This window comes from Polyangium spumosum (genome assembly GCF_009649845.1).
GTDB lineage: Bacteria > Myxococcota_A > Polyangia > Polyangiales > Polyangiaceae > Polyangium > Polyangium spumosum.
The window spans coordinates 1-57671 of record NZ_WJIE01000012.1 but is presented as its reverse complement, the minus strand read 5'-3'; the positions used below and the strand labels follow the sequence as shown (position 1 = coordinate 57671).

33 protein-coding genes, 1 tRNA gene and 1 pseudogene (1 of these 35 running past the window's edge) are annotated in these 57671 nt (G+C 67.3%); 23 read left to right on the top strand and 12 right to left on the bottom strand.

Translation table 11 applies throughout. From position 1 onward, the window contains the following. The 3 genes from GF068_RS32140 to hxsC4 all read right to left on the bottom strand — a co-directional run. Window positions 1-1690, bottom strand: partial view of a protein kinase domain-containing protein gene (locus tag GF068_RS32140; protein ID WP_153823346.1) — the 5' portion only. It extends 71 nt beyond the left edge of the window; 1690 of the gene's 1761 nt are visible here — the first part of the coding sequence; its start codon is at window positions 1688-1690; the stop codon falls past the left edge of the window. 52 nt (window positions 1691-1742) lie between these two features. Beyond that, window positions 1743-2597 carry a sensor histidine kinase gene (locus GF068_RS32135; protein WP_153823345.1) on the bottom strand — a complete coding sequence of 285 codons (855 nt, stop codon included), beginning with the start codon at window positions 2595-2597 and terminating at the stop codon, window positions 1743-1745. 126 nt (window positions 2598-2723) lie between these two features. Then, on the bottom strand, window positions 2724-3761 hold the full coding sequence (gene hxsC4 / locus GF068_RS32130; protein WP_153823344.1) for a radical SAM protein HxsC4: 1038 nt from the start codon (window positions 3759-3761) through the stop codon (window positions 2724-2726). Between the two features lie 87 nt (window positions 3762-3848). Here hxsC4 and GF068_RS32125 point away from each other — a divergent pair, with 87 nt between their 5' ends. Next, window positions 3849-4994: an acyl-CoA dehydrogenase family protein gene (locus tag GF068_RS32125; protein ID WP_153823343.1), complete on the top strand. Its 1146-nt coding sequence runs from the start codon at window positions 3849-3851 to the stop codon at window positions 4992-4994. A gap of 415 nt (window positions 4995-5409) precedes the next feature. Here GF068_RS32125 and GF068_RS32120 read toward each other — a convergent pair whose 3' ends face one another. Both GF068_RS32120 and GF068_RS32115 read right to left on the bottom strand, forming a co-directional pair. Next, a complete protein-coding gene (locus GF068_RS32120; protein WP_153823342.1) occupies window positions 5410-6891 on the bottom strand; it encodes a serine/threonine-protein kinase in 1482 nt (493 codons plus the stop codon). Continuing rightward, the gene (locus GF068_RS32115; RefSeq protein WP_170319805.1) at window positions 6888-9233 is read right to left on the bottom strand and encodes a FecR domain-containing protein; all 2346 of its coding nucleotides are present in this window, start codon (window positions 9231-9233) and stop codon (window positions 6888-6890) included. Before GF068_RS32115 ends, GF068_RS32120 begins: the two co-directional genes overlap by 4 nt. 130 nt (window positions 9234-9363) lie before the next feature. Here GF068_RS32115 and GF068_RS32110 point away from each other — a divergent pair, with 130 nt between their 5' ends. The 3 genes from GF068_RS32110 to GF068_RS32100 all read left to right on the top strand — a co-directional run bounded on the left by GF068_RS32110 (window position 9364) and on the right by GF068_RS32100 (window position 14306). Continuing rightward, on the top strand, window positions 9364-11049 hold the full coding sequence (locus GF068_RS32110; protein ID WP_153823340.1) for an OmpA family protein: 1686 nt from the start codon (window positions 9364-9366) through the stop codon (window positions 11047-11049). Then, on the top strand, window positions 11046-12824 hold the full coding sequence (locus GF068_RS32105; RefSeq protein ID WP_338046657.1) for an adenylate/guanylate cyclase domain-containing protein: 1779 nt from the start codon (window positions 11046-11048) through the stop codon (window positions 12822-12824). Before GF068_RS32110 ends, GF068_RS32105 begins: the two co-directional genes overlap by 4 nt. Window positions 12825-12893: 69 nt before the next feature. Then, window positions 12894-14306: a sigma 54-interacting transcriptional regulator gene (locus GF068_RS32100; RefSeq protein ID WP_153823339.1), complete on the top strand. Its 1413-nt coding sequence runs from the start codon at window positions 12894-12896 to the stop codon at window positions 14304-14306. Window positions 14307-14311: 5 nt separating this feature from the next. Here the strand turns inward: GF068_RS32100 and GF068_RS32095 are convergent, their stop codons facing one another. Further along, complete coding sequence (locus tag GF068_RS32095) at window positions 14312-15145, bottom strand: LysR family transcriptional regulator (RefSeq protein WP_153823338.1); 834 nt, start codon at window positions 15143-15145, stop codon at window positions 14312-14314. Window positions 15146-15230: 85 nt separating this feature from the next. On the opposite strand from GF068_RS32095, the gene GF068_RS32090 reads away from it, so the two are divergent. Further along, entirely contained in the window at window positions 15231-15950 is a 720-nt protein-coding gene (locus GF068_RS32090) for a TSUP family transporter (protein WP_170319804.1), read from the top strand. Window positions 15951-16047: 97 nt separating this feature from the next. After that, window positions 16048-16119: transfer RNA gene (locus GF068_RS32085), tRNA-Thr, on the top strand. A 323-nt stretch (window positions 16120-16442) separates the two neighbouring features. Here the strand turns inward: GF068_RS32085 and GF068_RS32080 are convergent. After that, window positions 16443-17528, bottom strand: coding sequence for a tyrosine-type recombinase/integrase (locus GF068_RS32080; protein WP_153823336.1), 1086 nt, complete (start codon window positions 17526-17528; stop codon window positions 16443-16445). 44 nt (window positions 17529-17572) lie between these two features. Continuing rightward, window positions 17573-17818, bottom strand: a pseudogene (locus GF068_RS47465) (helix-turn-helix domain-containing protein); the annotation flags it as partial. A gap of 268 nt (window positions 17819-18086) precedes the next feature. On the opposite strand from GF068_RS47465, the gene GF068_RS32070 reads away from it, so the two are divergent. The 4 genes from GF068_RS32070 to GF068_RS32055 all read left to right on the top strand — a co-directional run bounded on the left by GF068_RS32070 (window position 18087) and on the right by GF068_RS32055 (window position 22170). Continuing rightward, window positions 18087-19187 carry a hypothetical protein gene (locus GF068_RS32070; RefSeq protein WP_153823334.1) on the top strand — a complete coding sequence of 367 codons (1101 nt, stop codon included), beginning with the start codon at window positions 18087-18089 and terminating at the stop codon, window positions 19185-19187. A 67-nt stretch (window positions 19188-19254) separates the two neighbouring features. Continuing rightward, window positions 19255-19443 carry a helix-turn-helix domain-containing protein gene (locus tag GF068_RS47460; RefSeq protein ID WP_153823333.1) on the top strand — a complete coding sequence of 63 codons (189 nt, stop codon included), beginning with the start codon at window positions 19255-19257 and terminating at the stop codon, window positions 19441-19443. A gap of 165 nt (window positions 19444-19608) precedes the next feature. Continuing rightward, window positions 19609-20223 (top strand): DUF5131 family protein, encoded by a 615-nt coding sequence (locus tag GF068_RS32060; RefSeq protein ID WP_153823332.1) that lies wholly within the window; start codon window positions 19609-19611, stop codon window positions 20221-20223. 3 nt (window positions 20224-20226) lie between these two features. After that, window positions 20227-22170 (top strand): DUF927 domain-containing protein, encoded by a 1944-nt coding sequence (locus tag GF068_RS32055; protein WP_153823331.1) that lies wholly within the window; start codon window positions 20227-20229, stop codon window positions 22168-22170. A 132-nt stretch (window positions 22171-22302) separates the two neighbouring features. On the opposite strand, the gene GF068_RS32050 is transcribed toward GF068_RS32055, so the two are convergent. Next, window positions 22303-23439: a hypothetical protein gene (locus tag GF068_RS32050; RefSeq protein ID WP_153823330.1), complete on the bottom strand. Its 1137-nt coding sequence runs from the start codon at window positions 23437-23439 to the stop codon at window positions 22303-22305. 821 nt (window positions 23440-24260) lie between these two features. Here GF068_RS32050 and GF068_RS46560 point away from each other — a divergent pair. The 3 genes from GF068_RS46560 (at window position 24261) to GF068_RS32035 (ending at window position 31391) form a co-directional block, all read left to right on the top strand. Continuing rightward, window positions 24261-24722, top strand: a complete 462-nt coding sequence (locus tag GF068_RS46560; protein ID WP_153823329.1) for a MerR family transcriptional regulator — start codon at window positions 24261-24263, stop codon at window positions 24720-24722. Between the two features lie 63 nt (window positions 24723-24785). Continuing rightward, window positions 24786-29501 carry a DNA polymerase gene (locus GF068_RS32040; protein WP_170319802.1) on the top strand — a complete coding sequence of 1572 codons (4716 nt, stop codon included), beginning with the start codon at window positions 24786-24788 and terminating at the stop codon, window positions 29499-29501. Window positions 29502-30494: 993 nt separating this feature from the next. Continuing rightward, entirely contained in the window at window positions 30495-31391 is an 897-nt protein-coding gene (locus tag GF068_RS32035) for a hypothetical protein (RefSeq protein ID WP_153823327.1), read from the top strand. Here GF068_RS32035 and GF068_RS32030 read toward each other — a convergent pair. The 3 genes from GF068_RS32030 to GF068_RS32020 form a co-directional block, all read right to left on the bottom strand. Next, window positions 31333-31830, bottom strand: a complete 498-nt coding sequence (locus GF068_RS32030; RefSeq protein ID WP_153823326.1) for a hypothetical protein — start codon at window positions 31828-31830, stop codon at window positions 31333-31335. The two genes, GF068_RS32035 and GF068_RS32030, sit on opposite strands and share 59 nt — an antisense overlap. Before the next feature lie 368 nt (window positions 31831-32198). Further along, window positions 32199-32804, bottom strand: coding sequence for a LexA family protein (locus GF068_RS32025; RefSeq protein WP_153823325.1), 606 nt, complete (start codon window positions 32802-32804; stop codon window positions 32199-32201). Window positions 32805-32943: 139 nt separating this feature from the next. Continuing rightward, complete coding sequence (locus GF068_RS32020) at window positions 32944-33720, bottom strand: hypothetical protein (RefSeq protein ID WP_153823324.1); 777 nt, start codon at window positions 33718-33720, stop codon at window positions 32944-32946. Window positions 33721-34190: 470 nt separating this feature from the next. Between GF068_RS32020 and GF068_RS47455 the strand changes: the two genes are divergently transcribed. The 10 genes from GF068_RS47455 to GF068_RS31970 form a co-directional block, all read left to right on the top strand. After that, window positions 34191-35324: a caspase family protein gene (locus GF068_RS47455; RefSeq protein WP_420814137.1), complete on the top strand. Its 1134-nt coding sequence runs from the start codon at window positions 34191-34193 to the stop codon at window positions 35322-35324. 589 nt (window positions 35325-35913) lie between these two features. Further along, entirely contained in the window at window positions 35914-43266 is a 7353-nt protein-coding gene (locus GF068_RS32010) for a Tc toxin subunit A-related protein (RefSeq protein WP_153823323.1), read from the top strand. 11 nt (window positions 43267-43277) lie between these two features. Further along, window positions 43278-50285 carry a SpvB/TcaC N-terminal domain-containing protein gene (locus GF068_RS32005; protein ID WP_170319800.1) on the top strand — a complete coding sequence of 2336 codons (7008 nt, stop codon included), beginning with the start codon at window positions 43278-43280 and terminating at the stop codon, window positions 50283-50285. Then, window positions 50240-51211, top strand: a complete 972-nt coding sequence (locus tag GF068_RS47450; protein ID WP_153823321.1) for a formylglycine-generating enzyme family protein — start codon at window positions 50240-50242, stop codon at window positions 51209-51211. Before GF068_RS32005 ends, GF068_RS47450 begins: the two co-directional genes overlap by 46 nt. Window positions 51212-51526: 315 nt before the next feature. After that, complete coding sequence (locus GF068_RS31995; RefSeq protein ID WP_153823320.1) at window positions 51527-52183, top strand: hypothetical protein; 657 nt, start codon at window positions 51527-51529, stop codon at window positions 52181-52183. A gap of 442 nt (window positions 52184-52625) precedes the next feature. Continuing rightward, window positions 52626-53081 (top strand): hypothetical protein, encoded by a 456-nt coding sequence (locus tag GF068_RS31990; RefSeq protein WP_153823319.1) that lies wholly within the window; start codon window positions 52626-52628, stop codon window positions 53079-53081. A 457-nt stretch (window positions 53082-53538) separates the two neighbouring features. Further along, window positions 53539-54615, top strand: coding sequence for a hypothetical protein (locus GF068_RS31985; protein WP_153823318.1), 1077 nt, complete (start codon window positions 53539-53541; stop codon window positions 54613-54615). 57 nt (window positions 54616-54672) lie between these two features. Next, complete coding sequence (locus GF068_RS31980; protein ID WP_170319798.1) at window positions 54673-55929, top strand: sigma-70 family RNA polymerase sigma factor; 1257 nt, start codon at window positions 54673-54675, stop codon at window positions 55927-55929. Between the two features lie 413 nt (window positions 55930-56342). Continuing rightward, window positions 56343-57083, top strand: a complete 741-nt coding sequence (locus tag GF068_RS31975; RefSeq protein ID WP_153823316.1) for a hypothetical protein — start codon at window positions 56343-56345, stop codon at window positions 57081-57083. 98 nt (window positions 57084-57181) lie between these two features. Continuing rightward, on the top strand, window positions 57182-57671 hold a 490-nt coding region (locus tag GF068_RS31970; protein ID WP_153823315.1), incomplete at its 3' end, for a hypothetical protein.

Below are 57671 nucleotides of genomic sequence, written 5' to 3'. Positions count from 1 at the left end.
GGGCCTTCGTGCCGGGTGGAGGCGTCACGGGCGCGCTCATGCTGGATGCGGATGCGGCCGTCGTCGGCGTCGCAGAGGCCGAGGCGTCCGGCGCGGCCGTTTGCTCGGGCGCGGGCGCGGGCGCGGGCGCGGGCGTCGCAACCTTCTCCGCTTCGACCGGGGGCGCGGGGATCGTAGCGCTGTCCTGCGGAGCCCCCGTCGCCACCGGCGTGGGGCCCGACTCCATGCTCGCGCGGAACACGAAGATGAGCCCGCCGATGAGGATGCCGATGAGCGCGCCGAGGCCGAGCGCGACGAACAGGAAGGATCGACCTCCCTCGGGCTCTCGCTTCGTGCGCGCGGCGCTCGCGAAGGCGGCGGCCGCATGCGCGCTCCGCGGGCCATCGTAGAGATCGGCCTCGATGCGGCTGAGGTCGGGCTCGATCACCTCGGGCGGCGCGCTCGTCGCGAGCGAGAGGATGGCCGGCGCGGTCGTCGTCCCCAAGGCAGGCAGCTCCGGCGCGGAGGCGATCTGCACGGGCAGCGGCATCGTCTTGTGCGCGGTCTGCGCCGCAGCGACCTCCGGCGGCGCCGCCGCGGAGGCGAGCGTCGAGCCTACGACCGAGCCGCGCCTGCCCGTGTTCCCGAGCGGCGTGGTGCTCGGGCCCTCGGGCAGCTCCGCGGTCACGCGCGTGTTCGGGGCCGTATACGCGGGCAACGTCGGCTGGGAGGGCATACGTCGCGGCTCGGCGTCGGGCGCCCCTTCGGCGAGGGGCAACGGCAGGCCGGCCATACGCGCGATCCGATCGAGCGTGCTCTGCGATCGTGGCGGCGCGTAGGGCGCGAGCGCGACGGCGAACTCGGCGATCGACGGGTAACGCAGGTTCTTGTCGCGCTCGTAGGCGCGCGCCAGCCGCGCGGCGAGGTCTCCGGGCAGCTCGGGGCGGAAGTCGCGCAGGGGCCGCGGCGTGCCGGTGAGCACCTCGGCGCAGAGCTGCGGCAAGGTCTCGGCGAAGAACGGCTGCGTGCCCGCGAGCAGCTCGAAGAGCGTGATGCCGAGCGAGTAGATGTCGGTGCGGTGATCGACGCCGCGTGTCTCCTGCATCTGCTCGGGCGACATGTAGAGCGCCGAGCCCATCGCGGTGGACGTGCGGGTGAGCGCGTGATCGCCGGCCGCGCCTTGCATCTTGGAGATGCCGAAGTCGAGCAGCTTGACGAGCGGCGAGCCGTCGGGGCGGCGGGCGAGGAAGAGGTTCGCGGGCTTGAGATCGCGGTGGATGATCCCGTACGAGTGCGCCTCGGCGATGGCCTCGCAGGCCTGCAGGACGTAGTCGATCGCGTCGGGCACGGCGAGGACGCCGTCCTTGAGGTGCGCCGCGAGGTCCTTGCCGTCGAGGAACTCCATGACCATGTACGGCGCGCCGTTCTCGAGCGTGGCCACGTCGAGGACCCGCGCGACGTGCTCGCTCTTGATCTTCACGGCCGCGCGCGCCTCGCGCTGGAAACGCGCCGAGGCCTCGTGGTGCTCCGCGTACGCGGGCTGCAGGAATTTCAGCGCGACCCGCTCGTCGAGCGCGACGTGCCGGGCCTCGACCACGTACCCCATGCCGCCTTGCCCGAGGACACGCTCGACGCGGTACTTCTGTGCGAGGAGGGTGCCCGGTTCGACGGCGGCCGCCGGCGAGGCTTGGGGAGACGCGTGCGACGTCACGGACCTGGGCCCATGATGGCGCCCGCGACGCTCGGGCGGCAAGAACGTTCTGTCACGTGGACAGCGGAAGATCGAAGCGCACGGCCGTCCCCTTGCCGAGCTCGCTCTCGATCTCGATGTAGCCGCCGACGGCCTCGATGAGGCTCTTGACGACGGAGAGGCCGAGGCCCGTGCCCTTGCCGGAGGGCTTCGTCGTGAAGTACGTCTCGAAGACACGCGCGAGGACCTCGGGCGCCATGCCCGTCCCCGCGTCCTCGACCAGGCAAAACGCGCGGCCCTCCTCGCGAATCTCGCTCACCTCGATGCGGATGAGCCGACCCTCGGGGGGCTGCTCGATCACGGCGTCGGCGGCGTTCGTCACGAGGTTGACGAAGATCTGCTCGAGCTTCGTCCGGCTCATGGCCACGCGCACGGGGGACTTGGGCGCGTGCGTCATGATGCTGACCCGCTTCGTCCTCCCCGAGACGTGCAGCATCGAGAGGACGTCGGCGATCACGGCCGCGACGTCGAGGACCTCTTGCCGATCCTGGCTCGGCGCGCCGAGGTGCAGGAGGTTCCGCGCGTGTTCGGTCAGGTGCGCGACGCCGCGCTCGAGGGCGATGAGATCGTCCGGCTCCGGCGGCTGCCCCGCGGCGGCGCGCATGCGGATGAAGGTCGCGGTGTGGTTCAGGATGGCGGCGACGTTGTTGAGCTCGTGGCCCACGCCCGCGGCGATCGTGCCGAGCGTGGCGAGCCTGTCGGCCTGCAGCAGCCGCGCGCGGGTCCGCTCGAGCTCCTCGGCGAGCCACTTGCGGTGCGCCTCCGGCTCCATCGGGATCGGCGGCACCTCGCTCTTGCGGCTGCCCACGATGACGCTCGAGGGCCCGAGGCTGTGCGGGCCCGACGAGTGCGGGGAGCTCTGGAACATGGGCCTCGGCGGAGGCGGAGCGGGAGGGCGGTTCCCGGGCGGCGATCCCTCGACTCTCCCCCCGCGTCCTTCGCTTTTGCCGTCGCTCATGCCTGCTTCGCCGATGGTATCACGTTCGTCCGGTGATCATCGAGCGTTTGGAGCGCCAACGATCGGGACGAACTCGTCCCAGCCGTAACGCTTGAGGTAGTTGCGCCAGACACCCTCGCATTGCGGCCCGTATTTGCATGTTTCGCACGCGGGCCGTTTGTCCCGCTCGGCCTCGTCGAGATCTTGCCGCGTGACGAGGACGAGCCCCCGGCCGCGTCCGTCCGCCGCGCGCTCGGGGGCGCGCGCGGCCTTCAGGTTGGCCTGATCGCCGAGATCGAAGTGCCGGTAGCGCTCGACGTACCCGCGGTTGAAGTCGGCCACGCCCTCCGTCGTGCAGAGCGGGATGTCCACGAGGAAGGCCATGGGCCGGGCCTCGCCGACGTCCTCGAGGAAGCGCCGGAACGCGGCGGCGATCTCGGTGTACCGCGGGAAGATCTGCTCGAAGTAGGTGTCGGCGCGGCCGTTCGCCTGCATCACGTTGAAGACCACCTGGTCGACGCCGAGCCCGCGCAGGAAGCGGTAGATGTCGAGCAGATGCGGCAGGTTGCGGTCGGTGATCACCGTCGAGGTGTGCAGCTCGACGCCGAAGCGCTTGAGCTTGGTGATGGAGGCGAGGCCGGCGGCGGTTTGTTCGAAGCTGTCGGGGGTGCGGGTGAGGCCCTCGTGTAGCTTCTTCGTGTGGCCGTGGATCGAGACGTAGAACCGGTTCATCCCGGCCTTGGCGAGCAACGCGGCGTAGGGCAGGTGCGAGAGCCTGCGGCCGTTCGTCATCACGCTGATCTTGCGGTAGCCGAGGCCCTTGGCCATCGACACGAGCTCGGGCAGCTCGGGGCGCGTCGTGGGCTCGCCGGAGGTGAAGCAGACCTCCTCGGCGCCCTGGTTCTGCTCGAGGATCCAGCGCACGCGCTCGGCGGTCATCGCCGAGTTGTTCACGTAGCGGCCGTCGCGATCCTCTTCCATGCAGAAGACGCAGTTGTTGTTGCAGACGGCGCCGATCGAGACGTGGATCCGCTCCTCGCGGCCAGAAAGCCGCTCGGCGATGGTCGGCTCGGGGGCAGGGGCTGCGTCGGACAAGCGTCGGCCTCGGGACAAGGGTCGTCTGGCGGGGGGCGCGCGTCAACCGTGGACACGCGGAGGGAGGTTTGGTAGCCCCTGCTTACAATGGACAGGAACCTCTTTCGTGAAGAGCACGAGCTGTTTCGTCAATCCTTCCGCAAGTTCGTCGACCGTGAGGTCAAGCCGAACCAGGAGCGGTGGATGGAGCAGGGGAGCGTCGACCGCGAGGCGTGGCGCAAGGCGGGCGAGGGCGGGTTCCTTTGCCCGTGGCTCGATCCGGCCCACGGCGGCGCCGGCGGGGATTTCCTGCATTCGGTGGTCGTGATCGAGGAGATGGCGCGGTCGTACGACGCGGGCTTCGCGATGTCGCTGCACTCGGACATCGTGGTGCCGTACCTCGAGGCGTTCGGCACGGAGGAGCAGAAGCAGCGCTGGTTGCCCGGCTGCGCGTCGGGTGAGCTCGTGACGGCGATCGCGATGACCGAGCCCGGGACGGGCAGCGATCTCGCGGGGATCGCGACGACGGCCGTGCGCGACGGGGACCATTACGTGCTGAATGGGTCGAAGACGTTCATCTCGAACGGCATCCTGTGCGACCTCTGCATCGTGGCGGCGAAGACGGATACGAGCCCGGAGAACGCGCACCGGGGCATCAGCCTGTTCGTCGTGGAGGCGGGCACGCCCGGCTTCGTGAAGGGCAAGAAGCTGCGCAAGATGGGGCTGCCCTCGCAGGACACGAGCGAGCTCGTGTTCGAGGATTGCCGCGTGCCCGTGAAGAACCGGCTCGGCGAGGAGGGCGGGGGCTTCATGATGCTGATGCAGAAGCTCCAGCAGGAGCGGCTCGTCGTGGCGATCGGGTGTCAGGCGGCGGCGGAGCGGATCCTCGAGGACACGGTGGCGTATTGCAAGGAGCGCAAGGCGTTCGGCAAGCCGATCTCGAAGTTCCAGAACACCCAATTCAAGCTGGCCGAGTGCGCGACGAAGGTCGAGGTGGGCCGCGCGTTCCTCGATCGGCTCATTTCGGAGCACATCGCGGGCAAGTACCTCGTGAAGGAGTGCTCGATGTCGAAGCTCTGGCAGACGGAGATGCTCGGCGAGGTGGTCGACGAGTGTTTGCAGTTCTTCGGCGGGTACGGGTACATGCTCGAATACCCGGTGACGCGGGCGTACATGGATGCGCGCGTGCAGCGGATCTTCGCCGGGACGAACGAGATCATGAAGGTGATCATCGCGAAGCAGATGGGGCTGTAGCGGTCACGCGCGCGCGCGGTGGGCCGCGCGAGAGGGAGGTGTTCGACAGGATCCTCCCCCGCGTCGTCACCCTCGTCTGATTCGCTCGCGGGGACGCAAGAAGGCTCCTGGATCCTGCGAGACGTGCCTCGAACGGACGCAAGACACCCCCCACACGCTGTGGGACCTGCCTCGAACGGACGCAAGACACTCCCCACACGCTGTGGGAGGTGCCTCGAACGTACGCAAGACACCTCCCACACTCTGCTGGAGGTGCCTCGAACGGACGCAAGACACTCCCCACACTCTGTGGGAGGTGCCTCGAACGTAAGCAAGACACCTGCTACACGCTGTGGGAGGTGCCTCGAACGGACGCAAGACACTCCCCACACTCTGTGGGAGGTGCCTCGAACGGACGCGAGGCACCTCCAACACTCTATCTTCCCCGCCTCAAGATCCGCCCGATCTTCTTCCCGAGCCCATCCGGGCTCGCCGGGGCGCTCGCCACGTCGGCCGCGCCCGCCGAGACGAGGCGCGTCATTCGTTCGGGCGTGAGCGACGTGGCGCACACGAGGACCCGCGCCCGCGGCAGGATCCGCGCGACCTCGGCGATCTTCGTGGCCGCCGCCTCCACGTCGCCTCCGGCGTCGACGACGACCACGCCGAGCTTTTGCTGGGCCTTTTCGTCGAGCGCTTCGAGGGGGACGAGGTAGATGCCCTGGGAGGCGAGGCCCGTCACGCAGGCGGCGTCGACGCCCGCTGGACTCGCGAGGCGGATCCATCCGACCTCCGCGAGGCCGTGGCCCGGGTCCGTGGAGTCGAGTGCGCGCGTGGTTTGCCCTTCCCATTGCGGCGCGCGGGACGCTCGGCCGCCGAGCGGCTCGTTGCCTTTGCGCGTGACGAGCTGCGTCGCCAGCGATTGCGGGTCGAGCGCGTCTTCGAGGCGCTGCTTGACGACGGTCGCGCTCGCCGGCCTGCGCTCCGGCTGCTTCGCCAGCATCTCGAGCCGCAGCTTCTCGAGCAGCGGCGGCACGGGCTCCGAGCCCGCGGGGCGCGTGAGCGGCGGCGGCGGCAAAAACAGGTGCGCCGAGATGATTTCGACCGAGTTTTTCCCGAGGAAGGGCGGGCGGCCTTGCAGCATCGCCGTCAGGACGCAGCCGATCGCGTAGATGTCCGTCGAGGGGCCCACCGCGAGCGAATGGCATTGCTCGGGGCTCATGTATTCGGGCGTGCCCCCGACCGCCTCGGGCTGCGTCAAGGTCGGGCCCCGGTCCTCGCCTTTCGGCAGCTCCACGTGCGCGAGGCCAAAATCGAGGATCTTCGCGGTGCGCTTGCCGCCCACGTCCGTCAGGAAGACGTTCTCGGGTTTCAGGTCGCGGTGCACGATGCCGCGCGCGTGCGCCACTTCGAAGGCGTCGCAGATCTGGCCGAGGATGTCCCGCACGTCGGCGAGCGGCGGCGCCGCGTCGCGGTCGCGCAGCCACGCGTGCAGCGTGGTGCCGACGAGGTACTCCATCACGAGGAAGGGGATCCCGTGGTCCTCGCCGAAATCGATCACGCGCACGACGTTCGGGTGATCGAGCAGCGTCGCGGCCCTCGCCTCGCGGTAGAACCTGCGCACGTAGTCGGGCTCGAGCGCGATCTTGTAATGGAGCAGCTTCACCGCGACCGGCATCCGCAAGGTCACGTGCTCGCCGCGGTACACCTCGCCCATTCCGCCGGCGCCGATCCGCGCGAGCAGGCGGTATTTGTCGCCGAGGACCAGGCCGACGTGACCCCCTCCACGCTCGCGAGGGGAGGGGGCGCGTGGCGGATCCTGCGCAGCAATGCCGGTTTGCAGCGTCGTGTGGTGCTGGGCCTCGAGCTCGTCGAGGGCCTCGCTGCCAGGCGGGCGGACGCTGATGCGACGGTCGCTCATCGGCCTTCTCCTTCCAGGCGGAAGCCGAGGGATCCCGTCACCGTGCCCGCCGCCTGCCAGGTGACGCTCTCCGCACGCCCGATCCAGCCGGACAACGTGAGGAAGACCGATCCGCCCGCCTCGACGCCGGCCGTGAGGCCATAAGGGACGACCACGCTGCGGAACGTCCCGATCGTGGCGAGCACGTGCGCGTCGGCGACGACGTACGCCCGGAGCCAGCGGAGCGGGTCGTAGGTCGCGCCGATGAGCAGGTACGGCTGCACCCAGGGGATCCGCGCGGAGGGCTCGCTCAGGAGGAACCGCGCCCCCGCGTTGGCGACCCACGTCATGCGCCCGCGCGCCCCACCCGCGGCGGCGCCGAGGTCGAACATCAGGTCACGCTGGTTCTCGAGCGGAAGGCCGATCCGGAAGAGCGGCGCGATCTCGAGCTCGGACGCCCCGCGCCGGTGGACGAGGTACCGCGCGCCGAGCCAGGCCATGTCCTCGGTGGGTACGCTGCCCGGCATCTGCGCCGCGTCCGCCTGCTCGAAGGGCGTGGTCACGATGAGCGCGTCGAGGCCAAGCGGGCCGAAGGAGCCGCTCACCCGGCCGTTCGCCTGGAAGACGGGGCCGTTCGCGGTGATGCCGGCGCTGAGGCCTCGTCCGACGGTCGCGGGCGCCGTCGGGCTGGTCCAGGGCACGGCCGTGACGCCGGCCGGGCGGAAGGGCGGCAGCCAAGCGCCGAGGTGGCGAGGCGAGGGGGGCCGCGGCGGAGGAGGGGCGGGCTTCTCCGGGACGAGGAGCGTGGTCGCGCCGAGCAGCCTCCCGCGGGCGTCGAGGACGTCGAGCTGGGCGGGTCCACGCGCGGCCGCGACCGGGATCGACGCGCGCAGGGCGCCGCCTTCACCCACGGCGAGCGGGACGGTCTCCACGCGCTCGCCGAGGCGGAGGCGCAGGCGCGGCGCGACACGCGCCGGGATGTCGATGCCGCCGAGGCCCGTCGTGGCGACGCGGACGCGGATCTCGCGCGAGGCCTCGTCGAAGGTCGCCGCGGGCGCGGACGCGACGGGCAAAGGGACGAGGGTGACGCGCTCCTCGAGGCCACTCTTCGTGCGGAAACGCAGCGTCTTCGGGGCTTGCTTGAGCAGGTCGATCTCGGCGGGCGGGGGGCCGAAGGGGCCTTCGTCGAGGGCCACCTCGACCCGGCTGCCGGCCGCGAGCGCGAGGACGCCGTACGGGTTGACCGTGAGGGTCTTGCCCTCGAAGCGTACACCCTCGCCGCGGAGCTCGGCGGCGACGACCTCGATCGTGCGCACGTCGGAGGCGACGCCCAGGTACTCCTCGACGTCGATGGCCCGGACGCGCACGCGGTACGAGCCCGGGGGCATCTTTTCGGCGCGGAAGGAGCGCACGTCGGCGGGGATCTCCTCGCGGACGACGAGGTCGTGAAACCCCTCGTCGCGCGAGACCTCGAGCCGGTAGGCCTTGGCCTTCTCGACGGGCTGCCAGCTCGTGGTGATGACGGCCGTGCCCGGGGGCGCGAGCACGACGGAGGGGGATCCGCCGCCCTCCCAGCGCGGCGCGGGCGGCAGGGGGCGCGGCGGGATCGGGGGCGCGGTCCCTTCGAAGCGCGTGCCGAAGTCCTTCGGGACCGTGACAGAACGTCCGCCCGACTGGACGGAGGCCTTGCCGTCGAAGACCGCCACCGTGGTGCGTGTTTTTTTCCGCTCGACGACCGTGTCGCGGGACGCCGCGCGCACCACGCCGCCGTCGGGCACGGCGACCTCGGCCGGCTCGCCGCGCAGCGCGGACAGACCCGCCTGCACCTCGCCCGCCTCGAGCTCGACCGTCGGCGGCACCTTCGAGACGCGCGTGTTCTTGGCCGTTCCGTAGATCACGACGAGCGTGTTCTGCGCGAGGAAGACGTGCGTGTGGTCGAGGAACTCGATGTGCGCGCGACCCTCGTCCATCGTCTGGACGTTGTGGTTGCGGTAGAGCGAGGCGCCCGTGCCGACCGCGTCCCACGCGCCGCCGGAGGGCCGGCCGCGCACGTCGGGGTGGGCCGATTTGATCCGCGCGTCGGGCACGCTCGTGACGGCCTTCGGCAGGATCAACGTGATGCCCTCGGGCAGGCTTTTGCGGCCCGCGCAGTCGACGCGGTTGTAGCGCTGGATCAGCGGCACGTGCGTGGCCGAGCCGTACATCACCTTGGCGATGTCCTCGCACGTCTCGCCCTTCTGCACGCCCCAGTGCACGATGGGCTCGAGGAAGCCGGGCGGCGGCGGCGTGTCGGCGCGGGCGCGCGGCGCGGCGAAGAGCACGAGGCCGAGGGCGGCCAGAGCTCCTCTCGATGCTGTTCGCATGCCCATTCCTCCGAAGACCACGACCCGCCGCGCGGGGTGCAGGCGCCAGCATAAACGCGGTTCGTGGCCCGTGGCGAGGGCCGCGCTTTCGAGTTGCCCCCCCGCGCCCGCTGCCATAGCGTCCCAGGGCATGTTCGCCCGGCTGATCCGCGGTCTCGCGTGTGCGGGCGCCGTGTGGCTCGCGCCCTCCGCGGCGAACGCGCAGACGGCGACCGCGCTCGAGCGGCTCGAGCCCGCCCCCGCGGGAGACGGCTTCTTCGCCGTGCCACGCGCCGACGTGCCCGAGGACCTGCGCGCCACGGCCGCGCTCGTGGTCTCGTACGCCGATGCGCCGCTCTCGCTGCGCGTCGGGCAGGGCGGCGCGTCGCGCGAGGCCGGCGAGATCGTCGCGTATCAGGTCACGGGGCACGTGCTCGCCGCGCTCGAGGTGAACCGGTTCTTGAAGGTGGATCTCGACGTGCCCGTGACCCTCGCCCAGGGCGGCGATTCGCCTTCGATCACGGGCCTCGTCTCCGCCGTGCCGCCGGGCGCGCCGTCCTCGTACGCGTCGCCCGAGGGCGCGGCGATGAACGATCTGCGGCTCGGCTTGCGCCTCGTGCTCTTGCCCCAGCGCGGCAAGGTGCCCGCGGCGAGCCTGTCCTACGCGCTCTGGGTGCCGACCGGGGACACGACGGCGTTCACGGGCACGGGCCAGGTCCGGCACATGCCGTCGATCGTCGTCGGGGCCGACATGGGCCGGTTTTATTACTCGATCGCGCTCGGGCGGCGCGTGCAGGAGACACGCGGAGGGCGCAACCTGCTCGGCGGAGAGCTCGTCGCGGGAGGCGCGATCGCCTTTCGATTCGGCCGATTTTCGGCGCACGCCGAGCTCTTCGGCTCGACGGTGACCGTGGAGGCCTCGCCGTTCGGGCGGGCGACGACGCACATCGAGGCCCTGTTCGGCGGCCGCGCCACCGTGGGTCCGCTCTCGTTGGGCCTCGCCGGCGGGCCCGGGCTCACGGCCGGCGTCGGCACCCCGACGTTCCGGCTCCTGGCGAGCGCAGGCGCCTCGTTCGACGTGCCGGATCGAGAGCAGGCGAGGGGCGGGCAGGGCCGGACGAGAGACGTCGGCGGAGCCGCGGCGGCGGCGGATCCGGAGGCGAGACCAGGGACGAAGCAGGATCCGCAGGGGGACGAGGCGCCACGCGTCGAGGCGGCCGAGCCCGTCCTCGCCGACGGCGACGGCGACGGGATCGCCGACGTCGACGACGTCTGTCCGAACGAACCCGGCGCGAGGAGCGCCGATCCCAAGCGCTTCGGCTGCCCGCTCGACACGGACGGCGACGGGATCGCCGACGCCGCCGACGCCTGCCCCAAGGAGCGCGGCGAGGCGAACGTGGACCCGAAGATCACCGGCTGCCCGGCCTCGGTGCGCGTCGAGGGCACGCAGATCGTGATCCTGCAGGAGGTCAACTTCGCCACGGGCAGCGACGTGATCGCGCCCGAGAGTTTTCCGCTGCTCGAGCAGGTCGCCTCGGTGATGTCGCAGCACCCGGAGATCGCCCGCGTCGCGATCGACGGGCACACGGACAACGTGGGCAGCGAGCGGGCGAACGTGACGCTTTCGCAGCGGCGCGCGGTCGCCGTGGTGCGCTGGCTCGTCGATCACGGCGTGGACGCGCGGCGCCTGGAGGCGCGTGGCTTCGGGCCGCGGCGCCCGGTCGCGAGCAACGACAAACCCGAGGGGCGCGCCGAGAACCGGCGCGTGGAGTTCCAGATCCTCCGGCGCACGCCGCTCGGCGAGGCCGGCTGGAAGGAAGGCTCCGCGAAGCCGTGAAGCTCGGATCGATCGGCGCGCGCGCGCTCCTGCTCTTCGCCGCGGTCGGGCTCGTGCCCGTCGGCGCCGTGGTCGCGCTGCTGCTCTCCGTGAACCGCCAGGCGGTGCAGACGAGCGAGCAGCAGCTCCAGGCCGCCGTGCTGGAGGAGCTCGAGCGCGCCACGATGCGGCACGTCGAGGACGTGCGTATCGACGCCGACGCCGTGGCGTTCGCGCTGCATCAGGCGGCGCGCGTGAAGCCCGGCGCCCAGGCCGCGGGGGACGGGCTCGATACGGTCCGCGCGATCCTCGGCACGCGCCGCGGGCTCGGCGCCGTGCGCTTCGAGGTCCCCGAGCGCGGCGTGAGCACGGTATTGCGCCAGAGCGGCGAGGGCGCGGCCGCGGGGCTCGACGTGCCTGCCTCGACGCCCGAGATGCGCCGCGCCGCCGACGATCACGGCATGAGCGCCTCGCTCCTCGGGCCGAGCAAGGGCCTGCTCGTCGTGCCCATCCCCGCGATCGAGGGCGAAGGCGCGAAGGCGCCGCGGGGGTACGTCACCGCCGCGCTCGACCTCGCCGAGCTGCAGCGCGAGATCGACGACATCGCGAACAGCCGCTTCGGCGGCGCCGTCGGCCTCGTCGTGGTCGACCCGGCGCGGCGCAGCGTGGCGTCGCACGGCATGCCCGAGATCGGGGCCTTCGCCGACACCACGAGCCACCCGCTCTGGGAGGGTTTTTCCCGGGAGAACCCCGGCGTCGTGGGCGTGGCGCGGGTCGCGCCGTACCGCGCCGAGGGCGGGGCGGACATGATCGGCGTCGTCCGGTTCGTCCCCGGGCTCGGCTGGGGCGTGGCGCTCGCGCGGCGCGAGGAGGACGCCTTCGCCGTGCTCACGGCCATGGAGCGCCGCGGCGCGCTCGTGGCGGCCTTCGCGGCCCTGCTCGCGCTCGCGGCGGCGTTGCTCTCGGCGCGCTGGATCGCGCGGCCGATCGTGCACCTCGCGGGGCAAACGCGCCTCGTGGCCGAGCGTCGATGGCGCGAGCTCTCGCTCAGCTCGCCTCGCACCGACGAGATCGGCACGCTCACGATCGAGCTGTCGCGCATGGCGCAGGACCTCGAGGGCAGCGAGATCGAGATCGGCCGTCAGGCCCGCCAGCGCGCGGATCTCGGCCGGTTCTTGAGCAAGGAGCTCGTCGAGGCGATCGTGAGCGGCCGGCACGAGCTCGCCCTCGGCGGCCGTCGCGCTGCGGTGAGCGTGCTCTTCGCCGACGTCGTCGCCTTCACCCCGCTCGCCGAGACCCGGCCCGCCGAGGAGGTCGTCACGCTCTTGAACGAGCTCTTCTCGGTGCTCACCGAGGTCGTCTTCCGGCACGGCGGCACGGTGGACAAGTTCATCGGCGACTGCATCATGGCCGTGTGGGGCGCGCCGGTCGCGCAGGAGGATCACGCGGCCCGCGCCCTCGCCGCGGCCGAGGACATGATGCGTTTCCTCGAGACGGCGAACGAGTCGTTCCGCGAGCGGTACGGCACCACGATCGAGCTCGGCATCGGCATCAACTCGGGCGAGGTCCTCGTGGGCAACATCGGCTCGGACAAGCGGATGGAGTACACCGTCATCGGTGACGTGGTGAACGTGGCCGCGCGCCTCGAGGCGATCGCCCGCCCGAACCAGGTGCTCGTCGCCGAGGCGACGCGCGAGCTCGTGGCGAGCGACGCCTTCGAACTCTCGTCCCTCGGCGAGCGCGCGCTCACAGGCCGGAGCGCGACGACGAAGGTCTACGAGCTCGTGACAGCCTGATCTTTTTCCGGTGGATCGTCTCGCCCCCGAGACCTGGGCCGAGGGGATGGGCTAGAGTGGGCGGGCGAAATGAACAGGCCCCCGTTCGGAAGTGATCCGTCCCTGGCCCCCGGCGTGTCCGGCGTCGGACGGAACTCGGAGACCACGCCGCAGTTCTCGGATCCCGTGATGATCCCGCGGCTCGAGCTCTGCGTGGAGCGCGAGGCGGGCAAGGCGACCGAGCGCGTCGTGGTGCTCGAGGGCGAGCTCTTCCGGATCGGCTCGCACGCGAGCAACGATCTCGTGATCACGGACCCGATGGTGTCGCGTTTTCATTGCCGGATCGCGCGCGGGCCCGGGGGTTTTCGGCTCCTCGACACGGGCTCGCTGAACGGCTCGCGGATCGGCGGCGTGCGCCTGCGCGACGCGGATCTGCCGCTGCCCGAGTGCCGCATCGAGCTCGGCGAGTCGATCGTGCGGGTGCGCGAGCTCAGCGCCACGGCCGCGGACGACGTGCCCGCGGCGCCGAGCTTCGGCTCGATCTTCGGCGCGTCGCTCGGCATGCGCCGGATGTTCGAGCTGCTGAAGCGGGTCGCGAAGACGGACGCGAACGTGCTCATCGAGGGCGAGAGCGGCACGGGCAAGGAGCTCATCGCCACGGAGATCGTGCGCCGGAGCCCACGCGCGAACAAGCCGCTCGTGATCGTCGACTGCGGGGCGATCTCGCCGAACCTCATCGAGAGCGAGCTCTTCGGCCACGTGCGTGGCGCCTTCACGGGCGCCGAGAGGAACCGCGTCGGCGCGTTCGAGGCCGCCGACGGGGGCACGGTCTTCCTCGACGAGATCGGCGAGCTGCCGCTCGACATGCAGCCCAAGCTGCTGCGCGCGATCGCGTCGCGCGACATCCGCCGCATGGGCGAGAACCAGTCGCGCAAGGTCGACGTACGCGTGGTCGCCGCGACGAACCGCAGGCTGGAGCGCGAGGTGAACCTCGGCCGGTTCCGCGAGGATCTCTACTACCGCCTGAGCGTGGTCACGGTGCGCGTCCCGCCGCTCCGGGAGCGGATCGAGGACGTCCCGCTGCTCGTGAACTGCTTCCTCTCGGCGCTGGAGGCGACGGACAAGGCGCACCTCTTCTCGCCCGAGGTGCTCTCGGAGATGTCGCGTCACGACTGGCCGGGCAACGTCCGCGAGCTCCGGAACTACGTCGAGCGCCTGGTGGTGCTGGAGACCGAAGCGCCGAGCTTCCGCGACGAGGAAGACGGGGCCCTCGGCGCTGCGGACAAGCCCACGTCCGCCGCGGCCGCCGTCGACATCGAGGTGCCCTTCAAGACGGCGAAGGACACGATGATCGACCAGTTCGAGCGCGCCTACCTGACGATGCTGCTCGCCTGGGCCGAAGGGAACGTGAGCCGCGCGGCCCGCAAGGCGCAGCTCGATCGGATGTACCTGCACCGGCTCTTGCAGAGGCACGGCCTCAGGCGCGCGGGGGCGCTGGAGTAAGGGCGTCAGCGCTTCGCCTGGAGGCCGCGGCGCGAGAGCAGGAGCCTCCGGAGCGCGGCGGCGGCGGGGGGGAGGCGATCCTCGCCGCGGTGGACGATGTGCATGGGCCGCGCGATCGGCGTCGCGGGGTGCGGCACCGTGGCGAGGCGCCCCTGGGCGAGGTCGTGCTCCACGGCGAAGCGGCTCACGAGGGCCACGCCGATCCCCGCGCGGACGTTGCCCTTCACGGCCGCGATGCTGCCGAGCTCCATCACCACGTCGGCGCCCGGGAAGTGCTGATCGAGCAGCGCGCGTGTCGTCGAGCCCCGGGCGAACGTCACGAAAGGAGCGTCCTTCGTCGGGAGCCCCGGCGCGGAGACGAGGATGAGCTCATCGTCGATCCAGAGCTCTCCCTCGGGATGCGTGACCACGCCGAGATCGATCTCCCCGCGCTCGAGCGCGTCGAGCACCTCGGCGGTCGTCGCCTCACGGAGGCGAAACCGCACGCCGGGGTGCGCGGCGCGGAACGCGGAGAGCGTGGGCGGCAGGAGGTAGGTGCATGCCGTTGCGCCGGCGCCGAGCCGCACCTCGCCGGCCTCGAGCCCCTCGACCTCGGCGACGGCGCGTCTGGCGTCGCCCAAGGCGGCGAGGATGTGCAGGGCGCGTGGCAAGAGGACGTGCCCGGCGGCCGTGAGGCTGGTCCCGGCGCGGTCGCGGTGGAGGAGGCGCGCGCCGAAGGTCTCCTCGAGCCGCTGGATGGAGGCCGTGAGCGCCGGCTGCGACAGGTGCGCGTGCCGCGCGGCCCGGGTGAAGGTGCCGTGCTCGGCGATGAGGGCGAAGTGGCGAAGCGCGTCCATCATCAGCAAGAGCTATCACGGCGTTCCGAACAATCGATTGGTCCGATGGTGGTTGTGGCCCTACGCCTGGGAAGTAGGAGGTGACGCGATGCTGGCGCTTCTCCCGGTTTTCGGTGTTTTGGCTGGGGTGCTGACGACGATGGCGGGCCTTGGCGGGGGCATCTTGCTCTTGCTGGGCCTCTCGGTCGTGTGGGGTCCGGCGGCGGCGCTGGCCTCGACGGCGCCGGCGATGTTGTTCGGGAACCTGCACCGGCTGTGGCTGCTGCGGGAGGAGTTCGATCGTCCGTCCGCGAAGGCGTTCGCGTGGGGGGCGGTGCCTGGGAGCTTCGTGGGCGGGCTGATGACGGCGTGGATGCCGGAGGTGGTGCTCCGCTGGCTGATGCTTGTGATGACGGCGGCGGCGATGGGCCGAGCGCTGGGCGTCTTCACATGGCGTCCGCGGGCCGCGGCGATGGCGCCGGCGGGGCTTGGGATCGGGGTGGTGAGCGCGACGGCGGGGGGAGCAGGTCTCCTGGTGGGGCCGCTGTTCATGGCCGCAGGGCTGTCGGGGAAGCGTTTCGTAGGGACGATCGCAGCGGCCGCGGTAGCGCTACACGCGGGGCGGGTAGCGGCGTACGGGCTCGGGGGGATGATGAGCCGGGAGACGATGGTTCGAGCGGTTTTGCTGACGGTCGCGCTGATGGGCGGGAACGTGATCGGGCTGTGGCTGCGCGATCGAGTGCTCGATGAACGGAGAGCGGAGCGGCTGGAGTTCGGAGCGCTGGTGGCCTGCATGGGCCTGAGCATGCTGGGGATCGGGAAGGGCTGAGGGGAGGACGGTTTCCAGGGGAATTTCGGGGGGGCGAAAAAAGTCGTTGACAACCGGCGCAGGACATGGTTTTTCTGCGCGCCCGTTCGACGGGAACGCCGCCTTAGCTCAGCGGTAGAGCAACGGTTTCGTAAACCGTAGGTCTCGAGTTCAAATCTCGAAGGCGGCTCCGAGAAAACCTAGCGGTTTCGGGCTCTTGCAGAGAGCCCGAAACCGCGGGTTAGTGGCTGTGCCAAATCTTTGCCAAATCTCGTGCGAGCCACCCGCCTGGGTGCCGAGGCCGAGGTCCACGGCAAGAACGCTCGGCGGCTCCCCGTCCATGTTCACGCCCGGTCTCACGCGCGTGAGGACGTAAACCTCGTCCCAGAGGGGTCACCTACCGCCAGCCGTTCGGGCTTGAGCGCTCCTCTCGGTCCTGACCTCTTGGGCTCGGAGCTAAGTTCAGAGCGGCCTCGTCGGCGCGCTCTGAGGTGCTCCCGCCAAGCCGGGATCTCACCGTGGGAGGTATTGGTGCCCGCTCGTCTGCGTGAGAAACACGCGGATGTACCGTTCGGTCGTCTGCACGTCCGCATGTCCGAGCCAGACGCTCACCTGCTTGAGCGACGCTCCGTTCGCGTGCACGGCGCTCGCCCAGGCGCGCCGCAGGTCGTGGATCGAGAATTTCGGTAGGTTGGCTTCCTTCCGGATGCGCTGGATCTCCTTCCAGACCGACTTGTCGTCGAGGGCGACCTCGTTCTGGCGCGCCACGAACGCCCTGACGGCCGCCGCGGTGCGTGCCGAGACGGGGATCTCCCGGTAGCGGTAGCCCTTGGTGGTCCAGTTCGGCTTGGGCGTGATGGTCAGGAGGCCACGGGCCTCGTCGACGTCGCGCGCGTCCAGGTGCCGTGCCTCGTCGATGCGGATGGCGCTGCCTGCCGTGAGGCGGAACAGGGCGCCGTAGGCCGGGTGGGTCATCCTGTCGGCGGTATCGAGGAAGAGGTCGACCTGCTGCGGCGAGAGGGCGAGCGCGTTCGGCTTGGGGCGCGGCTCGCGGAGCTTCAACGAGGTGAAGTCCTCGTGCTTGAATGGGTCCTTGGGAATGAGCCCCTCGCGCTTGGCAAAGGCGAACATTTGCCGGACTGGTGTGAGGTCGCGGTTGACGGTCGCAGCCTGGGCGCCAGCCTGGGTCCGGCTGCGAACGTACTTCGACATGAGCTTGAAGGTAATCTCGTCGGCGCGGCGCACGTCGTTCGTCTCCGCCCACTCGATGAAGTACAGGACGCGCTGCGCGTAGGAGTCGGCCGTTTTCTTGGTGTGCCGTGGCGGTCGGCAATACTCGGCGAACTGCATTGCCAGCTCGGTCAGGAGGGGTGCCTCAACCGGCGGAGCGCCTTTCTCAACTCCTCCGCGGTCTGCGGCAGCCTGCTCGCGCTGCCGTCGGGCGACGAACTCGTCGAGCTTGCGCTGGGCCTCGACGCGGTCCGGCGTGCCGAGGGAAACTTCGCGGCCGTCGATCCATCCAGTCCAGAGCCGGCCTTTGCCTCGTCGGCGGAGGAGGTGCGGCTGGCCGAGCGTGTATTTTCTTTTCGAGCGCGACATGAATAAGCTCGTTCCGAGGTTTCGGTGCGGGAAGCCTCGAGTAGGTGCGTCACGCTCGCGGCGTCGACGCGGACTTGACGATTGATTCGGTAGGCGACGAGATCGCCGGCCTTGATCAGGCGGCGTACCGTCCGGGTGGACAGCCCGAGGAGAGTGGCTACCTGGTCTACCGAGAGAAGTCGGGGGAAGTCCTGGGCATGAGCCTTCGACGTGCCGACTTCGCGTGCATCTCTCTTATTCCCGAAAGCAGGGGAATCTGTTGGACACCGATTGATCCGATTCCTACCCATGCCGAACCCCATCCGGGAGGCGGCTCTGGCAAGCGGGCGCCGTGGCGAGGATGTGGTTCTTGTCCCGGTAGGCACCCCAGCGGAGGGAGGTGCCCCACCCTGGGCTCAGGTTTGCGCCACGTCGTGCAAGAGGAGAACCTCGACGGGGAGCACGCGCATGCAGGGCCTCGGCTGGCGTCACCGCCGCCCTGTTCGTCTGGGGCGCAACTGCGCCCCGTCGCCCACCACCAGTGGTTGCATCGCCCACGCAGGGTCCTACGCTCAGAGGGTGCCACAGCAGGACGCTGCCGCTCGGTTCGAGGCGGCCCTTATCGACACGGTTAGCAAGCTCTCGACCTATGAGGTCGAGCCGGCCCTTGCTCCGTTCGTGGTCCTGCTGCACCTCCTCGACCGGGCGGCGGATGCCGACGAACATACAGCCAAAGCCGCAGAATCAATCCTGAAGGACCTGCGTCGGGCCTACGCGTGGGTGCGCACCCACGATAAGAACTGGCCTGAATGGCTGGCGCTTACGAAGGAGGGGCAGCCTGTCGACACGCGCACCGGCGAAGCTCCCCCGCCGAAACCTATCTGGCAGCCGAAGCGCGTCCACGTGTTGAGAAGCGAACACCTCCCGCCTGACCTTTCACATGTTCATGACCTTGTGACGCTTCTCTGGCCTGTATTGCCGCTCATCCAGTTCCTCCACGACGCTCGTGCATCAAATGCATGGAAACCGGAGGAAATTACGGCGCGCGTATGGGAGCACGCATTCGTCGCGCTCTGCACGAAGCCAAAGAAGATGTTTCCATGTATCTACGACTTGGCTCGGACAATCGTGAGGCGAATGCGCCGGATTTTTCCACGTCTCGAGCAAGACGAAATCGACAGCATTGCCGACGATGTGGCGTGTAGCTTTCAGCGTAGAAATGGTTCGGTTTCCCGATACAAGGCAAGGGCGAGGACGATTCCAGAAGCAGCAAAAGGGGTTCGGCGATACATGGAGGCGGCAATCCGACTTCGTGCGAAGGACGCAATCCGGACGCACCTGGATCCGAGTTTTGCCGTCCCGGCGAGCACGCTCCGCCGCTGGCGTCGGAAGCTCGGGATCGTCCCGGAGAACCCTGTGCATGCCGAGGAAGTCCGAAGAGACATGAAGAGCAGGCAGACGCATGCGCCCCCGGATCGCGTCTCGATCGCGAAGGCGGCAAAGATGTTCGGGCGAGCCCGGTCGACGACCATGAACGCCCTGCACGTCGCCGAGAAAAAGTATAACTTCACCGCGGACCGCGGACCCGACAGGACGACGATCTGGCTGACGCACGAGCAGGTCCGCTGGCTGAGGGAGTGTCTCCCCGCACCGCGGCGGCGCCAGCCGCCCGCGCGCTGACGTTCGATCTGGCAGGGTGTGACCGTACCTCTTCGCGCCGCCACCAGTAGCGGCAAGGAGGTTGATCATGGCCACCGCGCTGAAGCGGGTCCTCGTCGAGACGGGGATACCGCAGTACCAGGTTGCCCAGCGAGCTGGGCTCACCGAGACACGTTTGTCCCGGCTAGCCACCGGTCGAGCGACACCTACTGAGGACGAACTGCAGCGTCTAGCCGAGGCGCTCGGCGTAGACACGGATTGCCTGCGTGACTCTTGACCGGCATACGGCGCTGCGTCGGGGGGCACTGGTTTTACCCATTCGGCGAGGGACGTTCGCCCTCGTGCAGGCCTCGTGTCCCCGAGCATCCGCACCGGGGCTCAAGTCTGATGTCGATTACGAATTGCTGGGCCGTTGGACGCGGCCGAGACTCGGGAGGTCAACATGAAGATCTGCGCCCTGCCCCATGCCCGTTGGAACCCGTCCCCGCGGTCGTCCCGCAGGCCCACGCTCGCCGAGCTTTTCGGCGAGGCTCCCCGCGGCGATGCAATCGATCTGCCCCTGCGCTGGAGGGATGGGTTCCATATCTTCGTCGCGACCCTGTACGACCTCTTCGCACAGGATGGCGCCTTCGTGCACGCGGTCTTCGACGTCATGGGCCGGGCCACGCACCATGAGTTCCAGATCGAAACGACCCGCTCCGACCGGCTTCTCGCGCTCAGCTCGCGACTCGACTGGAGGTCCAATATCTGGGTGGGCGTGACGATTGCGGAGCAAGCGGACCTCGTCCGCGTCGACGAACTTCGGCGTAGCGGTGCGCGCGTGCGCTTCGCGCACATCGTGGGCCCGGTCGCCATGGGCCGGCGCGACCTGGCGGACATCGACTTCGTGATGGTCGAGGCCCTGAAGGGGGAGCTGCAGGTGGGGCTCGAGCAGGCCTGCGCCGTGGCTGGATGCCGGCTGTTCGTCGGCGCGCCCGAGACTGCCAGTGAGCGCGCGATGCCGTCGATTGGTACGATGCCTGCGCTCAGGGGGCGCGGAGGGGGCGAGAGGCGGTGACGCATGCCTGCTGATCTCGCTCTACGCAGGTCGGATGGGGCGATCGCGCCCGATGCAGAACCCGAACCGGCCCAGCCTGGGGCACCGCACGAAGGGGAAGGGGAAGGGGAAGGGGAAGAAGAGGAGGCCGAGCGTCCCTGGGAGGAGTCCGACTTCGAGCCATTCCCGTCGTCCATCGAGCCCAAAGGCTACTTCGCCGACGGCGGCGTCACGTACAAGGTCGACAAGACGAGCTCCGCGCAAGTCGTGTGCGGGTTCGTGGCGGAGCCTATCGCGGAAATCGTCACGATCTTGGATCTCGACCACCATGAGCGGCGAGAGCGGCGTCTTGTGGTGCGCTACACACTCCCGACTGGGCAGCAGCACACCGTCACGCTCGAACCCGCGGGGTCAAGCGGCGATGTTACGTCCGCCCTTCTACGCGGGGTCCCGAGCGACCTTGCTCGTGCCTCCGTCGTTCGCAGGCGCGACGTGGCACTCGCGGCCTCGGCCTTCAGGTCGCCGCGCTTCGAGACCGTCGTACGCGTGCGGCAGTGTGGGTGGTTACCCGACAAAACCTTCGCCCTCCCCGGCACCGACGTTGTGGACCTGCAGCATGTCAGCGAGCTGCCCGGCGCGCGGCTGTGGGAGATCCCATCGGTTTTGGACCTTCGCGCGGCGCGCGAGGGTGCACTGGCGTTGCTTGAGGTGTGCGCGTCCGCGCCCATCGAGGTGATCGCGCCGGTCGTGGGCACCGTCTTCGCGGCGCCGATCTTTCGAGGCGAGGACCATCTGGCAGCGCGAGGCTTTGCCACCCTGGTGGTCGGGCCCTCGCAGCGCGGCAAGACGACGCTCGTACGCAGCGCATGCGGTCTGCTCGGACGCTTCGATCAGCAACCCGGTTGTGTGGCGACCTGGATGTCGACCTTCACGTCGCTCGAGCAGGCCCTGCACGCCTACCGCGATCTGCCCGTAATCATCGATGACTTTCGCGAGACCGACGGGGAGGCCCGCGAGACGTTCCGCAGGCTCGTGCTCGCCCTGGGCGATGGATCCGGCCGGGGCCGGACGGGGTTATCAGCAGGAGGCGCCCGCGTCACGCGTGCATTCCAGCTCGTCGCGCTGCTCTTAGCGACGGGCGAGCAGAGCATTGACGACGATGCAGCAATCGCAGGCCGCATCGTGGAGGTCACCGCCCGGGACATCGATGTGGCACGCCTGCTCGAGATCGCCCCCGAGCAACGGCACGCGATGCCGCACACCTACGCCGCGTACCTGGCTTTCTTGTCGGCCCTGCCGGAGATGTACTGGTCTGCACAGCGAGATGCGATGCGTGCCCTGGCATTGGAGCTCGGCAGCTCTGAGAGTCGCGCCGCCGAGAACCTCGCCACGGTCGTGATTGCCTTGAACATCGTCACCGACTTCTTCAACGTTACCTTCGTCGGAAATCCAGAAATCACCGGACCCTGGCAGGAGTTCATGGTGGGCTTTCGCCTGCGCCTGCCGGAGATCATGCGCGAGCACGCACGCCGGGTCCGCGAAGAGGCCATCGACGAGGTTGTGCTCGCCGAGATCGCGCGTGGTCTTTGCGTCGGGGAGATCCGGCTCGCGCGCTTGCCCACGGGCCGCGCCGCGCCGCCCGACGCGAGGGGAAAGCTCGTCGGCGCTTATGATCGCGAAAAGATCTACCTGCAGCCGGACATCATCACACGTTGGGTGTCCGATCAGCTGCTCCACGCCAAGCGCAGGTGCGCCTCTCTTGGCAGGAAGACCCTCGGGCGGGCACTCGCCGCGAGAGCCGGGGTTGATGGTGACTTCCGGACCCAGCGGATGATCGAGGGCAAGGTCCAGTGGTTGTGGCCAGTCCCGCGGAGCGGCCTGAGCGACGTGTGGCAGGGGCTGCTCGACGACGTCTCGTGGCCGGATGCCAGTCCGGGATACGTCCGTCGGCGGCGTCGTTGCCCCTGACCGGCGACCTGCAAACGGTGAAACGGTGATGCCACGCAGACCGGCCTGCTGCGCCGGGTTTGGTAAGGCCATGTGCCTGGGGTGCAGTCTCGAGTGCGGGGCCCACCGTTTCACCGTTTGCGGCCGACCCAGTCAGGTGACCCGGGCTTGCACGTAGGCGCAGGCGCGATCCCGGAGCTCGACCAGCCGTCCCATGTCGCCCGTCCCGCCCTTGTCGGGGTGCTGGGACTTCACCCGAGTCCGGTAGGCACGGCGGACATCCTCGACGTTGGCCGAACCATCGAGGCCGAGCTCGCGTAATGCGGCAAGCCCCGGGGCTGGCGCTGCCTCCGTGCGGGAGAAGCCATTGAAGAAGTCTCCCATGCGCTCTTTGAACCGTGCCTCTTCAGCAGCTTTCCGTGCCCTCTCTGCGCTCGCTGCGCGCAGATCGTCGAGGCTTGGCTTCTTGAGGTACGCCGTCTCAGCATTATCACCGCGTCCGAACCGGGCTTTGCCTTCCACGGCGAGCGCCATCATGTCGATTGTCTCGCTCGCCCAGTCCTCCCCTGGCCGTCGGACCTCGAGGTCGTATCGATACACGCAGTCGCCAATGACGTGCCCGATCGCTCTCCGCGCGGAGCAGCGCGTCACCTGGTCGGGCGCGCCAGGCCGAACTCCGGGGCGCGAGATCCAGATATGCTTGGGGGGCGACTTCAGCAGCGCCTGCTCGAGGTGTCGCCGCCGGAGCCACTCCGCTCGCTCTTCTCGGGTTGGCGGATGGTCGTAGACCAAGACCGCCTGCTCGAGCGACATCGGGTTGTATTGGTCATCCGTCCTGAGGGCTCCGAGACCTCGGGAAACGCCCTCCTCGGCGAGTTCTTTCGTGCTCACGCGCATCGACCCAGCCGGGGTCTCCACCTCGATCCCTTCATCATCCGAAAGGACGCGGCGCTCGACGGCCAGCGGCACGTCGTCGAGACGCCCAGGAACCCGGTGCAGCGTCCAGACATGCCGGGGGGACCAGCGCGAGCGGAACTTCGGCTCGACACCAGGACGTTCGCGCGCGGTGGCAGTGGGTTCCGTGGCCACGGAACTCGGTGTTCTTTTTGTGGCCACGAAACCGGCGGCTGCGCTGGCCGCGTCCTCCGCGGCGAGCCACGCGCGGAAGAGGTCCGAGGCCGTCGCGCCCTTCTTCTGGGCGAGAGCCGAGATTCGCATCTTCTCCTCCTCGGTGACGCGCACCTTGAACCAAGCGAGGGAAGCGGAATGCGAGCGGGGCGGGCGAGCCATGGGGGCGAATCGTGGCCACGAAACTCACCCGGATGCAACAGCCGTTTGCGCGTCCGAGGTCATCTCGGTAGGTGTAGCTGTGCTGCCAGGGCGTGCCGGGGTCCCCATGCCGCTCACGCGCCGCGACGTGGACGACGTTCGGCTTCTTGTCCTTCCACCGGCGCTCGAGATCGTACCCGAACGTGGTGGTCGGCTCCGCGAGCGTGTCCCCTTCACCCGTGCCGACCTTGCCCATGACCGCCGTGGCCAGGCCACGACCAGCCCGAACGCCTCGAGCTCTACCGCGGTGCGGTTCTTGTTCTGGTCGGTGACCAGGACCGGGGACATCGTGCGGTAGTCGTTCTCCGCCGTGATCTCATTGTCCAGGGGATCGACGACCGAGACCACGAGTAGGTTGTGGATGTCGTAGCCGATCTTCGTGGTTTGTCCCAGGTGGTCTCTGACCTCGATGGGTAAGTAGAACCTGGTCGGATCGAAGATCTTCCGTCCAGTCGGGATCAAGAACACGCCGTCTTGTTTGACGTACCCGCCCTCGGCGAGGAGCTGCGGCGGGACGCCAGGTACGCGCTCTGCTGGGAGGAGTTTACCCTCCCGACGAAACATTGCTGTACAGCCCAGAGCAGAGGGCAACGGCGAGGCCCTCGAGTGGTTTGTTCAGACATACTCTCGCGTGTACTTCTTCCCTACTTCTCACGCACGTTCTTCTTTCAGCATGGAACAAGCCGTTTGGTGCACCGATGGTTACTCGGTGATACGGCGTGAAGAACCGCTGAGGGGGGTGGGCTTCTCTTTCGTGGATCCGTCGTGCTGCAATCCCGACCATGGATACCTACACGGCAGGCCACGCGGTCCGGATCTCCGGATTACGTTACCGGAAACTGGATGAACTTCTGCGCAGCGGGCTCTTGAAGCCCAGCGCCGGAGGAGGTCAGGGGCGCGGCTCTCCGCGCCGTTTCACGGCTCGAGATCTACTCGCACTCCGGCTCGCGCGAGAGTTGACGAAGGCGGGCATCCGCGTGCGGATGATGGTCGGCGTCTTGCGCTACGTGCAGCGGGGCCGCGGGTTCCCCGAGCTCCGAGAGCTGGTGAACGCGGCCATCTGGACCGATGGGCAAAGAATTGTCTTGTTCGACAAGTCGACGAAGAAGTCGGCCCCGGGCTCGGGGGAGCGGTGCGTGAGCCACCTTGTGGACCTCGGTCCGGCCGCGGAGCACGTGCGGCGCGGGATCGAGCGAATTGTGAACACGGCGCCGCGGCGTCGGAAGAACACGAACGATCGTTGAGAAAAGAACGGCTCCACCCGCCAGGTCTGCCAGGCCGCGGATGGAGCCATCCAGGAGATGGTCATGAATCTAGCACACGCTTCTACGGAAACCAATGCCGGGTGCGCGCAGGTGCTGCCCTTCGAGCCCCATCACATCCAATATCTAGAGGCACGCGGCGTCGCTCCGGGGTTGGCCGCTGAGGCTGGCTTGCGCGCTCTCTCCGCGGAGGAAGGCGCGAAGCGGTTGGGGTTTGCGCAGACGCTCTCCTCTTCGGGTCTGTTCATCCCGTACCCGAACGAGGCCGACTATGGGCGCATCCGGCTTGACCAAGGCGAGCCGCGTTTCCTGGTTCCGAAGGGCAAGGACATCCCCATCTACATCCCGCCGAACTGCGAGCGCGAGGGCGACAGTCCGCTGCACGTGGTCGAGGGACCAATTAAGGCGCTTTGCCTCCAAGACCATGGTCTTGCGACGATCGGGCTCGGCGGGATCTACTCGACGCTCACGAAGGACCTACGCCTGAACGCGTCGTGGAAGGCCATCGCGCTCTACCGGCGCGTGGTCATTATTGTGTTCGACGCCGGCCGGGCGTGGAACCTAAATGTTGCTCGCGCAGAAGCGCGGCTTGCGATCGCGCTGGAGCAGAATGGCGCGAGGGTCATGGTGGCAGCGCTCCCGCCCCGCGAGGATGGTGGCGATCAAGGCCCAGACGACTACGTGGTGGCGACTCACGGCCCCGATGCGATCAAGGCGGTGATTGCGGCGGCCGTCCCCGCAGACCCTATCTTGCGCTTGGAGAGCATCTCGGACGACCAGGCGATTGCTCTCCTCGGTGACATGCCCTTCTTGTTCACGGTCAAGGAGCGGGGGGCCGCGGTGGAGAAGAGGGTCACAGCGCTGCTGCGCAAGCACGGCGTCAAAGAGACGGACATTCGACGTGCCATAAAGGAGGTCGAGAAGAGGGCCAAGCAGCGCAAGCACGAGGGAATGGTAGTGGAGGACTTCAGCTATACCGAGCTCGAAGGGTCGCTCTGCCTTGTAACCCGGCCGGATGGCGTCACCGACTATGTCCGGGCGCTCTGCAACTTCTCTGCGCAGATTGTCGAGGAAGAGACCCTCGACGATGGCTCCGAGAAGAAGCGGGTCTTCGTCCTCGAGGGCGAACTCGCCTCCGGAGCCCCCCTGCCGCGCGTGCGGATCACGCCCGAGGAGTTCGAGACGGAGCTGTGGCCCAGCAAGTATTGGGGGGCTCGAGTGAACGTCTACCACAACAATCCGAGGGGTGCGCTGCGCGCGGCCATCAAGGCAGGCTCAAACCCGAATGATAAGGTCACCTACCAGCACACTGGATGGCGCGACAAACTCTACCTGCATGCCGGCGGCGCCGTTGGGGCGCCCGATGTCTCGGTTGATCTCGAGGGGCCCTTTCGCCGGTACAGCCTCCCCGAGTTCGCCGAGGACCCGGCAGAGGCAGTGAAGATCTCGCTCGCTTTTCTCAAGACCGCCGACACGCGCGTCACGCTGCCCTTGCACTGCGCGGTTTACCGCGCGCCGCTTCAAGACTTGTACTATTGCGACGCGGCGCTCGCGTTGTACGGCAAGAGCGGCAGCATGAAGAGCTCGCTGGCTGCGCTCGCGCAACGCCACTGGGGAGACTTCGATCATGCATCGCTGCCCGTGAGCTGGGGCTCGACGCCAAACGCGATCGAGCTTTATCTCCATCGGATGAAGGACGCGCTCGTCACGATCGACGACTTCGCGCCGAAGACCGCGGACGCGACGGACGAGATGCACAAGAAAGGCGCCCAGGTCCTTCGCAACATCGGGAACGGGAGCGCGCGTGGTCGCCTCAAGTCGGATTGCACTGCGCGCTCTGATCGTCCATGCCGAGCACTCGTCCTGAGCACGGGCGAAGACCTGCCAAAGGGAGAGTCAATTCAGGCAAGGCTCATCGCCCTTCGCATGAAGAAGGAGGACATCGACCTCGACGAGCTGACGAAGCTGCAAGCCAAGGCGCATCGCCTGCCTCACGCGATGGTCGCGTACATCCAGTGGCTCGCCCCAAGAATGGAGCAGCTCAAGCTCGAGGTGGCGAAGAAGTTCCGGGAGTTCCGTGAGGAGATGCAGCAGGAGTACGGCCATCTGCGGGCTCCGGCCGCGATGGCGCACCTGCTCGTCGGCGCCTACTACTTCACCCAGTTTGCAAAAGATCTCGGCGTGATGAGCGCCGAGGATGCCATGCACTACATCGAGGAGGCCCGCGGCGCGCTGTTGGCGAACTATCGCGAGCAAGTGAGTGCGACGGAGCAGTCCAACCCCGGCCGTCGCTTCCTGGAGGTGCTGCGCGATCTGCTGCTCCGGCGCAAGGTGGCGTTGAAGTCGCTGGGCATGCCGCTGACATCGGCCAGTAGCGACGACGCAGAGCCAGTGGGCTGGAAGGACAAGACGCACGCCTACCTCCTGCCCGACGCCGCCTTCGAGGCGGTCAACAAGGCGCTGAAGTCGATGAACGAAGGCACGCCGCTGCAGCAGTACGGCCTCTGGAGCCGCATGGTGGAAGAGGGGCTCATTCTCCCGTATGGGAAGGGAAAGGAGCCGACCCACCGGCTCGACGTCGATGGCGACGGCGAGCGAGAGCGCGTGCTGAAGATCGACCTCGCCAAGCTGCGGGGGGAGCCGGACCCGGACGGGTCGGGTGACGGAGGGCCCGGTCCTGGTGGCGGCGAGCCTGGGCCCGACGATGATGGCGAGGCCCTGTGCGAGGGGGGTGATGACGGGCTTGATCTCCCCTCGCTCTGGCGCCCCATCCGGAGCCCGGCGGAGAACATGAACGGCTCTGCGCCCCTCACGGCTGCGAGTTCGCCCCCTCCGCTGGCCCTGGCTGTCCAGATGCCCGGGTCGTGTCCAGATCGATCTGGGCAGGCGAGCGAAGGGGCAGCCACTCGCGAAACCCGCTCAATCCCCGGGGTTCTGTGGTGGAACGATAGTAACCAGCCTCACTCTGACCAGATGACCGGATGTTTCGGGGGGGAGGGGTCCTCCATGGGGTCCGACGCTGCGACTGGGGCCGCGTCGTCCGCGTCCTCCTTTGGGGAGGCTCTCTCCCCCCAAAAGATCTGGTCATCTGGTCAAGCCGGGCCGAGCACCCTGGCGGAGGCCATCCTCCGCGCAGGCCGCGTCGGCCTGGTCGTCCATTCGACGGGTTCCGACCTCACCGAGGGTCCTGTCATCATCACCGTCGCCCTGCCCGATGGCCAGGCGCGGGTGTTTCACATGTTCGGCGGAGAGCAGCTCGGCCCTGTCGCCGATGCCCTCTGCCAGGTGACGGTCGTCGGCCACGACCTCAAGGGCGCGCTCGCGCAGTTGCAGTACCACCTCGGCTTCATGCCGGGCACGGTCGTGGACACGGCCATCGCATGGCGGCTGCTCGATGGCGGCAGGCACCTCAAGAACGACAAGTACTTCTCCTTCGAGCGCGCGTGTGAGCTCGCGTTCGGTAAGAAGATTGTCCAGAAGAACATTAATTGGTGGATGACGCCCAGCCCCGAGCTACGCGATGAGCTCGCGCAGAAGGCGCGGGATGTTCTGCATCTCGCGGACATCTTCCAGCAGGATCTCCAAGAAGAGCGCCTCGAAGAAGCTGCCGTGCTCGAGTTTGCGGTCCTCCCCATCGTCGCCCACATGGAGGCGTACGGCATGCCCATCAACCGAGTCGAATGGGAGCGGCTCGTCAACATGTGGACAAGCGAGGCCACGGAGCTCAAGAAGAACCTCGTTACCATGCTGGGCGTAAAGGATCTCGATAACAACGATGACATTCTCGCGGCTCTCCACGGGCTCGGTCTCCAGGTCGCGGGCACAAGCGGTGAAGCTCTTTCGACGTACATGTACCTCCCCGTAGCCCAGCAGCTTGTCCTCTACCGGCGCAAGAACGGCTTCGTCACGGGCGCCGGCAACGGCGTGTTGCGGGCCTTCAGCCGTTCCGAGGATGGGCGCGTGCATGCGACGTTGAAACAGATAGGTGCCGTTACAGGCAGGTTCAGCGCTCGGCAGCCGAACCTGCTCGGCCTGCCGCGCGACAAGCAGGTGCGCTCGTGCATCCAGGCTCCCCCGGGCAAGAAGCTGGTCGTCGGGGATTACAACGCGATCGAGCTGCGCGTGCTCGCAGACCAGACGGTGGACGAGAAGCTCAAGGAGGTGTTCGGGAAGAGCGACGGGGACCCGCACCGACACACGGCGTCGCTGTTGATGAACGTGCTCGAGAACCAGGTCACCGACGAGCAGCGCAACCGGGCAAAGCCCGTCAACTTCGGCGGCTCGTTCGGGATGGGCGTGAACAAGCTCATCGCGTACGCGAAGAAGAACTACAACGTGGACCTCAGGCCAGAGCAGGCGGCGCAGTTCAAGCACATGTTCTTGCAGAACTACGCGGGAATCGCCGCGTGGCAGAAGAAGATGGCCGAGGAGATGCCGGGCGAGCTACGCACCAGGAGCGGCCGGGTCTCGTACTACTTCGATCCCGATGAAGAATACAACGCGCGCCTGGCCTTCCCCATTCAGGGTACTGCAGCCGATGGCATGAAGCAGGCGATGGTGCTCCTCGCCCCCCACCTCAAGCGCCTCGGGGCGCAGATGATCCTCGCCGTGCATGACGAGCTGCTTGTGGAAGCCCCTGAAGAACATGCCGAGGAGGTCAAGGAGCTCATGCGCGACTGCATGATCGCCGGGATGAAGAAGTACGTGCCCTCGGTGCCGATCGTGGTCGAGCCGAAGGTGATGTCACGCTGGGAGAAGTAGAAGGGCAAGGACGGGCTGTGGGCGGCCCAGACACCGCCGCTCGCCGCCCGCCCCGGTGCCCACCTCCACGATGGAGAAAGCTGGGGGTGGCGTTCAACACCCCTCCTACTTGCAACCCGCGCCAGAGTACACTGAACCTCGCGAATCTGTTCGACCTTTCGGGGCAGAAGCCGGCGTGGGGCGCTCGCATCTTCTGTGCGTCGTCCCTATGACTCCCTCGGGAATTAGGCACCCAAATTGTTCCATCCCCGCCGGACCGCCGACCCCGGTCAGACTCGACAACTGGCTGCAGAACCGAGGTTTCGTTCTCCGGAGGGCTCGGATCGGCGCGGGCCGCGTATGGTGGTGGCTCCTCGCGAAGGTTGGCTCTGGAGCCCCGCCAGTGCCTGCCGTCGTCCTCTTGGCACTCGAGACGGTGGGGGGCGCCGGCAGAAGCACCCTGGTCCGTGCTATGCGACGGACACGGGCCCGGGGCTCGGCGCGGACGATGTAGCCGGACGTCTTGCAGGAGGAGGCGGCGGCCGAGACATGCGTGGGAGTCGGCAACGTCCAGCAGATTCACGCGGACATCTCCGATCCTGATCTCGGCGGTCAACCCCTTGAGCTCTTCTCGTGCGTTGGCACGCTCCTCCTAACCTTTTGGAATGACGTCACTTTTGGCTGATCGGAGTGCCCTGTTCTGACCGGCCGCGAAGTAGCTCTTCTGCTCGCCGGCCGTATGGTGCTACCGGGAATCGGCAGTTGGTTTTGCCGTTCGACCGCCGATGATATGGGGGGTGGGGCCGAATCTCGGACCGCGGCCGAACCGCCTACCTGCATGAGATCAAAGGAGAAGTCTCTCGGTCGGGCCGATCTCGACCCCATCCAGAGTGAGGGCCGAACTGCGACCTAGCCTCCTTCGCCGCCGCAAACGAGCACGGCATGTGGCAGACGTCCTTGTCCTTGTTCGGCGTGATCTCCCAGCCGCGCAGAAGCCTGTGGCAGGATGCCGGCGTGCCCACGTCCGCAGCCATCGAGCACTACCTCCGCACCGGCGACCATGATCCGTACTTCTTCGACTGGTCCGGCGACGTCATCGAGCGCGAGCGCCGGGCGTGCCAAGACCTGAAGCGGGCGCTCGTCGACGAGGTTTCTCGGCGCGCGGCGGGACGCCGTCCCTCCGCAGAGATGCCGGCCATCGACCTCACCTCCTTCACCCGCGTCAAGGTCGAGCCCATGGTGCGTGGGCTCTTCCCGAAGGTGGAGCAGGACGTGATGCTCCGCTTGCTCGAGCGTTCCGTCGTTTTCCTCACCCCCGAGCGCGTCGAGGCCATCTTGCTCGGCTGCACGTGGCTCCACACCGCGTGGGACCTCGCCAACCTCTACCTCGGCAGCCTCGGCGCCGACCTCCTCGCCGAGGACGCGCCGAGGCTCGTCGGGCTCAGCTCGGAGACCACCTGCTTCGTATCGCTCGACTACTTCACCGAGACCGGTCGATTCGACGACTTCATCGTCCACGAGGCGGCGCACGTGTTCCATAACTGCAAGCGGATCACCGTGGGCCTGCGCGAGACGCGACGCCGCGAGTGGCTGCTCGAGATCGAGTTCCGAAAGAGGGAGACGTTCGCGTACGGCTGCGAGGCGTTCAGCCGCGTGGTCGAGCTCTGCCCGAAGATCAAGGATCGCCCAGCGATGGTCGAGGAGTACGCGCAGACGTTTATGCCCGACGATGAGCGTGTGGACCTTGACGAGCTCGTCGATATTCTCCGCGAGGCCGCACGGGCACGAAACGGGTGGAAGCACATCCTCGCGCGCTGCGCCCCGCGCAGAGAGCGGCGCGCAGGCCATCCCTTCAATCTCGGTCTCGAGCCCCTGGATCGAGGTCGACCTGCTCGGCAAGCCGCTCGATGATGTCCCGCAGGATCACGTGCGTGTTGCCATTCCAGTGCTCGTATGCGCGAATTTCGCGTAGCCGCAGCGTCATCGAGAGGTGCGTGAAGTCCGGTGTCTCCTCCTCCGGGGCGAGGGGGAAGTCCTCGACGAGGGGCACGTCACGACGTTCGCGGCGCTTGTCCTCGTGATATCGCTCGAACGCGCGACGCCGCTCCTCCGGCGTCTTCGTGCCCGCGAGGTATCGATCCATCTGCTCTTCGAATGCGCGAGGATCGATCACGGTGACGTTCTGATCGAGGTGGCGATCGAGCGAGTCGAGGTCGTCGGTCAGCTCGTCCGCGCCGAAGAAGCGGTTCATGAGCCGAGCCCGGCGCGCAACGACCCGAGGACCGAGGATGGGGCCGAAGAAGCGCGCGGCCTCGATGGCGCGCGAGAACGACCGGACTTGCAGCGTCATGCCTCCCTGCTTCGGAAAGCGGAAGACCCCGAGCAACACGGGTTCAAGATGGGCTGGCAATTCCGCATGCGTCCGGCCAAACGTCAGCGCCGTGGCTTCCGCCGTGTAGAGCCATCCCCAAAGGCCACTTTCTCGGTTCTCCTCCATGCAGCGGAGTTGCGAAAGAACCCTGGTGACGAACGGCTTGCCGGGGATCGTGTAGTACAGCCGGACCGGTTGGAACGGTTCGCCCGTTGTGGTGGTGAGAAGAAGGCGATCCGTACGCATCGGCGAGAGATCGAGCATGGGCAAACCCATCCCCTATCCTGTAGGCGGCGTCCAGCCCCATGTCGACCCGGGTTTGTCCGCGCCTTTCCTTTCTGGCGCCTTCATCCGCGCCCACCCTTGGGCTCGAGCAGCTCCCGGAACCTCGCAGCGTCTTCCTCGGGGTCCGCTTCCTCGCCCTGATCGCGGCACAGGCGCAGGTACTCGTTCTCGGCCGCGTCGAGCACCCGCTCCCGAACCAGACGCGCGCCTCGTGGCGCGGTACCAGCCGCACGCAGCATCTTCTCGATCGCGCCTGCTGCCGCAGCGATCAGCGGCAGGCTATCCGCGTCGTCGATGTCGAGGTCGATCGCCCGCGCGAGCATGGCCTTCACCACCTCGCGCCCCGTCTGCTCCACGACCGCTACGCGATCCTGGGGATCGTCGGCCGAGCCACTGGGGCTTCGTCCACGCGCCCCCGACTCGATGCCCTTGAGTGGCGGTAGTTCCGCCGTCGACACGAGCACCCGGATCGAGCGGGCCACTCCCGGCTCCCGCGCGATCAGCCCTCGCTGCTCGCGCGGGACGACCATCCGGTGTACGGACGGGGCGCTCACTTGGAAGTGCTTCTGCATCTCCGCCTCGGAGGGGGCGTGCCCATGGACGGACGTGTAGGCGTGGAGGAAGGCCAGGTAGCGGCCCTGCGTCTCGGTGAAGCGCGGCTTGTTCATGCTGATCGAAGCCTTCCGTACACCAACTCGATGGAGTTGATCGGTCCCAGGACGGGCCACGTACGACCAGGGACCAGCGTGCCCGCCTCGCGCTGGAACCCGGAGCTATGAGAACGGGACGAACCCGTTCTGCGCGGCATCATGCCGCGCGCCGTGCCCACCGAGAGGGCCGGTCCCTCTTGACGGAGTCCAGAGCCGGCGTCTTCCTGGGCCGGCCCCGCATCTTCGCCCGGACGCCGCTCTCCGGTGCAGGCTCCTCGCTCGCTTTCGCGCGCTTGAGCTGCCTGCGATGGACAGCATCCGGCATGCCGGCATGCTCGGCCAAGAGCTCGCCGAGCTCCTTGACCCTGCGGCAGACAGCGACCCTGCCCATGCCGAGCGTGCTGCCGATCTCGTCGAGGTCATGCCCAGCGGCGCGCAGCTCGATGAGCTGGCGGTCCCTCGGGCAGAGCGTCTCCAGCCACTCGTTCAAGCTGATGGCGCTGATGATCCGACCCGTCGGGTTCAGGCTGCGGGGCCGCGCCCTGCCGACATCCGCGTTCGACTCCTGGTTATCGATCTGCGGGTTGTCCTCGAACTCCGCGACGTACTCGCCGAAGCCCAGGACCTCGACGCGGCGGCGGTTGTAATTGCGCTGGTCGAATACGTCCTTCAGCCGCTGGGTCCGATCGCCACACGCGAGATGGCGGCTCAGGTCGATGGCGCGGAGGCGGCAAGCATGCACGAGCAGGGCATCGTCGAGGATGTCGCCCGCCTCGGCATGGCGCTTGTAGAGCCCCCATGTAAAGCCGAGGGCCTCCTGCATGCGCTCCTCACGGATGTTCTCGTGCAAGAAGCGCGCGACGGGGTTGAAGATGCCGCGCCGGATCTTCTTCTCGAACTCCTGGCGAATGTTCTTCGGAATCGTGGTCGTCACGGGGTCCTCCATGGAGCGCGCACACGGAGGCCCTTGCCCCGTGACGCGCAGAACGCGCGCCACGCAGGCGCGGAGACGTTTCAACGATGGTGAGGAGTTCTCCTCATTGTTCTTATCCCGCCGCCTGATGAATGTTTGCGGAGGACGAACCTACCGGTGGAACGTCACCACGTTGTGGTGGAAGCCCTTTCAGAGAAGATCGAGCCGCGGGGCTAAAAGAACGGGCCCGATGTCCCGTTCCCGCGTGGATCACGCGGCTTGCCGGAAGGCGTCGATGGTGACGCGGTCGCACCACGCGGCGTACTCCCTGTACCAGACCCTCCACTGCTCGACGAACTCGGCGAACGCGACCTCACCCCGCACGAACCGGGAGAAGAGCGCGTGCCGCTCGAGGATGCCCTGCCCCTGAGCGGGCGGCGCTGACGCTCGCGGTACGCCTCCACCTGCCGCCCTTGACAGGCGGACAGGCAGTGCTCATTTGTTCCCTCTCAACCGCGACGACGGGAGGGATCGTGCAGAACAGGGCCTTCGTGTATCGCGCCGTCGTGTGCGGCGTAAATAACTCGATTGGGCAGACGCCCCTTTCGTTCGCCGAGTCCGATGCGCAGGCGATTTTCCGTACCTTCACAGGGGCGCTAGGACCAGCCGACGAGGAGAACTCAAAGCTCTTGCTCGGGGCACGAGCAACGCGCGGGAACGTGCTCCGTGTCCTCCAAGCCTACGCCCAACGCGGCACCGACTACTTGCTCTTCTACTTTTCTGGCCACGGGAGCGAGGACGGCCTGGCGCTTGCTGACGGCATGTTGGAGTATTGGGAACTCCATGCCGCGCTCGCGAACCTGCCGGCGCGCGCGAGGCTCGTCATCCTGGATGCATGCCACTCCGGAGCGTATGGCGGGTTGGTCGAAGTAGGGGGGGTAGGAGACCTTCAGGAATCATGGGCTGAGGTCCTGGCGGCAGCATTGCCTGGCACCCGCGTGCTCTGTGCAGCGAGGTCCGACGAACTCTCGGCAGAAGGCGGGAGCATTCGCATGGGCCACTTCACCTGGGCACTGCTCGAGGCCCTTCATCGAGGCAAGGGTTCGCTTCGCGGCAGAGATCATCGATGGGTTTCTGATTCCGAAGCCTTCTACCTTGCGAGGGCGCATCTCCTTTCACGGTGGCCAAACGACGCGCACCCTGACTGTAGGAACCTGAGCGGCGATTTCCCCATGCTGCTCAGCCACGCGCACGCGCCGATCGGCCGGGGCGCGCTATCTATTCGTCCGCATGCACGTGGCTATGCAGCAGACGTTGAGGTGGTTGCAGCCCGGCGAACGGGGGTCCCAATGCTCCTAAAGTGTCGATTGCTCGACGAATCCCGGGTAGAAGTCGGCACAGAAACGCGGATAATCGTTCCAACCACGAACGACGACAGCGGTATGGTTCGATTCCACTTCCCGCGATCTGCGCTCCCTTATGAGCATAGACAGGCGCTTGACTGGGGGTACCAAGTCCCATTGCACTGGGCTGTCAGCCTTGTGGACCCTTACCATGGTTATGTCCTCGGCAAGGCAACCCGACGCGTGGTGTACCGGAGACAGAACCACGCCCCGCTATTTTAAGCCTGCGGCCGACACCATGGTCACACCCCCACAAGACGCGTTCATCGACGACGCTGAAACGCAAGCGTAACTTTCCAGAGCCCAAGCAGACAACCTTTCGGGGAGCTAGCCGTTCCCTCGCACGTCAAGTCGTTCGGGAACGACGTGGGCCAAGCATGGTGGCGCGCCCAGCCCCGTCGGGATCGCCCCTCAAGCCTCGCGGTGTGTGAACGCTACTCCCCACCGTTCGCGGGTCAGTTCCATCTTCTCGCGATGACTGGCCCGCAGCACCACTCCTTACTCGTCCTCCCCAGAGCGTGTAGAAGGCGTCGACCCGACCGCCGAGGCGGAAGACGACCAGCTCGAACCCCGGTAGCAAGGACCAGCGGAACATCAACGGCTCTCCCTCAGCTTCTACCCACATGTTCCTACCTGCACGCGCTTCGCGCGTCCTTCCACCGTTGTAGATGTCTTGAGCACGACCTTCGTCCACCTTCGACGATTCCCGCGCTGTTGGCGGAAGTGACGTTTTCGGTCCGATGTGCTGCACGAGTTGGAGCAGCCACCACCCGTCCAGCGTTATCATCGCCCACCGGAACGGGAGGGCACGATGCAGCAGGGGTACGGGGGCGGCGAGTACATCCTCACGGGGCGAGTCGTCGACATCCAGACCGGGCAAGGACTGCCCGATGTGCGCGTCGAGGCGTGGGACAAGGGGCGGCTCTGCAACGACTTGGTCGCGTGCGCCTTCTCCGACGCGCTCGGCATCTTCCGTATCGTCCTTGAAGCCCGTCATCTGCGCGAGCTCTTCCTCGACCGCGTCCCGGTGTTGTTCTTCCGCCTCTTCGAGGGCCCAACCTGCATCGCCAGCACGGAGCGCTCGGTCCTCTGGCGGGTCGATCGCCCGGAGAGTGCGGTGCGGATCGAGATCAACCGCTCGACAAGTACACGCAGCTTCACCCCGACGCCCTTCATCGTACGTGGTCGTGTAGTCACGGCTGGGGGTGCGCCACGCGCGGGCCTCGTCGTGCGCGCCTACAACCGGAACCTCCGCGAGGAGCAGCTCCTCGGCGAGGCCACCACCAGCGACACCGGCAGCTACCGTATTGCCTACGCGGCCGACAAGCTCGCCCAGGACTTCGAGTATACCGGCACGCTGCTCGACGTGGCGCTCTTCGATCCCGGCCCCGGACGCGGGCACCGGAAGTCGGCTGCTGATCTTGTCGTGCGCGTGTACGACGCGGAGCGCGCTGTCACGGCCGAGAAGAAGCTCTGCCACGCGCCGCCCACGGCGACCGTGAACCTGGTACTGGGCGGCGAGATCTACCGCGGCCCCTCGGCCTACGAGCGCCTTGTTGTTCTTCTGGCCCCTGCCATCCGCGGCGACTCTCTGACGGACCTCACCGAGGAGGACATTCGCCACCTCGCGTGCAGCCTGCGCCTCGATCTGGACGACCTCGACGCCCTCGTCACGGCCACGCAGCTCGCACGCGCCCTCGGGATTCACCCCGCGGTCCTCTACGGGTTGTTCCGCGAAGGACTCCCTCGCGAGCGCCGTGCCCTGCTCACGACGAGGCCATCCGAGCAGCTCCGGGCGCTTCTTCTCGCGCTCGATCACAACCTGATCCCGGCGACGCTCCGGGAGCAGGTCGACGCCATCCTCGCTGCGCTCCACAAGGGCGCCGTGCAGCTCGCTTTCGAGCCAGCGGAGACCGGGATCTCCCTGGGCGATCTCCTCGCCATCGCGCTTCCCGCCCGAGATGCACAGGAAGCGCTGGTCTCGGCCTACCTCCAGTACGAAGGGCCGGTCGACGGCTTCTGGCAGGGACTTCGGGAGCACCCGATGTTCAAGGAAGAAGGGCTCGTCGACCGTGTGCAGCTCGCCCTGCAACTCGCCACGCTCAGCCGTCAGCACCTGCCCCTTGTTCGCGCCCTCGACGAATGGCGCCGCAGCGGCATGTGGTCGTCGCTCGCCGATCTCGCGAAGCTCGCCATCCCCAACTGGCTCGCCCTGCTGGAGAAGGGCGTCGGCGGCGCCCCCATCGGTTCCCCGCCCGACGTGCCCGGCGCCGACGACAAGGAGAAGAGCGCGAACTACGCGCTGCTCTTGACCGACACGCTGGCGAACACCCTTCCCACGGCCGCGCTCGCGGGGCAGCTCCAGGGCAAGGCGGATCAAGACCTGGCATTGTTCTTCTCGAAGAACCCCGACTTTGAGAGCGGCAAGACCCAGGTGCGCTCCTACTTGCAGGAGAAGCCGGGGGCCCTCGACGGCCTGTCCTCCCCGAAGACCGCGACGGCAAACCTCGAGGCCATCGAGCGCCTCTTCAAGGTGACGCCAAACCCAACGGAGATGAACACGCTCTTCTCCGCGGGCATTCACTCCGCGCAGAGCATCCAGAAGATCGGCAAGCCGGCGTTCATCAAGTCGTACAGCCAGGTGCTCGGGGGCCAGTCCAAGGCCGAGAGCCTCTTCCAGAAGGCCGAGCAGATCACGAGCGGTGCCCTCGCGCTCTTCGGGAAGTTCGCCTCCGTCGCTCGGCCGCCTGGGCTCTACGTTCTCCCCCCTCCGGACCTCGCAAGCACGGGTGACGCCGCCGCGCTCATGGACATCTTCGGCCCGCAGAATGTCGCCTGCGAGCACTGCGCGTCGATCTACGGCCCGGCCGCCTACCTCGTCGACGTCCTCGACTTCCTGGGCCGCTACCCAGCAAGCCAGAACAAGCCCGGGGATCCCGCGACGGCCCGTGAGGTTCTTCTCGCCCGGCGCCCGGATCTCGCACGCATCGAGCTCTCCTGTGAGAACACGCTGACCGAGGTGCCGTATGTGGACCTCGCCGACGAGATCCTCGAAGTCCGCCTGGCGCACGCGGTGGACCCGTCCGTCGTTCTCGATGCGCACATCAAGACCGTGGGCACCGCGGAGGAGCTTGCGCTCTCACCCCAGCCCATCCACGGCAATGCACGCTTCACGGCCTACAAGGCCCTCGCGCAGGGGAAGTTCCCCCCGGCGCCATCGTTCAACGTTTGGGCCGAGGAAACGGACATCCTGCTCGCGCACTTCGGCACCTCGCGTGCTGAACTCGTTGACGTCTTCTCCCAGGCCCCGGTCAAGCCGACGCCGCCGGCCCCCGGCCTGCTCGATGCGTTCTCGGCGCTGCTCAAGGAGACCAAGGAGGACGCCTCCGCGTTCTTCTCGGCCGTCGCCGAGCGCGCCGGGCTGCCGGCTGCGGACCTGGATGTCCTCGTGAACAAGCTCGGCCTGGTCTTCCCCTCGAGCTTCGAGGACGAGGCAGCAGTCGGCCGCCTCTGGAACGCAATCCAAGTCGTGAAGGGCCTCGGCGTGTCCGCGACGCGGGCGATCTCCTGGGCCACCACAACGGCTCCGATCGAGAGCGCCGACCCCGCCGTGCTCCCCGCCCCGGCTCTTGCCGATGATGTCCGCCTGGCCGTGAAGGCGAAGTACACCGAAGACGCCTGGCCCGAGATCGGGCGGGTTCTTCGCGATGATCTACGCGAACTACAACGAAAGGCGCTCGTCGCCGCCGCACTCGCGCTGGGCAAGTACGACTCCACGAACGACCTCTTCGCCGAGCTGCTCGTTGATGTGGAGATGAGCCCGAAGCCGACCACGTCGCGCATCCAGCAAGCGATCAGCTCGGTGCAGCTCTTCGTCCAGCGCAGCTTCATGGGCCTGGAGCCCGCGGTCACGTCCCTCGACGACGAGGCCGCCGCGCAATGGTCCTGGATGAAGAGCTACCGGGTCTGGGAGGCCAACCGAAAGATTTTCTTCCACCCGGAGAACTGGATCGAGCCCGAGCTGCGCGACGACAAGACGCCCTTCTTCAAGGAGCTCGAGAGCGAGCTACTCCAGGGTGACATCACCGACGCCCGCGCCGAGGGGGCATTCCGCAAGTACCTCCAGAAGCTTCATGATGTTGCGCACCTCGCTATCGTCGCCGTGTGCGAGGAGGGTCAGAAGACCGGAAGCTCATGGATCACGATCCTGCACGTCATCGGCCGGACGCGTACCTCGCCGCACGTGTACTACTATAGGCAGCGCGTCGACCAGTTGTGGTCGCCCTGGGAGAAGCTCGACCTCGATATCCAGAGCGAGCACGCCCTGCTCGCCGTCTACAATCGTCGACTGTACTTGTTCTGGGCACTGCTCGAGGAGGCGGAGGACACCGGGCAAGAAGCGGCACCTGCGCCGAAGGGCGGCAAGCCCGCGGGCCATAAGAAGCCGAAGGAATACGATCTCGATGATGGGGGCAAACCGCAGCCGGACATCGACCCCGACATCGACGAACCGCACAAGTCTCCGGGCCCCAAGGCGCCCGCCATCAAGAAGAAGCCGATGCGGCTCAAGATGGCCTGGAGCGAGTACCAGAACGGCCGTTGGTCACCCAGGAAGACAGGCCCGGAAGAACCTCTCCGCCTCGATCTGCCCGAGGGCGACCCGGCTGCGCTGACGTTCTGGAGTACGTACAAGAACGGCCAGCTCGCCATCCTCTGCGCGGTAAGAGAAGTGGCACCGCCGGATCGAGCCAGCCGGGTGTACGAGCTCGTGCTGGGCTGCGACGGACGCCTGACTGCTGGTCTAGCGTCGAATCCATGTCCGACGGGCGCGCCGTACGGCACGCGCCTCGCGGGGATGGAGTTCATCAAGGACAAGGACACCGCCGGCCTCTGGCTGCGCGGCTTCGTCCTCACCGACAAGGACGTGAAGGTCCTCGGGGCGACGCCGAGCGCATACCGGCTCGTCTGCGCTCAACGCGGACCGATGCTCTGGACCATGCTCCATGCGGGATTCCCGCACCCGTCGTTCTTCTACAAGGACGACAGCAGGACCTTCCTCGTCAGGATCGAGCACCAGGCTCAAGCGCCCAAGCGCGCGGTAGCGGGAGAGGCGTCCCCCATGAAGCCGTGGGGACAGGTGCTGCCCGGACTCCCGCCCGCACCGGCCGAAGGGCCGTTCTACATCCCCAATATCTCGATCGAGCTCGACCCGCGCCAGGTCCGAATCGAGACGTTCTACCACCCGCACGCCTGCGCCATGCTCGAGGCCCTCGACGGCGACGGCCTCGACGGTCTCTTCCGCTGGCCGGCGGACGGCTCTGCCATCCAGCTCCGGAGCGACGTCTACTTCCAGAAGACCTACAAGCCGGCGCTCTCCGTGGTGAAGAAGCCGTATCCGGTCGATGATATCGACTTCTCCCTGGCGGGTGCCTACAGCCAATACAACTGGGAGGTCTTCTTCCACGCGCCCTTCCTCATTGCCTGCATGCTGATGAAGAACCACAGGCACGAGGAGGCCCAGCGCTGGTTTCATCGCATCTTCGACCTCACCCCGGGCACGGGCGGGCCGGAGCGGTTCTGGAAGGTGAAACCTCTCCGCGAGAAGGCCGACCCGAAGGCGCTCGCGGCCGAGCTCGCGGCGCTCGCGGCGGGAGATGAAGAAGCCCTCGGGGAGCTCGCTGCGCAGATCAAAGCCTGGCGCGAAGAGCCCTTCAATCCCCACCTCATCGCACGCATGCGGCCAATCGCGTACCAGCGGGCCGTCGTGATGAAGTACATCGACAACTTGATCGCGTGGGGCGACTACTTGTTCTCCCAGGACACGCGCGAGGCGATCAACGAGGCGACGGGGCTCTACATCCTCGCCGCGGACATCCTCGGCCCGAAGCCCGATCTGAGCAAGCAGCCCGAGGCTGCTCCGAAGACATACGCAGAGCTCCTTGCCTCCGTCCCGCTCGCCGACCTCGAGAACCTCGTGCCCGAGCTCAACGGCGCCGGGGATGTTCCCCTCATCGACACGGCCCACTTCGCGATCCCGTCGAACGACAAGCTCCTCGGGTACTGGGATCTCGTCGCGGACCGGCTCTTCAAGGTCAGGCACGGGCTCAACATCGAGGGCCAGGCACGGCCGCTCCCGCTCTTCGCGCCGCCGATCGACCCGGCGTTGCTCGTGAAGGCCGCGGCGATGGGCGTTGATTGGAAGGACGTCAGCGAGGTCGTGCCGATGCCCCACTACCGCTTCGGGGTTCTGCATGCCAAGGCGATGGAGTTCTGCGGCGGCGTGATCGCCCTGGGCGCGGCCCTGCTCTCCGCGCTCGAGAAGAAGGACGCGGAGAAGCTGACCCTGCTGCGTGCGACGCACGAGGCGGCAGTCCTCACCGCCACCCGCGAGGTGAAGAAGCGGCAGATTGACGAGGCGAAGCAGACGCTCGCGGGCCTGAAGAAAGCTCGGGAGGCCGCCGCGGTCCGATACCAGCACTACAAGGGCCTGCCATTCATGAACTCCTACGAAGAGCAGGCGATGATGCTGTCAGGCGCCGCCGCCGTCACCCAGGCCCTCATCCAGGCTACGCACACCGAGTCGGCAGGGGCCTACCTTCTTCCGACTACAATCACGGGAGGCGCTGGTGTCGCCAGCCCGGCGGCATTGGTCGTTTACGGGGGCGAGAACGCGGCGAAGTCCGGTGAGTCGTTTGGCAACGCCCTCGGCGTGGTGGCGTCGTTGATGCGCGACGGCGCCGCGATGAGCGCGACAATGGGCTACTACACCCGCCGCGCCGAGGACTGGAAGCTCCAGGAGAGGATCGCCTCCAAGGAGATCGAGCAGCTCGACAAGCAGATCTTGGCCGCCGAGATCAGGCTGGCGCTCGCGGAGAAGGACCTCGAGAACCACGACCTCATGGTGGAGAACGCCAAGGTCGTCGAGGCGACGCTGCGCGAAAAGTTCACCAACGAGGCGCTCTACTCCTGGACGGTCAATGAGGTGTCGACGGTGTACTTCGACGCCTACAAGCTCGCCCTCGGCATGGCGAGGCGAGCCGCAAAGGCATTCGAGCACGAGCTCGCGCAGGACCCGCCGGACGTCTCACTCACGCACTGGGACAACACGAGAAACGGCCTGCTCGCAGGGGAGAAGCTGTTGCAGCAGCTCCGGCAGATGGAGGCTGCGTACCTCGACAAGAACAAGCGCGAGCACGAGATCACGAAGCACATCTCCCTCGCGCAGCTCGCCCCGCAGAAGCTCCTCGAGCTGAAGCAGAAGGGTGTCTGCGAATTCGACGTGCCCGAGCTCGAGTTCGACCTCGACTTCCCGGGGCACTACCTGCGCCGGATCAAGACGGTCAGCCTCTCCATCCCGTGCGTGACGGATGCCTACGGCACGCTCAACGCCACGCTCACGCTGGTGAAGAGCCGCGTCCGGAAGAGCACCGACCTTACCGGGGGCTACGCCGAGAAGGTGAACGATGGCCGGTTCACCACGCCGTACGTCGCCCCGATCTCGCTCGCCATCAGCGGCGCGCAGAACGACGCGGGAGTCTTCGAGCTGTCTCTGCGCGACGAGCGGTATCTGCCCTTCGAGGGTGCGGGCGCGATCGGCACGTGGAAGCTCGAGCTCTCTGCCAACAATACCGACCTCGACGCATTGAGCGACGTTGTTCTCCACGTCCGCTACACGGCGATCGACGGCGGAGACTCATTGAAAATCGAAGCGCAGAAGAACGCCGCGCTGCTCCTCTCCGGCCTGCGCTTGTTCTCGTTGAAGGACGAGTTCCCGACGGAGTGGCGCCACTTCTTCACGCCGGATGTCGGCGCAGCACAGACGCTGGTGCTGCCGCTCGAGAAGAGCGTCTTTCCAAGGTGCCGCAACGGCGGCGCCCCGAAGATCAACTCCGTGATGCTATTCGCCGCCTGGAAAGACCCCACAGCGTACTTCGGGGGCACGCCTCTCGCGGTGAACGTCACGCCGCCCTCGGCTGCCTCCATGCAGACCACGCTCGCGAAGGGCCCCGGCGCGCTCGACAGCCTCGCCGTGAGCCCGACGATGACGCCTGCCGCCGGAACATCCTGGGCTACGGGAGCGTGGACGCTCGCGGCTACGGGTCCCGTGGGCGACGGCCTCGACAACATCTGGATCCTCTGCGACTTCACGCGGCAGGGGGCCTGACCATGGAGGGCGTGCCGAAGCGGTCCTCGGTCATCCCCAGGCCGACGGTGAAGGCGCCCGACCCCTCCCTGCCCAAGGGCGGCGGTGCGGTGCGCGGGCTCGGGGAGAAGTTCAACGCGAACGTCGCCATGGGCACGGGCACGTTCAACGTCCCGATCGCGACGACGCCTTGCAGGGGCCTCACGCCCGAGCTCGCGCTCACCTACGACTCGGGGACCGGGAATGGCCCCTTCGGCGTCGGCTGGCACCTGTCGGTCCCGGCCATCACCCGCAAGACGGACAAGGGCCTGCCCGAATACACCGACCATTGGGACACGGACACGTTCATCCTCTCCGGCGCCGAGGACCTTGTTCCTGTGCTCGGTCCGGATGGGGAGAAGCTGATCACTACCGAGCAGGGCCGGAGGATCCAGCGCTATCAGCCTCGCGTCGAGGGGGCCTTCGCCCGCGTCGAGCGCATCACCGAGGCGGGCGCCCATTACTGGCAGGTGACGACCAAAGACAACATCCGGCACATCTACGGCAAGTCGAAGACTGCCCGGGTTGCCGATGCGTTGTACCCCGACCGGATCTTCACCTGGCTCCTCGAGCGCACCGAGGACGCGCGGGGAAACGTCGTCCAGTACGAATACAAGGTCGAAGACCTGGCGAGCGTGCCGAAGTCTCTACACGAGAAGCACCGGCACGAGGATCCCAAGCTCTTCTCCAACAGCTACTTGAAGCGCATTCGGTATGGGAACAAGAAGCCCAGCGAGGCCGACGACTTCTACTTCCAGGTGGTCTTCGACTACGGCGAGCACGACGCCGAGGCCCCAACACCGGACGAGGGGAAGCCGTGGCCCTGCCGAAAAGACCCGTTCTCGAGCTACAGGGCCACCTTCGAGGTCCGCACCTACCGCCTCTGCCGGCGCGTCCTGGTCTTCCACTACTTCGCCGAGCTCGGCGCGGAGCCGGTGCTCGTGCGCTCGACGGACTTCGCCTATGCCGAGGCGCCGACGCTGTCGCAGCTCGTCGCGGTGACGCAGTCGGGGTACATCCAGAAGAATGGCGGCTACACGAAGAAGTCGCTGCCACCGCTCGAGCTCGGCTACTCCCTGCCCGAGCTCCGCACCGAGGTACAGGCGGTCGACCCGGAGTACACTGCCGACTTCGGCAACGTCGACGGCAAGCGCGCGCGGTGGGTTGACCTCGAAGGCGAGGGGCTGCCCGGTGTCCTTGTCCAGCACGGCGAGGGCTTGTTCTACAAGCAGAACCTGGGCGATGCAGAGCTCGCGCCGGCCAGGCAGCTCATGCGCCGTCCCAATGCCCTTGCACCCACCATGGGCCGCACGGAGCTTCTGGATCTGGAGCACGAAGGCCGCCCGAGCCTCGTGTTCTTCAACAGGACCGGCTCAGGGATTCACGAGCGCACCGAGGATGGCGAATGGGGCCCGTTCATGCCCTTCTCCTCGCACCCGAACATCCCCTGGAACGACCCGGGCGTGCGCTTCATCGACATCACCGGCGACGGCCAGCAGGACATCATCTTCACGAGCGGGCACGTACACATCTGGTTCCCCTCGCTCGGCAAGAAGGGCTGGGGGCCGCCGCGGAATCTGCCGATGGTCTTCGACGAGGACCTGGCGCCGACGGAAGTGTACCGGGACAACCGAGGGATTGTCTTCGTCGCGGACATGACCGGCGACGGCATGCCCGACATCGTGCGGATCAAGAACGGCAGCATCTGCTACTGGCCAAACCGTGGGCTCGGGCGGCTGGGGCCCAAGGTGGAGATGAGCAACGCGCCGCGGTTCGATGACCCGCTCCGCTTCGATCCTCGGCGCATCCGGCTCGCGGACATCGACGGCTCGGGCACGACCGACATCCTCTACATCGGCGCAGACGGGATCCAGATCGCCTTCAACCAGGCGGGCAATAGCTGGAGCAAGGTCGAGAAGCTACCCGGATTCCCCACGGCCGACCTCGGGTCGCCGATCTCGGTGCTCGACTTCCTGGGCACGGGGACGGCCTGCATCGTCTGGTCCTCGCCCTGGAAGGGCGTGGCGCAGCCGCCGATGCGGTACATCGATCTCTTGGGCTCGAAGAAGCCGTACTTGCTCACCTCCGTGAAGAATAACCTCGGGGCGGAGATGAAGCTCGAGTACGCGCCCTCGACGAAGTTCTACTTGGAGGACTTGAAGAACGGGACGCCCTGGGTCTCGCGACTACCCTTCCCGGTGCATGTACTCGCCCGCGTCGAGACCCACGACGCCGTGAGCGGCACGAAGTTCGTCCGTACATACAATTACCACCACGGCTACTACGACAGCGCGGAGAAGGAGTTCAGGGGGTTCGGCCGTGTAGAACAATGGGATGCTGAATCGTTCTCCGAGAACGAGTTCCACCTCCCGCCGGTCCTTACGAAGACGTGGTTCCACACGGGCGCCTTCTTCGAGAAGGACAAGATCGAGAAGCAGTTCGCGAGGGAGTACTACGCGCTCGACGCCCAGGCGCCTGTACTTCCCGACGCTGTTCTTCCCCAAGGCATGAGCCCGAGGGAGGCACGGGAGGCGGCGCGGGCCCTCAAGGGGCAGATGTTGCGGCAGGAGATCTACGGGCTCGACGGCTCACCGCAGCAACATCACCCGTACCTCGTCACCTCGGCCAGTCACGAGATCCGCAAGTTGCAGCCTGCCACGGACAAGGCGCATGCGGTCTTCTTCCCCTACGTCCGGGAGAAGCTCGAAGCCCACTACGAGCGGGATCCAAAGGATACGCGCGTAGTCCATACCCTGGCGCTCGAGGTGGACGCCTTCGGACACGTGACGCGCTCGGGGACGGTCGCATACGCGCGACGGAACATGGAGCTGCCCGAGCAGGGCCTGCTCGCCACGATCACCGAGGCCACGGTGGCGAACAGGCCCGCCCAGTCGGGCTTCTACCGCCTCGGGGTGCCCGTCGAGACCCGGGCGTACGAGCTCACGGGCCTGCCGAAGGCGCAGAGCGCGTGCCTGCCGTTCGCCGACGTCCTCGCCTCGGTGAACAACGCGGCGGCCATCCCCTACGAGGCCACCCCCGATGGCAGCCTCCAGAAGCGCCTCGTCGAGCACGTGCGGCACCTCTACTGGGACAGCTCGGCCCTGGCCGGCCCGCTGCCTCTCGGGGCCGTGGACGGGCTCGCGCTGCCCTACGAGACCTACGCGCTCGCCTTCACGCCGGGGCTGCTAGCCAAGGCGTACGGCTCGCGCGTCACGCCGCAGCTCCTCGTCGAGGGCGGGTACGTCGAGCAAGACAGCTTGTTCTGGATCCGGAGTGGACGGGAGACCTTTGATCCGACCAGGTTCTACTTGCCCATCGAGGTCAGAGACCCCCTGGGACAAACCACGGAGATCGGCTACGACAGCCACAACCTGCTCGTGGTCTCGGTTGTTGATTCCCTGGGCAACGAGATCACGGCGGAGAACAACTACCGCACGATGTCCCCAGTCCTGGTCACCGACCCAAACAAGAACCGCACCGCGGTAGAGCTCGACGAGCTCGGGCTGGTCGTGGCCACGGCGGTCATGGGCAAGGCCGGCGCGGCGGAGGGAGACACGCTCGCGGAGCCGACCACCACGTTCGAGTACGATCTCGAGCGCTGGTGGAAGGACAAGAAGCCGAACGTCGTCCACGCCGCGGCGCGCGAGCGGCACGGGGACGCCGCTACGCCCTGGCAGAATAGCTACACGTACCTCGACGGGCTCGGGCGCGAGGTCATGAAGAAGGTCCGCGCCGAGGCCGGGCCCGCACCGAAGTGGGACCAGAACGGCATCCTGGTCAAGGACGCGCAGGGGCAGCTCGTCCTCGACAACACGACCGTCCGCTGGGTAGGGACGGGACGAACCGTGTTCGACAACAAGGGCAACGCGGTCAAGAAGTACGAGCCCTTCTTCAGCGCGACGCACGAGTACGAGGACGAGAAGGAGCTCGTCGAGTGGGGCGTGACGCCCATCCTCCGGTACGACCCCCTCGGGCGACTCGTCAGGACCGATCACCCCAACGGCACGTTCTCCCGTGTGGAGTTCACGCCCTGGAAGCAGACAAGCTGGGACGAGAACGACACGGTGCTGGAGAGCGCGTGGTGCGCGGCCCGGCAGGCTGGCGCCTCGCCCTTGCCCTCACCCCAGGAGCAGCGCGCTGCACTGCTCGCCGCGAAGCACGCCGGCACCCCGGCGGCGCTTCACCTGGATGTCCTGGGCCGGCCGGTCTTGAAAGCCGAGGACAACGGGGCAGCGGGGAAGTACACGACCGCGACGACGCTCGACATCGAGGGCAACCCGCTCGCCGTCATCGACGCCCGAGGCAACACGGCGATGGCGCAGCTCTTCGACATGCTGGGCCGGCCGCTCAGCCAGAAGAGCATCGACGCGGGCGAGTGGTGGACCTTCTACAACGTGCTCGGCAACCCGATCCGGAGCTGGGACAGCCGCGGGCATGTCATCCGTTCGGTCTACGATGCACTTCACCGGCGCACAGAGCTCTGGGTGCAGAAGGACGCGGGCGCGGAGATCCTCGCGGAGAAGACGAGCTACGGCGAAGGGCACCCGAACGCGCAGGCCGCGAACCTGCGCGGGAAGGTGTACCAGGTCAGGGACGGCGCCGGCCTCGTCACGCACGCGGCCTACGACTTCAAGGGCAACCCGCTCGAGGTGCACAGGCAGCTCGCCAAGAACTACAAGGGCGACATCGACTGGTCGGCCTCGCCGGTGCTCGAGGCGGAGACGTTCGTCCAGAAGACACAATACGACGCGCTCAACAGGCCTACGAGCCTCACCACGCCCGACCAGAGCGAGGCCAGGCCGAAGTACAACGAAGCCGGCCTCCTCGAGCAGGTAGAAGTGCGGCTGCGCGGGGCGCTCAACTGGACGACGTTCGTCGATGACATCGATTACGACGCGAAGGGGCAGCGGGAGACGATTGTCTACGGGAACGGCGTCGTCACCGAGTACAGCTACGATCCATTCACGTTCCGGCTGACGCGGATCAAGACGACCAGGCCCTCGGACGGGGCGCTTTTACAAGACCTTCGCTACACCTACGACCCCATCGGCAATATCGTCGAGATCGCGGATCTCGCGCAGAAGACGGTCTTCAACAACGGGCCTGTCGAGCCGGTCTGGAAGTACGAGTACGATGCCTTGTACAGGCTGATCGAGGCGACAGGCCGCGAGCACGCGGGGCAGAACGCGGACAAACAGCAGGACGAGGGCGGCTTCCCGCTGCTCAACGTGCCGCACCCGAACGACCCGCAGGCGCTTCGGAACTACACCGAGCGCTACAAGTACGATGCGGTCGGCAATATCGAGAAGATGATCCACGAGGTCGTGGGCCTCGCGGGGAGCTGGACACGCCGCTACGACGTCGCGCAGGAGAACAACCGGCTGCTCCGCACGAGCCTACCTGGTGACGCGGACGGAAACTTCTCGGCGAAGTACGGCCACGACGCCCACGGCAACATGACGTTGATGCCTCACCTGCAGCTCATCAGGTGGGACTTCAAGGACCAGAAGCGCGAGGTCGACAAGGGCGGCGGCGGCAAGGTGTACTTCACGTACGACGCCGTCGGGCAGCGCGTCCGGAAGGTCTGGGAGCACAACGGGATCGTCGAGGAGCGGATCTACCTCGGAGGCTTCGAGATCTACCGCAGAAGCGAGGCGGGCTCGCTGGTCCTCGAGCGCGAGACGCTCCACGTGATGGACGGGGCCCAGCGCGTCGTCCTGGCCGAGACGAAGACCGTAGACGTCTCCGTGCCGAACCTCGTCGTGGCGCCGCGCGTGCGCTACCAACTCGGCAACCACCTCGGCTCGGCTGCGCTCGAGCTCGACGAGGCTGGCCTGGTCATCTCCTACGAGGAATACCACCCCTTCGGGACGACGGCTTTCCACGCGGCGGCCGGTGTGGAGGTGAGCGCGAAGCGGTATCGGTACACGGGCAAGGAACGGGACGAGGAGACGGGGCTCTACTACCACGGGGCGAGGTACTACGCGCCGTGGCTCGGGCGGTGGACGAGCGCGGATCCGGCGGGGATGGTGGATGGGCCGAACCTCTATCAATATGCGTTGTGTAACCCCATCCGGCTACTCGATCCCACGGGTACCCAGGCAATACCACACGGCGACGAAGGCACGGGTGGTTATGGCCCGGGGGGTTCGGGTGCAGAAGGCTCAGGTCCTGGGAGGGCGCGGCGGCCGGATGAGGACGTAGAGCTCCCGCCTCCAGATGAGGCCCCAGTTCCCTCACCGCCCCCCCAAGAGAAGGCCCAGCAGACGAAGGCGGAGCAGAAGGGACGCGTGCCGGAGGAACTGCTCAAGGCGGCGGAGCAGGGAGCGATCAAGATCGCCGCAGACAAGCCTGGCGCTAAGGATCTGACCGCGGAACAGCGCCAGTTCGCGGTCAAGTACTTCCTCTATGCCGTGGACGAGCTCGTGAAGCGCGGGCTTCCTGTGCGCAATGCTCTCCTGCTCGTCGCCCAGACAGGCATGGAGACGTCCTATGGCCGGAAGCCTACAGTGAAGCAACCGAACCCGAACGTCCCGCACCACAATTATCTATCGTTTCAACCACAAGACGAACAACGAAGAGCGCTCAGGAAGATGGGGGTTACAATTCTTGTCGAGCCAAGGATAAACAAACCCGGAGGAGGACCACAACCCACTCCAGTTCCTCACTTCGCGGACATCCGCCAGTCCATCGCGGCACAGCTCGACGTAGCGTATGGCATCGGACGGACGGACACCGTGGCGCCATGGCCGCAGCTTGGCCGGGAACTGGCCAATGCGGGGGCTACGCCCGCGAGCTATGCGACCCTAGCAGATAACGTGCAGTACTCCGGCACGCCGTACATGCCCAAGGATCCGAGTGCGTGGAACTTCTCGAAGGAGTACGCCAGAAGTCTGGCAGTCATCTCATCGGCATTGAACAGCCTACCGGAGGGGCTCAGCCCCGAGACGAAGGCATGGGCGGCCGCCCTGGCCGCGGAGTTGCTGCCGAAGAGGAGATAACGATGTCGGCGTGCAAGGGAAGCGGGCGTCGAAAAACGTCTGGGGCGGTAGGTGACCAGTCTTGGCTGACCACCGTGCTGCTGGTCTCGTGCCCGGTCATGCTGGTCGGGCCGTCCTGCGCGGGTTGCCCCGGCGATGCACGCCAGGAAGCGGTTCCCAGCTCGGTTTCCGGGACACAGAACAATTTCGATGGAGGCCCGATTATCACGACCCCGGCCGCTCCCACTGTCAGCATCCCGAGCGTGGAGACGGATGCCTCGACGACCGTAGCACCCTTAAGAGGCACCACGGAGGGGTGCCCCGCTGGCATGGCCAGGATTGAAGGGGGCACGTTCGGCCAGCGGAAGAATCGGAAGGTCAAGCCATTCTGCATGCAGCGGACGGAGGTTACGCTCGCGCGGTACGCCGAGTGCGTGGCTGCCGGCGGATGCGAAGCGCCGGCCCAGGGGGAAGCATGCAACTGGGGCGTCGCCGGACGGGAATCGCACCCGATCAACTGCGTCACGTACAAGCAGGCGAGCACCTATTGCAACTGGATCGGCGCGCGGTTGCCTGGCGAGGACGAATGGGAATGGGCTGCCCGCGGCCGCTCGGCAGCAACGAAGTATCCGTGGGGTGATGTGCCGCCGTCCAAACAGCTATGCTGGTCCGGGGCCGAACCTCGGACCAGCACTTGCCCCGTTCGCTCCTTTCCAGAAGGAGACTCCCTTGACGGAATCAGCGACTTGAGCGGTAACGTATCGGAGTGGACGTCAACCCGTGGGCCCGCGCGTAGTGAACGTTCGCCCTTCTCGTATGTTGTTCGTGGCGGAGACTGGAGTATAGATACCCCTGACCTCCTTCGAGCAGACGTTACGGACTTCAGCGAACCAGCCAGCGCCTTTGACGGCCGCGGATTCCGATGCGTGGCGGACGTGAATGGCTGACCCTGCCAGAGCGCCCTTCCTGTAGGTACAGCGATGGCCTGCGAACGGCAGAGCCGGACGGCACGCGCCTCGAGGCGACGCAGGTTCGCCGCAGGCACGGCACGTACCCAGTCTGCCCATGCCCACGCCGAGTACAATCAAGAACGAGGCCACATGAATCTGCGCCACGTCGTTGCCGCTCTTACCCTCACACTTCTTCTCGCCGGTGTTGGAATCCTGCCTTCATGCAGTAGCGCTTCCTGCGAGGACGACGGTGAAGGCTGCCCGTGTACAACAGGCGTCGAGTGCGGCAGGCCGCCCGCCTGCACAGGCTGGATGTGCGACGGCACCTGCCACAGCTTCAACGAGCGCGTGGGCTTCCGCTGCGTGATGGATTCCTGCCCAGGCCCGGATAAGTGCCCCGGCGTGTGCGACGGCGCGGGCACGTGCATCGGGTGCCTGCAGGACGCGGACTGCAAACCGGGGCACACCTGCGAGGCCGGGAACGTCTGCTCGAGCTGCAGCGACGGCGTGAAGAACGGCGACGAGACCGAGATCGATTGCGGCGGCTCGTGCCCGCTATGCCCGGGGACGTGCAACATTGATGCGGACTGCCCAGGCGGGTACTGCTGGGAGGGCCTGTGCGTCAGGTGCGACGACGGGATCCAGAACGGGAACGAGCAAGGGGTCGACTGCGGCTCGATCTTTGGCCATTGCCCCGTCTGTACGGGTTACCCGTGCAAGAGCGATGAACAATGCGCGAGCGGGATCTGCGCCGCGCTTGGTGTGTGCTGCAAGGTCGTCTGCGATGGTTGCAATCAATGCGATGTGTCCGGGGAATGCTACCCAATCATCGGTTCTGCCCCATGGGCTGGCTGCATGGAGGGCCAGGCTTGTGGCTGGGGAGGAGATTGCGCCTGGCTGAAGGGCCATCCATGCACCAAAGACGAGGAGTGCTTTTACCTTTCCTGCGTGGACGGGTTCTGCAAATAATGCTTTGGCGCGATGAGATACACACCATCAGGGTGGCGGCGGGATCTCCGGAAAGCAGCAATAGGTGACTGGGAAGTTGGCGAGTAGAGTGCCGATGACTTCCCCCCCGCTTGGGTTGCAAGCGCCAGCCTCGGAGTAGAGTACCTCGGCGGTCTTGCTGCCGAGCGCGGTGCCGCTCACCAGATCCGTGCACTTGTTTCCGTCGCTCGACGTGAGCACGAGGCTGCCTCGCTCGTTGGTGCAAGCGGCGTCGGAGTAAGCCCTGACGCGGACCTCGCAGGAGCCACCTTGTGGTGAGCCGCAGCTGCACGCCGAGCAAAGCCTCTGCTCGGCCACTTCCATCCATCCAGTATGTCGTTCTGACCAAGCACCAGGGCACGGGAAACCTGCCTCAAGGCCGTGCGCGACGCGGCAGAGCCGGTAGCCAGGCGGGGGGTTCGAGATGCACACGTTCGCCGAATCGCAAGTCCCCACGCTCGCCGACGGGTACTCGATCACCTGGGTACGGACCGGCGGGGGCAAGGGCTGTCCCTCGGGCGGCATGGCCGGCTCCGCGATGCACGGCGCGACCGTTGGGGGCTCGACCTCCAACGACCGGACGCAGAGCGCACCGTCGCACATCGCGTTCGCCGGGATCGCGTTGACTGGGGTGCACGTGCCATCCCACGCCGTCGGCGCATCGAAAGGCGTGCCGCTCGCCGAAGGAAGGTCTTGGCAGGCGACTGGCTTTGCGCCCCACGAGTTCGGCAACATGCACGGGGACGCAGGTGCAGCGCATGAGCAAGCAGGACAGACTGCCTCGGCGAACACGACGTCAACCCAGCTCTGGATCGCTACCGCGGCGAGCGGCGGAGGAGGCGGATCCGTCTCCTTCCCCATCCACACGTACGAGGGGTAGTAGTCGTACCCGCCGCCTCCAGGGGGCATGCACTGCGCATGCTCGGGGCATGCAGACGACGAGCCCGCTTCTGGGCCTCCGTCATCTTCACCTGCATCGACATCCTCGCCGGCATCAGCGTCGGCATCATCCCCAGCATCGGGCGGGCACGCGTACTTCTCCCCGGCCGGGCCGCAGCACGGGACCTCCTCCTGCGCGTCGTTGTAACAAACGGATACGTACTCGCTCGTCGCGAAGCCACATGCAGCGACCCCGGAGGCGACCAACATGCCGAGGTACCAGGCGAGAATCCTGAACGCGCGCATGCCCCAAAGGCTAGCCCCCGAAACCAGGCACGGTCAACGTTCGGACCTGACGGACAAACCAACGCGGGGCGCCGTCGCGTTCCACGAACGCTTGCGCCTCACGCGCCCCACGGGCATGCTCTGCGGTGGGGACAAACCTGGTCTCTCAGGTCATGCGCGACGCCTCTTCACGCCCATGCAAGGCGCGCCTTCTGCTCGTCGCAGCCCTGGCCTGCGGCAGCTCGGAAGCGGCGGCGCAGCCATCCCAGGTGTTGCCGTGGCGCCTCGACTACACCCCCGGTCCCGACGCCCCGAAGAACTGCCCGGACAAGAGCTACATCAAGACCGCCCTCGCCACGAAGCTCAAGGGCCGCGACCCCTTCACTGACGACGCGCCGCGCTCCATCTCCGTGAAGTTGGTGCTCACGCCGCAGCGGATCGAGGCGCACATCGAGGCGCGCGACGAGAACGGTGAGGTTGTCGCCAACCACGTCACGCAGGCGGAATCTTGGCGATGCGATCAGCTCGCCGATCGCACCGTCTTCTACTTGCGCGACATCATCGATCCATTGACGATCCCGCCCGCGGCCCCGGCGGCGTCGAGCTCGTCGGCGACGCCCGCGCCCTCCGCGCCTTCATCAGCCGTTCCGCCCCCAGCTCCCTCGACTCCTGCTCGCGTCGAGCTGCTTCAACCTGCCGTAGGCCCCTCGGCACCCAAGGCCGCGGCGCACTCGGCAGGTCTGCCGCAGCTCGCCATCTACGCGAACATGGGGGCTGCCTGGTGGAGTACTCCCGAGACCGCCCTGAGCCTCGCGGCGGGCATCGAGGCGCGGTGGCGGTGGGCCTCCATCGGTGTCGAAGGGCAGTACGACCGGGCTTGGGCTTTACCGACGAAGCTCGACGTGGAGGCGCGACGGGTGGGTCTGACCGCGCTGGCATGCGGACGCCATGAGCTCCTTCCAGCCCGCGCCTTCGTCCGTGCCTGCATCTTCGGAGACGTGGCGCGGCTTTCACTTGATGTGCAGAGATTCAAGCTCATCCGCGAGGAGGATGACCTTGTCATTGACCTCGGCGCGCGGCTCGGCGGCGAGCTCCGGCTCGCTCGCTTCGTGGGCCTCCAGCTTCACGGGGACATTGCCTACGCGGCTCGTCAGCGTAGGTTCGTCGTCGATGGTGAGGAGCTCTGGCGCTCTCCTCGTCTCACCGGTGCTGTCCGGGTCGGCTTGGTTGTTCCCTTCGACATCCGGTGAAGTAGCCGTCGAGCAGAAAGCCGTACGATTTATTGGACGGGTTGCCCGTCTCGGCGCGTGTTCGTCTGTATGGGGCTCCTCCTCCCGTTCCTGCATCACGCGAGCGACGCGTTCCTTCGCTTCTATGCGGCGCACATCCTGACCGTTCTCGGAATCCTGGCTCGGATGGGCGTGCGCAAGGCGGACGTCAACGACCTCGCGCAGCTCGTCTTCGTGAAGGTCTACAAGAACTTGGACAAGGTCCCATCCACGGGGGTGAAGGACTGGCTCGAGATGATCTGCGAGCAGCAGGCTGCCGAGCACTACCGCCTCTACCGCCACCGCTTCGAGACTCCCGAGGCAGACGTCGGCGTGGACGTGCCCAGCGACGAGAACCCGCACGAGCGCTTCGAGCATCACGAGCTCGATCAGGTCGTCAAACGCGTGCTCAAGACCATGGACGCGAAGCTCGTCGATGTACTGGTCAGGGCCGAGTTCAACGGGGAGTCGCTGCCGAAGATCGCCGCGGCGCTCGGGGTCTCGCGCAACACGGCGCAGGCCAGGCTCGTCGAGGCCAAGGACGTCTTCCGGCGCAGGGTGAAGAAGCTGTTCGGCCGGGACTTCACGCCCTTCATGCTGCTGCCTTTCGGCCTCGATACTGTCTTCCGCCCGGAGGACCTCACGCCCGACTTCATCGAGAAGGCACGGCACGAAGTCTGGCGCCGCGTCGCCCGCGAGCTCGGCTTCGACGAGGTGCTTCCTCCCGTCCTGCCGCCGTGCCCGTCGCCGCCTTCCGAACCGCCGGCTTCGGGCAAGCGGCTTATCCAGATGATCGCGCCCCGGGGCTCTGGGCCTGTTGCTCGGGCCACGGCGAAGTCGGTGCTCGAGCGCCTCATCAAGCACCCGCTCTTCCTGGTCGGCGTCGGCGCCCTGGGTGGGGGTGGCGCGGTGGCGCTCTGGCCCCACGACGAGTCGCCTGCTGCGCGGCATGCGGTGCCGATGGTGCTCTCCGTCGTGGTCGACGAGAGCGGGCGTGGTGAGAGCTCCTCAGTCGTCGCGCTTCCGGCCACCCCCGGACCGAGCCCCACCGTGGTTGTCGTCGCGCCCCCGCGCGCCGCGCCCGCCGCCGTGCCCCTCAACGACCCGGAGACGACAAACCTCGAACAAGCCCGGGAGATGCTCTCGCGCGGGCAGTTCGCCGAGGCGCTCTCCACGCTGCGACAACATGAACAGGACTACCGGGGCAGTCATCACGCGGCGGTCCGGAACAAGTACATCGCCGCGGCGCTCGAGGGCCTGCGGCAGAATGAGCAGAAGAGCGGCAGCACGCCCTGACCAGCCTCTTGCACGCAGGCGTGCACTTTTCTTGGACGGGTCGACAGCGTCGCCTCGTGTTTAGAGAGTAAGGGACATGCGGCTTCTGCGCCCGGCGATGAGCGCCGGCATGCGTTTGTCCTCGCGAATCATCATCATTCGCAGACGGCCGCGGTGCAGGGCGCGCATTGGGGTGCGTTCGTCGAGGCATACCACCGCGGTCGCCTGGGGATGGTGATATTCGCTCGAAGGAGGTCGCGGGATACAGCTCGCATTCGCTAGCCCAGGTTCCGCGCCCGCCTCCGGGCGAGCATCGCTCTGATCGTCATCCCTGTCGTCCGCGGCGTCTCCCGAGTCGACGTCGCACGGCTGACGACGAGCAGCTTCGCGGCTTTTTCAGGCCGCAGACGGCATTCGTGCGCCCGGAGGAGTACATGGCCGACGAGGAAGAAGACGAAGCCGCCACGCGCGTGTTGACGCGCCCGGCTGCGAGCCACGAAGAGGACGACAACGCCCCCACGGCGTTCTTCGTGCGGCCGGCGGCGCCTGCGCCTCCTGTCCCCGCCACGTCGATCCCGGTGAGGCCCTCATGGTGGCGCGTGCTCATCGGCGTCTTGGGCTTCTGGCGGCGCCGCCTTGGAGCAGCGGTTCTCGCTGCTCCGGTTCCGGCCCATGTACCTGCGCGTTCGGCGGCCTCTGCGTCGACATCGCACGTGCTCGTGTCCGCGCCCAAGGGGGCACGCAGGCCCGCCCCCACGCTGGTCTCGCCTCTCTCCCCGGGGCGACGCGCCGTTGTCGACGAGGTGCACACGCTGCTCTGGAGCTTCGAACCGCACGAACTCGAGGCGACGGCGAAGCTCATCGAGCACATCGCCGCAGCTAGGCTCGCGGGGCCGGAGGGGCGCGTCGAGGCGCAGATCATCTACGCGCTCATGTACATGCGCTCCGACGACGATGGGGCGGTCAGCCTCGCTGTTCTGCGCGGCAAGCTCCTCGGGATCGCACGATCCTCAGTAGACCAGGCGCTCCTACATCTCGAAGAGCAAGGCCAAGTTGTACTTCGTCCTGCGGATCCGCTCTCCGGGACACGACAAGTTGCTGCCGGGATCGAACATGCGACGCGAGGGCTGCTCGAGCGCGTCGCTCTCGTTGCACAAGCGAGGAGAGCGTCTTGAGCGGCGAGCGCGCCACAACAGGTACGCCAGGCGGCGCCAACGCGCAGGCCGCGCCCATCTCGACAAATCCGCCGTCGACGATCCGACCTTCCCCGCCCGTGCTCCCACCCGTCGAGCCTCGACGGCGTCATCGCACGCCGATCGAGGAGGTGAACGATGTCCTGCGGCAGCTCCGCATCCCCGAACTCGCCGACGTCCTGCTGTACGCGAAGCGCACCCTCGCCGCGCGTGACGCAGGTCCAGATCCGGCCGTCGTGAGCGAGATCCTCGCGGCGATGAGCCGGCTTCATCCGGCCTACAAGAACACGCAGGGCGTGCCGCTGCCGATCCTCCGCGGGGCTCTTGCTCGGGTTCCTCGAGCCGCATTCGAGGCGGCTCTTCTCCACGCAGAGCGAGAGGGCACGCTCAAGCTCATCCCTGTTTCTCTGCTCGTGCCGTTCATCGAGCGTCAGGCGGGCATCCTGTCCCCGCGCGAGCTCCCCTGCGGTGCCGTGCGCGCGCTCGCTCGCAGCGCGTGCAGCACTCCGTGCGTGTCGCGTGATGGGCGCCATCGCGTCGGGTTATTCAGTGTCGCTGAGACAGCGAGCG

Excerpts from the sequence above, each read along its gene's own strand:
- GF068_RS32040 (WP_170319802.1), top strand. The coding sequence starts at position 24,786 with ATGAATCTAGCACACGCTTCTACGGAAACCAATGCCGGGTGCGCGCAG.
- GF068_RS46560 (WP_153823329.1), top strand. The coding sequence starts at position 24,261 with ATGGATACCTACACGGCAGGCCACGCGGTCCGGATCTCCGGATTACGT.
- GF068_RS32055 (WP_153823331.1), top strand. The coding sequence starts at position 20,227 with ATGCCTGCTGATCTCGCTCTACGCAGGTCGGATGGGGCGATCGCGCCC.
- GF068_RS47460 (WP_153823333.1), top strand. The coding sequence starts at position 19,255 with ATGGCCACCGCGCTGAAGCGGGTCCTCGTCGAGACGGGGATACCGCAG.
- GF068_RS32100 (WP_153823339.1), top strand. The coding sequence starts at position 12,894 with ATGAACAGGCCCCCGTTCGGAAGTGATCCGTCCCTGGCCCCCGGCGTG.
- GF068_RS47450 (WP_153823321.1), top strand. The coding sequence starts at position 50,240 with ATGGGCGGCCGCCCTGGCCGCGGAGTTGCTGCCGAAGAGGAGATAACG.
- GF068_RS32060 (WP_153823332.1), top strand. The coding sequence starts at position 19,609 with ATGAAGATCTGCGCCCTGCCCCATGCCCGTTGGAACCCGTCCCCGCGG.
- GF068_RS32025 (WP_153823325.1), bottom strand. The coding sequence starts at position 32,804 with ATGAACAAGCCGCGCTTCACCGAGACGCAGGGCCGCTACCTGGCCTTC.
- GF068_RS32010 (WP_153823323.1), top strand. The coding sequence starts at position 35,914 with ATGCAGCAGGGGTACGGGGGCGGCGAGTACATCCTCACGGGGCGAGTC.
- GF068_RS31975 (WP_153823316.1), top strand. The coding sequence starts at position 56,343 with ATGGCCGACGAGGAAGAAGACGAAGCCGCCACGCGCGTGTTGACGCGC.
- GF068_RS32115 (WP_170319805.1), bottom strand. The coding sequence starts at position 9,233 with ATGCGAACAGCATCGAGAGGAGCTCTGGCCGCCCTCGGCCTCGTGCTC.
- GF068_RS32095 (WP_153823338.1), bottom strand. The coding sequence starts at position 15,145 with ATGATGGACGCGCTTCGCCACTTCGCCCTCATCGCCGAGCACGGCACC.
- GF068_RS32090 (WP_170319804.1), top strand. The coding sequence starts at position 15,231 with ATGCTGGCGCTTCTCCCGGTTTTCGGTGTTTTGGCTGGGGTGCTGACG.
- GF068_RS32080 (WP_153823336.1), bottom strand. The coding sequence starts at position 17,528 with ATGTCGCGCTCGAAAAGAAAATACACGCTCGGCCAGCCGCACCTCCTC.
- GF068_RS31990 (WP_153823319.1), top strand. The coding sequence starts at position 52,626 with ATGCACACGTTCGCCGAATCGCAAGTCCCCACGCTCGCCGACGGGTAC.
- GF068_RS32030 (WP_153823326.1), bottom strand. The coding sequence starts at position 31,830 with ATGACGCTGCAAGTCCGGTCGTTCTCGCGCGCCATCGAGGCCGCGCGC.
- GF068_RS32050 (WP_153823330.1), bottom strand. The coding sequence starts at position 23,439 with ATGGCTCGCCCGCCCCGCTCGCATTCCGCTTCCCTCGCTTGGTTCAAG.
- GF068_RS31985 (WP_153823318.1), top strand. The coding sequence starts at position 53,539 with ATGCGCGACGCCTCTTCACGCCCATGCAAGGCGCGCCTTCTGCTCGTC.
- GF068_RS32135 (WP_153823345.1), bottom strand. The coding sequence starts at position 2,597 with ATGTTCCAGAGCTCCCCGCACTCGTCGGGCCCGCACAGCCTCGGGCCC.
- GF068_RS32125 (WP_153823343.1), top strand. The coding sequence starts at position 3,849 with ATGGACAGGAACCTCTTTCGTGAAGAGCACGAGCTGTTTCGTCAATCC.
- GF068_RS31995 (WP_153823320.1), top strand. The coding sequence starts at position 51,527 with ATGTGCGACGGCACCTGCCACAGCTTCAACGAGCGCGTGGGCTTCCGC.
- GF068_RS32120 (WP_153823342.1), bottom strand. The coding sequence starts at position 6,891 with ATGAGCGACCGTCGCATCAGCGTCCGCCCGCCTGGCAGCGAGGCCCTC.
- GF068_RS32110 (WP_153823340.1), top strand. The coding sequence starts at position 9,364 with ATGTTCGCCCGGCTGATCCGCGGTCTCGCGTGTGCGGGCGCCGTGTGG.